The sequence below is a fragment of the Curvibacter microcysteis genome (genome assembly GCF_028649455.1).
Taxonomy (GTDB): domain Bacteria; phylum Pseudomonadota; class Gammaproteobacteria; order Burkholderiales; family Burkholderiaceae_C; genus Curvibacter; species Curvibacter microcysteis.
Genome location: NZ_JAQSIO010000010.1, coordinates 1 through 56029, shown reverse-complemented (window position 1 = coordinate 56029; position 56029 = coordinate 1). Strand labels below are relative to the sequence as shown.

Below are 56029 nucleotides of genomic sequence, written 5' to 3'. Positions count from 1 at the left end.
TGCATTTGCTGTTCACGCTGGGCTTGCTCGCGCTGGACCTGTTCTCGTTGTGCGGCCTCCTGGCGCTGGCGCTGGCGCTCCTGCTCGGCTTGCTGCTGGCGCTGCCACTGCTGTTGCTGTTGCTGTTGCAAGAGCTGCTGTTGCTGCTGCATCTGAAGTTGGTGTTGTTGCCACTGTTGTTGTTCTTGTCTTTGGCGTTCCAGAAGCGCTGAGTTGCCCGTGTTGAGCTGCAGGCGCTGGGCCTGTTCCCGTTGTTGGGCTTGCTCACGCTCGACGCGTTCTTGTTCCGATCGCGGCGCGGTGTTGGGCACAGCGGTGACCTGGCCTGGGGGCAGGGGGCGCTGGCCTGCTGAGGGGCTGGGCGTGAAGGCCGGCTGTGGATTCAGGGATGGGCGCTGCGCCTCTGGGCCACGGGGCAGGCGACCGTTGTCATTGTTGGCAGGGGGCATCACCGTGCTGCCCCCGCCGGGCTGCACCTGGATGAAGGGCTTGGGCATGGGCAGGGCGTCGTTGGCGCCCGCGCTGGGGCGGCTCCAGCCGTGCCCGCCGCTTTGGGCCTGCTGGGTCATGCCGCCCGGGCGGTATTGGTGGGCATAGCCGCTGTCGGGGCGGCGGTCCCGGCCCTGGCCTGCCGCTGGGTTGTGCGGGCCCACCGGGGTGCCGGGGCGCCAGTTTTCACCAGGGGCCAGGGGCACCCAGGCGACGCCAGGCTGGCGGTGGTGGCCGGCGCCACCGCGCTGGGGTTGCCCGATGAAGCCCACCAGCGCCGGGGAGTAAACAGGTCGGCGCTCGTAGCGGCCAGGCACCCAGCCCCAGCCCCGGCTGGACACCACCCAGCGGCCATAGTGGAAGGGGGCAAAGCCCCAGGGCGCGTCATCGACCCAGGTCCAGCCCCAGGGTTCAATCCACTGCCACTGGCCGTAACGGTAGGGCGCCCAGTCCGGGTTGTTCAATTGCGGGTACCAGACCGGGCCCAGGCTGGGGTCGTTTTGCCAATCGCCCCAGCCGTCCAGTTGCTGGTAGCCGATCAGTTCGCGCGGCACGTAGCGGGCGCTCAGCGACTGGTCCTCCTGCTGCTGGCGGCCTTGCGTCCAAAGATCAAAGTTGTCGGTTCGGGGCACCGCAGGGCGGCCGACCTGGCTCAGCTGACGGCCCTGGAAGGTCCACTGCAGGCCGGCAGGCAGGCTGAGGGCCTGGCCTTGCTCACCGTAGGCCACCAAGCTGCCTGGCCCCACACTGACCCGGGTCTGACCGCTGTCAGGGTCGACGTCCAGGCGGTAGGTGCCCGCTTGCTGCACCAGCACCGCCAGGTTGGGGGTGTCGATCTCCAACCGCTCGCCGGCTTCCAGGCGGCGCACCCGCACATCGAGCTTGCCCCGGCGCAGCAGCGTCTGGCTGCTGTTGTCGTCCAGGGCGCTGAGTTCGATCAAGGCGGGCCCCTCGGCACGCCAGGTGCTGCTGCCCTGGCTCAGCTCCAAGCGGGCGCCCGGGCTCAGGTTCAGTCGGCTGCCGGGCGGCAGGGCTTGGTTGGGCGTCAGGTTGCGCCCGTCGGGGTTTTTGGCATCGCTGACCTGCACCACGCCTTCGATCAGGCTGGGGTAGGCGACGCGGCCGGGGCCCTCTTGTGCCAGCGTCAGCAGCGGGGTCAGGGCCAGCAGCAGCACTGCTGCACCGGCCTTCATTCGCCCACGCCAAGACCCGTGCAGCGTGGGGCGCCGAGCTGGAAGCTGAGCGGCTGATGGGGCCGCTGCGGTGTGGGTCAAGGATGAAGACGGCGGGAAGGGGCTGGGCACGGGCATGGTGTTCTCGTGGAGGTGTCCAGGCTCAACGCGCGAGCCCCCCAAAAAGGCCACAAGGCGAGGTGGGGCGCTGCCACCCGCGGTGATCCCGCGGGCCGTGGCGTCCAGGCGCAAAAAAACCGCCAGGGCCTGCTCCAGGCCGTTGGCGGTGGGGTCACAGCCCGGGTCAGCGGGCGGACGGCGGTTCAACCGGCCAGTGCGGCTTTCACGGCGGCGGAGACCAGGCCCATGTCGGCCTTGCCGGCCAGGCGGGTCTTGACCGCGCCCATGACCTTGCCCATGTCACCGGGGCCGCTGGCGCCCAGCTCGGCCACGATGGCCTTGACTTCGGCGCTGACTTCGTCGGCACTCAGGCGCGCCGGCAGGTAGGCCTGCAGCACGACCAGCTCGGACGCTTCTTTGTCAGCCAGGTCTTGGCGGCCGGCTTGCTCGAAGGCGGCGATCGAGTCCTTGCGCTGCTTGATCAGCTTGTCGACGATGGCCACGACGGCGGCGTCGTCCAGGGTGATGCGCTCGTCCACTTCGCGCTGCTTCATGGCAGCTTGCAGCAGGCGGATGGTGCCCAGCTTTTCCGAATCCTTGGCGCGCATGGCGGCCTTCATGTCTTCGGTGATCTGTTCCTTGAGGGACATGGTGTTCTCCGGTTGAAATCGGTCTTCAAAAAGCAAAAAACCCGCGCCTGGCGTCCCGAGCGCGGGTTGATGGGGCTGCTGTAGGCCAGCAGACCGGCTGCGATCAGTACAGCTTCTTGGGCAGCTGCATGCTGCGCACGCGCTTGTAGTGGCGCTTGACGGCGGCGGCCTTCTTGCGCTTGCGCTCAGCGGTCGGCTTTTCGTAGAACTCGCGGGCGCGCAAGTCGGTCAGCAGACCCAGTTTTTCGATGGTGCGCTTGAAACGACGCAGAGCGACGTCGAAGGGCTCGTTTTCTTTAACACGGATGGTGGTCATTACGTAATGTTTTCCAATGAGGTGCTTGGGGAAGATCGGGCCCACAAGCTAAGGTTCCCCGCCTTGAAAAGTATCGGCCGGCGGGGCATTTGCCAGCAAAGCCTGCGATTATAGCGTTAACGCTTGCACAAACAAGATTTTTGTGCATCCAGGGCCTGCCAGCCCTGCAAAAAAACGAGGGGCCGTCCCGGTCAAGGTGCGGCAGCGCTCAAGCCGCAGGGGGCGCCTTCAAAGCTTGCCCTGGCGCGCGGCCAAACCCTGGGCACAAGCGTGGGCGCTGGCCCAGGCCCACTGGAAGTTGTAGCCGCCCAGCCAGCCGGTGACGTCGACCACCTCGCCGATGAAGAACAGGCCGGGTTGGCGCGACTCCATGGTTTGCTGCGACAGGTCGCGCGTGTCCACGCCACCCAGGGTCACTTCGGCTTTTTTGTAGCCCTCGGTGCCCGTGGGCACCAGCTCCCAGCGCGACAGGCGCTCGGCCAGCGAGGTCAAGGCTTTGTCAGTCACGTCGGTGCAAGGGCGTTGCCAGGCGGCATCTTGCTGCACCCAGGCGTCGGCCAGGCGGGACGGCACATGCTGACCCAGTTCGTTGCCCAGCAGCTTGCGCGAAGTGGCCTTGGCGCGGGCCAGCAGCGCGGGCAGGTCTTGGTCGGGCGCCAGGTTGATGCGGATCGGCGAGCCGGCCTGCCAGTAGCTGGAGATCTGCAGCACCGCCGGGCCCGACAAGCCCCGGTGGGTGAACAGCAGGTCTTCCAGGAACAAGCCTTTGGTTTTCTTGCTGCCGGTCTCCATGGCCACCGGCAAGGCCAGGCCCGCCAGTTGCGCGTACGGAGCCCAGGCGGCGCCGTCGAAGGTCAGTGGGACCAGACCCGGGCGCTGTTCGACCAGGCGCAGGTCGAATTGCCGCGCCACCCGGTAGCCGAAATCCGTGGCGCCGATCTTCGGAATGGACAGGCCGCCACTGGCCACCACCACGCTGTGGCAGCTCACCACGCCTTGATCCGTGTCCAGTTCGTAGCGGCCCAGGCTGGGCGCGGTCGACTCGGCAGAGGCCGGGCTGTCGTGGTAGCGGATGTTTTTCACCGCACAGGGCTGCCAGCGCGTCACGCTGCCGCCAGCGGCCCCGGCGGCGCATTCCTTGAGCAGCAGCTCAATGATGTCCTCGGCGGAACGGTCGCAAAACAACTGGCCTTTGTGCTTCTCATGAAAGGGCACGCCGTGGCGCTGCACCAGGGCGATGAAGTCCTGCGGGGTGTAGCGGCTCAGCGCGCTGCGGCAGAAGTGCGGGTTGGCGCTCAGGTACTGGGCGGGCGTGGCGTCGCGGTTGGTGAAGTTGCAGCGCCCCCCGCCCGAGATGCGGATTTTTTCAGCCACCTTGGGGGCGTGGTCCAGCACCAGCACCTTCAAGCCCAGTTGCCCCGCCACCCCGGCGCAAAACAGACCGGCCGCACCGGCACCCACGATCACAACATCGACATTCACAACAAGGCTCCTGGAAATTCAGCCCCGGGGCACCAGTGTGGTGCAGGGGCGCAGACAACGTGGTCCGGGCCGGGGCATAGGCGCCCGATTATCCCCAGTGCGGCGGGGGCTGGCTCGTGGCGCGGCTGTCTTGGCTGGTCGATGGTGATTGCTTGCGTCGCAGGGGCGCCCCCAAAGCGCGGGCGCTGCGCCGCCGGGCTTGTGCCAGCACGTGTTCAGTTCGCACCCAGACGGCGGCTCACTTGCGGCCCGTCAGCGAGATGGCTTTCAGGGACAGGCCATCAATTTCAGCCGTGATGCCGGACAGCACGTTGGCCACCACCGCAAACTCGCGCCCATGCTGGCCAGCCCGCGCCGCCATCACCTGGGCGTTGAAGCTCACCACCTTGGCTTCACGGGCCACGGTTTGAATGGAGTTCACGATGCCGGTCAGCTCGCGCATCATGGCTTGGGATTGGGCGCTGGTGATCTGGTCAAAGGCCGTGGTGGCGCGGTTCAGGGCGTCCAGCACTTGGTCGGTGCGGTCCACCAGCTGGGCCAGGGTGTCGGGCATGCGCCGGTCCTGCCGCTCGATCTGGTCCAAGGTGGCGCTGATTTGCTGGATGAAGGCGTCCACGGTCGGCCCTGCGCCTTGGGGGCCTTCATAGGCCTTGAGGATGATCTGGGCCAGGTCAGGCGCGAGTTCTCGGCCGGTTTGGCGCAGCTTCTGTTGGCTGGTGGTGAACAAGGCCAGCGACTGCCGGGCGGCGGCCAACTGGGTGGGGTGACCTTGGGAGGCCAGCACCGTTTGCAAGATCATGCGCTGGGACAGCATGCGTTGGCGTGCGGCCATGTTGACCAGGGAGATCTCCCCCGTCGCCGCCGGGGGCTTGGCGGGGCTGTGCGCGGCGGCACGGCCTGCCGTCGCACTGGGTTGGTAGGCCGAATTGTTTTGCAGAGCAAGAGCAGCCATATCGATCTTTCATTCCCTGGTGAACACCGCCAGTGTTAAGCAAATGACGGGCCAGGCGGACCCCGACGAAGTTGACTGGCGGTGGCTCAGTGCGTGCCGGTGCGCAGCTCGCCTGAGCGGGTTTGCAAAGCAGCTTGCACGCCGCTGATGACGTCGCCCACCACGATCACCGAGGGGCTGCCCAGGCCCTCGCGCACGAGGGTGGCCGACAGTTCACCCAGGGTGCTGGTGGCGTGACGTTGGCTGGGCAAGCTGGCCCGTTGCACGATGGCCACCGGGGTGCTGGCGGGCAGGCCCTGCAGCAATTCGGCCTGGATGTGTTGTGCGTCGCTGACCCCCATGTAGATCACCAGGGTGAGCTTGGCACTGCGAGCCGTGGCCGCCAGCGCGCGCCAGTCGGTGCCACTGTCGCCAGGCTTGGCGTGGCCGGTGACAAAGACCACGCCGTGGGCGTGTTCTCGGTGCGTCAGGGGCACCCCCAACGAGGTGACAGCGGCCAAGCCGGAAGTGATGCCGTTGACCACGCCCACCTCGATGCCAGCGGCACGCAAGTGCTCCACCTCTTCACCACCGCGGCCAAAAATGAAGGGATCGCCGCCTTTGAGTCGCACCACGTTTTCACCCTCTTGCACGGCGGTGATCATGAGTTTTTCGATGAAGGCCTGGGGGGTGGACTTGCAGCCGCCGCGCTTGCCCACGTAGACGATGCGGGCGCTTGGTGAGGCCATGGCCACGATCTCGTCGCTGACCAGGTCGTCGACCAGCAGCACGGTGGCCGCCTGGATGGCCTTGAGGGCCTTGAGGGTGAGCAGTTCGGGGTCGCCGGGGCCGGCGCCCACCAGGGTGCATTGGCCTTGCAGGGGCAGGGGGTGTGTCATGGCAGTTCCACGAGGTGCAGGATGTGTTGGACCTGGCGCGCAATGGGCGCCGGGACGGGCAGTTTGCCAGCCAGCACCAGTTGGATGTAGCTGGCGGTGGAGGCTGCGCTGATGTCGCGCGGCAATTCGGGCACTTGAACCAGTGCACCGGTTTGGGCGGCTTGCAGGGCCAGGGCCTGGCCGTTCACGTAGCCGGTCATTTCAGGCGTGCGGCGTGCGTCGGCCACCACTTCGCCTTCGGTGCCGCGCAACAGCAGGGCGCGCTGGCCGGTCAGGCTCAAGGTCGCTGCCATGGACTGGGCGTACTCGGGGTGGGTGTAGCTGCTGACCAGCACACTGGGCCCGACGCAAGGGCTCATGAGTTTGACCAGGCTGTGCGCTGGGTTGCGCAGGCCCACCACGCGGCGCACGTCCAGCAAGCGCTTGAGGCCCGGCAGCAGCAAGCCGGTGGGGGCAAACACCACTTCACCTGCGTGCAGCGGACGCACTGCGGCCAGCGACGGGGTGCCCAGCACCGACAACACCGAGGCCGCGCTGATGCGGCTGTCTTCGGTGGGCGTGCCATGCACCAGCACGCTGGCCCCTTCGCGCGCCAGCAGCAAGGCGAGCAGCGGGGTCAGCACCGGCAATTTGCGCGCGCCGTTGTAGCTGGGCAGCACCACCACCGGCCGCAGGGTGCTGGGCACGCGTGCGGTGCGCGCGTGGGTGGCATCCAGAAAACCGGCCATCTCCTCAGGGGTTTCGCCCTTGATGCGCATGGCCAGGCAAAAGGCGCCGATTTCCAGGTCGCTGACGCTGCCGTCGAGCACCTGGCCCATGAGATCGGCGGCCTGCTCGCGGCTGAGCGCACGCGCTCCCTCCTTGCCGCGGCCGATTTCTTTGATGTAGTGACTGATGGGCATGGCCTTGTCTGTGTTCTTGTGTTGGAAGCAGAGCCGCGGATTGTCACTGAAGCTTTCTGACTTCTGGCTATATGGCCAATTCAGGGGCTTCGGTGTTGGGCCGGACCCACCGGACCAAACGCTTGAGCTCTGGGACGCAAGAACCACAATTCGTGCCACATTTGAGCGCGCACTGCAGTTCTTTGAGCCTTTCGTCGTCGGATCCCCTGCTTTGGGCCAGTTGATGGCGAATGGACTGCTCGTTGACGCCCAGGCAGCTGCAAACCAGGGCGCTGCGTGCGGCTTGGGCCACGGGCGGTGTGGCGCCAGGGCTCAGCAGGCGTTGGCCGTAGGCGCTCACGTCCTGCGCTTCTTGCAGCAGGGGGCGCAGCCAGGCTTGGGCGCGGGTGTCGCCCGCCAGCAGCCAAGCGCCCACATGGCGTTGTTCGCCGTCCGCCAAGACTTGCACGGTGCGGTACTGGTCATGGCTCGCGTCGCTGTAGTGCAAGGCCTGGCGCGGGTCCAGACCCAGCAGCGTCTCGATTTGTCGCAGCAGCGCGGGGGCCGGGGCGCGGCTGGCGGCGGCGCGAAACAGCAGGCCGGCCTTTTGGGTCGGGGCCTGTTCTAGCGGCACGGTGTCGCTGAAGGGCACGCAGCTGCTGTAGTCAAACTCAGCCATCAGGGCCTTGAGTGATTCGCGCACGCGCAGCACCTGCTGCGCTGGCAGCCAGGCCATGGCGACCAGCGACCAGGGCAGGGCGGCCGCTTCCAACTGCACCGCGGCGTGCTTGAGTTCCGGTTGCTTGGAGCGTGGGCAGTAGGCCGAGGGCAGCAGCGCGTTCACCCCGGTCAGGGCCTGGCCCGCCTCGTCGTGCCCGCCGAGGAACTCCTGGCCCCAATGCATGGCGATGAAGACCTGCTGCGGCCCCTGTTCGGCGCTGGCCTGCACCGGCAGCACGACCTGGCCCCGGCGCGAGCGCACCCGCACCAGGGCGCCGTCTTCCCAGCCCAAGCGGGCCAGGTCTTGCGGGTTGACTTGCACGGCTGGTTCGGCCACATGGCCAAACAGGCGGCCCAGGGTGCCGGTGCGGCTCATGCCATGCCACTGGTCGCGCAGGCGCCCGGTGTTGAGGGAGAAGGGGTAGGCCTCGTCCCGCGCTTCGGCCACCGGGTGGTAGGTCGTGCTGTGGAAGCGGGCCTTGCCGTCGGGGGTGGGGAAGACGCCGTCTTCGTACAAGCGTTCTTTGCCTTGGCTGGCCCCGCTGGGCCAGGGCCATTGCTGGGGACCTTGGGCATCGAGCAGGGCGTAGCTGAGGCCAGTGATGTCCAGGTCGCGGCCTCGGGTGGATTCGCGGTGCTCGTTCCAGATGGCTTCGGTGCCGCGCAGGGCGTCCTGGGTGTCGTAAGGAAACAGGCTGGCTTGCCCCGGGCGCAGCCGGGCTTCCAGGCGCTGGGCCAGGGCCACGCCGATGGCCCAGTCGTGGCGCGCCTCGCCGCTGGGCGGGGTGGCGGCGCGCACCCGGCTGATGCGGCGCTCGCTGTTGGTCACGGTGCCGGTCTTTTCGCCCCAGGTGGTGGCGGGCAGCAGCAGGTCGGCGTAGGCCGCGGTGGCGGTGGTGGCAAAGGCCTCCTGCAGCACGACGAACTCGGCCCGTTCCAGTGCACGGCGCACCGTGGCTTGGTCGGGCAGGGACTGGGCCGGGTTGGTGCAGGCGATCCACAAGGCCTTGATCTCGCCGTCGGCGGCGGCCTCGAACATTTCCACCGCGGATTTGCCCGGCACGCTGGGCACGTCGGGCACGCCCCACAAGGCGGCCACTTCGGCGCGGTGCACGGGGTTGGCCAGGTCGCGGTGGGCGCTCAACAGGTTGGACAGGCCGCCGACCTCGCGTCCGCCCATGGCGTTGGGCTGGCCCGTCAGTGAGAACGGGGCCGCACCGGGGCGGCCGATCTGGCCCGTGGCCAGGTGCAGGTTGATCAGCGCCGCGTTTTTATCGGTGCCACTGCTGGACTGGTTCAGGCCCTGGCAGTAGAGGCTCAGGGTGGCGGGTGAGGTGGCGAACAGGCGCGTGGCTTCAAGCAGGTCCTCGACCGAGATGCCACAGACTTGCGCCGTGCGTTCGGGTGTGCAGTCGCGCACTTGTTCGACCAGGGCTTCAAATCCATGCGTGTGGGCGGCGATGTAGGCCGGCTGGGTCCAGCCCTGGCGCAGCATCAAGTGCAACATGCCGTGGTAGAGCATGACGTCGGTGCCAGGCTGCAGGGCCAGGTGCAGGTCGGCCAGCTCCACGGTGTCGGTGCGCCGAGGGTCGATGACCACGATCTTCAGCTCGGGCCGGGCGCGTTTGGCGTCTTCGATGCGGCGAAACAGGATGGGGTGCGCCCAAGCGGTGTTGCTGCCGGAGATGAACAGGCAGTGGGCATGGTCCACGTCGGTGTAGCTGGCTGGTGGCGCGTCGGCCCCCAGGGTGATCTTGTAGCCGGCCACCGCGCTGCTCATGCACAGGCGTGAGTTGGTGTCCAGGTTGTTGCTGCCCAGCAGGCCTTTGACGAGTTTGTTGAAGACGTAGTAGTCCTCGGTCAGCAATTGGCCCGACAGGTAAAAGCCCAGTGCGTTGGGACCATGGCGCTGCACCACATCGGCCAGGCGCTGGCTGGCCAGGTCCAGGGCGCTGTCCCAGTCCAGGGCCAGCGGGCTGGCCTGGCGCTGCAAGCGCAGCTGGGGTTGCAGCAGCCGGGTCTGCTGTGTGACCTCGGGGCGGGCGGTCAGGTGCAGGGTCGAGCCCTTGGTGCACAGGCGGCCAAAGTTGGCCGGGTGATCGGGGTCGCCGCGCACACCGGTGATGGTGGCACCACGCGACTCGATGATGACGCCGCAGCCGACGCCGCAGTAAGAGCAGGTGGAGCGGGTTTCGCGCAGGGCATCGGAGCAGGTCATGGTCAGGTCTCGGGCTGGGGCTCAGGTCTTCAGGGCGGCGTAGAGGCGGGTCACGCGGTCCATCACGGCCAGCAGGTTTTCGCTGCTGACAAAGACCTCGGTCAGTTGCTTGGGGCTGCTGGCTTCGGCTTGCAGGGCCGCATCGAAGAACACCCACTGGCCTTCGGCCAAGGTCAGTTCTTCGGCGATGCGTTGGGTGGTCTCGGGGGCCTGGCTCAGGGCTTTGGCCGCGGTGACAAACTCTTGTCGGGCCAGCTTGATCTCCTGCCGGGCCGTGGGCACGTCCACTTGCCAGGCGGCCGCGAAATAGAACTTCGCCATGCGCTGCGACAGCATGCGTTGGCGGCCGGCCAGGTTGACCCAGCGGCCGGCGCTGCGGGTGGCCAGGGCCTCAAGTTGTTGTGTGCCTTGATGCGCCAGGGCCAGCACCCGGCCATCGGCCTGCAACAGGGCCTGGGCGCCGCTGCGCGAGGCCGGGGCGTTCAGCAGTTGCTCGCGAAAGCTGAGCCAGGCGCTGTCCAGCTCGGCATAGGTGTTGCGGATGCTGGGGCTGGGGGCGTAGGCCTGCAACTCGTTGAGTTGGCGTTCAAAGACTTCGATGGAGCGTTGCATCACTTGCTGGGCCTGGGCCCCACCAGTTTGTTGCACCCGGGCCAGCCAGGCTTTGCTCAGGCGTTGCGACAGCATGCGTTGGCGCCCGGCGGTGTTGATGGCATCGCCAAGGTCATTGAGTTGGGCCCAGGCGGGCAGGGCGCTGCAGGCCGTCAGGGCGATCCAGTGGCGCCGGTTCAGGCGGGTGATGGGGGTGGAGGCCATGGTGGGGAATCCGTTTCGGTTCAGTGAGCCCGTTCGGCCGGTGGGCCAAACATCAATTGCCCACGCAAAGAGCCCAGGCTGGCGCCCTCGCGCAGCAGTTGGAAGTACCAGCTGCCGTCCTGCGTGTCACCGTACAGGCAGGCGCCCACCAGCTTGTCGTCGCGCAGCACCAGCTTCTTGTAGACCCCGCCGGCCGGGTCGGTGAGCACAATTTCTTCGCTGCCCTCGCCGCCCATGAAGTCACCGGCCGAGAACAGGTCGATGCCGGTGACCTTGAGCTTGGTGGAGGTCTGCGAGCCGGCATAGCGCGCCATGCCCCATTCAGCCAGGTGGTTGGCCGCCACCTGGGCCTGCTCATAAAGCGGGGCCACGAGACCGTAGGCCGTGCCCCGGTGGGCTGCGCATTCACCGACCGAGTAGATGCGCGCATCGGTGACGGTTTGCAGGGTGTCGTGCACCACGATGCCACGGTTCACCAGCAGGCCCATCTGCTCGGCCAGCTCGGTGTTGGGGCGGATGCCCACGGCCATCACCACCAGATCGGCGGGGATCTCGCTGCCGTCCTTGAAGCGCAGGGCGCGCACACGGCCGGCCTCGTCGCCCAGCAGGGCCTCGGTGTGGGCCCCCAGGCGGAACGCCAGGCCGCGCGCTTGCAGCGCGTCTTGCAGCAGGCGGCCGGCGGACTGGTCGAGTTGGCGATCCAGCAGCCAGTCGCCCACATGCACCACGGTGACGTCCATGCCGCGCAGGCGCAGGCCATTGGCCGCCTCCAGGCCCAGCAAGCCGCCGCCGATGACCACGGCATGGCCCGGGCGGCTGGCCGCTTCGATCATGGCCTGGGTGTCGGCGATGTCCCGGTACGCCATCACCCCTTGCAGGGTGTTGCCGGGCACGGGCAGCATGAAGGGCTTGGAGCCGGTGCACAGCAGCAGGCGGTCGTAGGCCGCTTCGGTCCCGTCTTCGGCGCGCACCCGCCGCTTCACGCGGTCCACGGCGACCACTTTGCTGCCGGTGTGCAGGGTGATGCCGTGCGAGCGGTACCAGTCCAGCGGGTTGAGCACGATCTCGTCCAGGGTCTGCTCGCCGGCCAACACGGGCGACAACATGATGCGGTTGTAGTTGGGGTGGGGCTCGGCGCCGAAGATGGTGATGTCGTAGCGGTCCGGGGCCAGCTTCATCAGTTCTTCAATGGTGCGCACGCCGGCCATGCCGTTGCCCACCATCACCAGTTTCTGCTTGTCACTCATGGCCTCTCCGTCGCGTGAACCCCCTTGTTGGCGGTTCAGAAAACAAAAAAGGCGCCCTCACCAAGCTCGGCCCGAGGGGCCAAACGGGTGGGGACGCCTTCGTCCTTGAACCCCTGCGCTGCGCCATTGCAGTGCCGAAGTCCACAGCCTTGGGGGCTGATGCGAAAACTAAGCAATGCCTGTGCCAAGCTGGGTGCTGCTGTCCGGCTGCGGCATGGCGCTTGGGGCCCCGGGTGAGGTCGGGGTGTGGTGCACGCCGCCGGGCTTTGCTGCACCAGCTTGGGGCGTGCGCTGCATGGCTGGCCGGTGGGGCGCTTCAGGCCTGATCACCCCAGGGTCACGAGGGGCCTTGCCCCATGAAAAAAGCCCCGGCGCTTGGTAGCGCCTGGGGCTGGTTCGGGGCGGACCGCGCTTGGATGGCGGCGCAGCGCGGGCTCAGGCTGCGGTTTTCTCGACGTGGGCCTGGCGGGTGTAGAGGAAGTCGATCACCGCTTTGCGGTAGCCCAGGTACTGAGCGCTCTCCGCCAGCGCCACACGCGAGCGCGGACGGTCCAGCTCGACGGACAGCACTTCGCCGATGGTGGCGGCCGGGCCGTTGGTCATCATCACGATCTTGTCGGACAGCAGCACGGCCTCGTCCACATCGTGGGTCACCATGACCACGGTAGCCTGGGTCTTGGCGACGATTTCCAGCAGCTCGTCCTGCAGCTTGGCGCGGGTGAGCGCGTCGAGGGCACCGAAAGGCTCGTCCATCAGCAGCACCTGGGGTTCCATGGACAGGGCGCGCGCAATGCCCACGCGCTGTTTCATGCCGCCGGAGATTTCACCGGGACGCTTTTGCGCGGCCGGCGTCAGGCCGACCAGGGCCAGAGCGGCCTCGGTGCGGGTCTTGAGTTGGGCCTTGCTTTCTTTGCCGCCAAATACGCGCTCGACCGCCAGAAAGATGTTTTCATAGCAGGTCAGCCAAGGCAGCAGGGAGTGGTTCTGGAACACCACGGCGCGCTCCGGGCCGGGGCCTTTGATTTCGCGGTTGGCGCACAGCAGCACGCCGTTGGTGGGCTGGGTCAGGCCCGCAATCAGGTTGAGCAGGGTGGACTTGCCGCAACCCGAGTGCCCGATCAGGGCCACGAACTCACCCTTGGCGATGTTCAGGTCGATGTTGCGCAGCGCCGGGAAGGTGCCCTTGGGGGTGCGGAAGGTTTGCTCCACGCCCTGGATTTCAATGTACTTGCTGGTGTTCATGGCAGGTCTCCGGTGGGGTGGTGGGGGTCAGCTCTTCACTTCTTCGAAGGTGAAGGCGGTGGCGATCTTGACCAGGGCGTATTCGAGCAGCAGGCCCACGATGCCGATCACGAAGATCGCGATGATGATGTTCTTGACGTTGAGGTTGTTCCACTCGTCCCAGACCCAGAAGCCGATGCCGACGCCACCGGTCAACATTTCAGCCGCCACGATCACCAGCCAGGCCGTGCCCACCGCGAGGCGCACACCGGTCAGCATGTAGGGCAGCACCGAGGGGAACAGGATTTTGGTGAAGATCTTCCACTCCGACAGCTTGAGCACGCGGGCCACGTTCATGTAGTCCTGTGGCACGCGCTGCACGCCGACCGCGGTGTTGATGATCATGGGCCAGATCGAGCAGATGAAGATGGTCCAAATGGCGGCCGGGTTGGCGCCCTTGAAGACCAGCAGGCCGATCGGCAGCCAGGCCAGCGGGGACACCGGGCGCAGCAGGCTGATCAGCGGGTTGAACATGCGCGACAGGAATTCGAAGCGCCCGATCAGGAAGCCCGCCGGGATGCCCACGGCCGCGGCCAGGCCGAAGCCCAGCGCCACGCGCTGCAGCGAGAACAGCACGTTCCAGCCCACGCCCTGGTCGTTGGGGCCCTTGCGGTAGAAGGGGTCACTGAACACGTCGACCGCTTGCTTGAAAGTTTCCAGCGGCGACGGAATGGCGCTGGCGGTGGAGATCGACACGATGGCCCACAAACCCACCAACAAGCCCAAGCCCATCAAGGGTGGCAGCACGCGCAGCCAGAAGCCGCGCCAGTCGTAGGGCATGCGTTTGGGGGGGCTCATGGGGCGGACTTCTTTCGACGCAGCGGCGCTGGCGGGTTGGGTGGGGCTGACGGCCGCCGGGGCGGTCGTCTCGAGGGGGTGATGGAAAACGGCGCTGACCATGGCGATCTCCTGGGCTGGGGGCTTAGGCGCTGACCTTGAAGGAGTCGGCGTACTTCTTCGGGTCCTTGCCGTCCCAGACCACGCCGTCGATCAGCTTGCTGCTGCGCATCGCGTCCTTGGGCACGCTGATCTTCAGGCCACTGGCGGCTTCCTTGTACAGGTCGACTTGGTTGATCTGCTTGGCCACGGCCAGGTAGTCCGGGTGGTCCTTGAGCAGGCCCCAGCGCTTGTGCTGGGTCAGGAACCACATGCCGTCGGACAGGTAGGGGAAGTTCACTGCGCCGTCGTTGAAGAACTTCATGTGGTTGGGGTCGTCCCAGGTCTTGCCCAGGCCGTTCTGGTAGCGGCCCAGGATGCGTTGGTTGATGGCATCCACGCTGGTGTTGACATAGGACTTGTCGGCAATGGTCTCGGCCATCTTCAGCTTGTTTTGCAGGCTGGCGTCAATCCACTGGCTGGCTTCGAGCACCGCCATCATCACGGCGCGGCAGGTGTTGGGGTTCTTCTTGACGAAGTCACCCGTGGTGCCCAGCACCTTCTCGGGGTGGTCCTTCCAGATGTCCTGGGTGGTGACGGCGGTGATGCCAATGCCGTCCATGATGGCGCGGTGGCCCCAGGGTTCGCCCACGCAGTAGCCGTCCATGTTGCCCACCCGCATGTTGGCCACCATTTGCGGCGGCGGCACGGTGATGACCTTGGCGTCCTTCAGCGGGTTCACGCCCACGCTGGCCAGCCAGTAGTACAGCCACATGGCGTGGGTGCCGGTGGGGAAGGTCTGGGCAAAGGTGTATTCGCGCTTTTCCGTGCCCATCAGCTTGGCCAGGCTGGCACCGTCCACGGCGCCCTTGTCGGCCAGCTTCTTGGACAGGGTGATGGCCTGGCCGTTGTTGTTCAGGGTCATCAGGTTGGCCATGTCCTTCTTGGGGCCCCCAATGCCCAAGTGCACGCCGTAGATCAGGCCGTACAGCACATGGGCGAAGTCCAGTTCACCGTTGACCAGCTTGTCGCGCACGCCGGCCCAGCTGGCTTCCTTGCTGAGCACAATCTTGACGCCATATTTTTTGTCAAAGCCCAGCACCGAGGCCATGACCACGCTGGCGCAGTCCGTCAGCGGGATGAAGCCAATCTTGACCTCTTCCTTCTCGGGCTTGTCGGAGCCCGCTGCGTGCACCAGGGTGCGCAGGGCGGGGCTCAGGCCTGCGGCCCCGACGGCTGCGGTTTGCAGGACGGCGCGTCGGCTCAGGCTGGTTTTCAACAGATGGGTCATGGGGCACTCCTTGGGACTGGGCGGAACAGAAAAGCAAAAAAGGCGTCCTCACACGCTCGCCGTCAGCCCGCAGGGGCTCGGCAAGAGGTGGGGACGCCTTTGTCCTTGAGACAGATCAAGCCCGCCTTTGGACCTGCTCTGTCAGGTGACCCACTGGGGTCATTGCGACGGATTAAGCAAACCCTGTGCCAGGTGACTTGCGGGGTTGTGCGTGGGATTTTGGCGGTCCTGGACCTGGGGACGTGCTTCGGTGCACCAGCTTCGCGCTTGGGCTTGCACCTGAGTTGTGCGCTGCACCATGACCTGCGCTGCGCCGCCCGACGCAGCGAGCTGGGGCATCAACCCAGCAGGTCGGCCACGTCGAGCACGCGCTGCGCGACCTCGACCACCTTGAGGCCTTTGTCCATGGCAGCGCGGCGAAGCTTGTCGTAGGCCGCTTGCTCGCTGAGGTTTTGGCGCTGCATCAGCAGGCCTTTGGCGCGGTCGATGACCTTGCGCTGGTGCAGTTCGGTCTTGGCCTCGGCCAGCTCGCGGCGCAAGCGCTCTTCGTGCTGAAAGCGAGCCATGGCCACGTCCAGGATGGGGCGGATGCGCTGGGACGACAGACCCGCCACGATGTAGGCGGTCACGCCAGCGGCCACTGCGTCGGGCACGTGTGAGGTGTCCTGGTCATTGGTGAACATGACGATGGGGCGCCGCGCGTCGCGCGTGGCCAGCACCACGTGCTCCAGGGCGTCGCGCGCCTCGCTTTCGGCGTCGACCACGATGAGGTCGGGCTGCAGCTGGGCCAGGCGCTCGGTCAAAAACACGTCGGCGGGCAGCGTGGCGATCAGGTTGAAGCCGTTTTCGAGCAAGCCAATGCGCAGGCTGCGCGAGCGCTCAGCCTGAGAAACAGCGTGATCGTCCTCGGGGTCTTGTATGGCCAGGTCCGGGGCGACCACCACAATGCGCAATGCCTCGGTCATGGGCTGATTGTGCAAGATTCACAGCCAGGCGCGGCTGGGCGCAGGGGCCTGGCCCGCGTCGCCTGTGGGGGCTAACCCTGCTGGGACCAGGCCGTTGCGTGGGGCAGCCGCCGAGGGAAGGGCTCTGGCCTACACTTCTGCTCCGATGACAAAGCCCTTGCTCCCCTCTGTTGATGCGACCCTTGCGCCTGGCCTGGTGCTGGGCATCGAGTCCTCTTGCGATGAAACTGGCGTGGCCCTGGTCCACGCCCAAGCCTCTGGCGTGCCCCGACTCGAAGCCCATGCCTTGCACAGCCAGATCGAGATGCACCAAGCCTACGGCGGTGTGGTGCCTGAGTTGGCCAGCCGTGACCACATTCGGCGCGTGCTGCCGCTGGCGCGCCAGGTGCTGGCCGAAGCGGGTCGCAGTCTGGCGGACGTCGATGTGGTGGCTTACACGCGCGGCCCAGGCCTGGCCGGCGCGCTGTTGGTGGGGTCGGGTGTGGCCTGCGCCTTGGCGGCCGCCCTGGGCAAGCCGGTGCTGGGCGTGCACCACCTGGAGGGCCATTTGCTGTCGCCCTTCCTCAGTGCCGACCCCCCTGAGTTTCCTTTTGTGGCCTTGTTGGTGTCTGGCGGGCACACCCAACTGATGCGGGTGGACGCGGTGGGCAACTACCGCATCCTGGGCGAGACCATTGATGACGCCGCCGGCGAGGCCTTTGACAAGTCGGCCAAATTGATGGGCCTGGGCTACCCAGGCGGGCCCGCGCTGTCCCGTTTGGCCGAGTCAGGAGATCCGGCTGCCTTCAAGCTGCCGCGACCTTTGTTGCACAGCGGCGACCTGGATTTCTCTTTTGCGGGCCTCAAGACGGCGGTGTTGACCCAAGCGCGCAAGCTGGGCGACGACCTGGAGGCGCGCAAGGCGGACCTGGCGGCCAGTACCCAGGCGGCCATCGTCGAAGTCCTGCTGAAGAAATCGATGACTGCCTTGCGCGAAACCGGCCTGCGTCGTCTGGTGGTGGCCGGCGGGGTGGGCGCCAACCGAGAGCTGCGCACGCGGCTCAATGCGGCCTGCCAGACAGCGCGTGTGCGGGTGCATTACCCCGAGTTGCACCTGTGCACGGACAATGGCGCCATGATTGCGATGGCCGCCGCCATGCGCCTGCAGGCGGGCCACGCGCAGGCTGACCACCGCTACAGCTTCGACGTGCGGCCTCGCTGGCCGCTGGACGCTATCGACGCTTGAGGCTGCCCCTTGTTTGGAAGGGGGCGGGCTCCCTGGGTGCAGGCGCGTGCGCCCAGATTTTCAATCAGCAGGATTTCGTTTTTTTCATATGAACTTCCGGCTGTCACAGTAACTCTTACTTTCGTCGGTGCTAAAGCGCTCATAAGACTTGTAATTGGCAGACAGAGCGAAAAACTAATTTTTTCAACTATCACTTTGTTGAACTTGACAATTTAATTGGCAAATTCGGTAGAATTGATTCATGAGTTCCGAAAACACATTTAACCCTGCGCCTCCCTCTGGTGAGCACTGCACCACGATCGAGGTGGCCCGCGAGCTGGGCATGGCTGTCCGCTCGGTCCAAATGATGGTGGACCGGGGTGAGCTGGAGGCGTGGAAAACACCCGGTGGTCACCGGCGTATTTCACGCATCTCGGTGGACCGATGGTTGGCCAATCGACGCGCGGGTCGCCGAGGCGCTCAACGTGGCAGTCCCGCCAATCCGCGCCGCGTGTTGTTCATCGAAGATTCAGCGCATTACCAAAATCTGGTGTCTTTGATGATGCAGCAGCACTTCCCTGAAGTGGCCCTGCATTTGGCCGATGACGGGATCGTGGGTTTGGCCATGTATGGCCAGTTGCAACCCGATGTGCTGCTGCTCGATCTGTTGCTGCCTGGCATCGATGGCGCAACCTTGCTGACCAGCCTGCGCGCGCACCCTGAGCTCAATCGGAGCCAACTGGTGGTCGTGACCTCGCTGGACGAAGAGCAGCGCCGCCCCTACGCATTTGCCCTGCGGGACATTCCCCTGGTTTACAAGCCTAATTTGGTGACCGATTTGCCCAAGTTGCTGCACCGCCTGCTGCAAGATGGCGAGGGCGCTGCCGCGGCGTCCGGCCTGGGTGAGTCCCTGAGCTGAACGCCTGATCTGCCGACCCAGCGCCATCCTTGTGCTGGGCTTGCAAAGGTTTGTGTTTCGCTGTCAGCTCCCGCGTGGTTCGCCACCGCGGGTTCTGCGCAGCGGCCAGAAAAAGCCTCCCGACAGGGAGGCTTTTTCTTTGGGGCGCCGCCGGCGTTGCCCTGTCGCTCAGCGGAGCCGGTCTTAGCCCTCGTTCGGTTGATGCTCAGTCGATGTTCAGGCGGGTGTGGAGGGTGACCGGGGCCTTTTTGCCCAGCTTGAGGGTGAGCACGCCGTTTTCCAGTCGGGCGCTGCTGGTGCTGGGGTCCAGGTCTTGCGGCAATTCGTAAGCCGCCTGGTAGCGCCGCGGTGCGTCGGCCACGCTGTCGATGCGCACGGTGTTACTGCCCAATTCGACTTGCAGCTGCTCTCGGCTCAGGCCGGGGACGTCGAGTTCAAGGGTGAAGTCCTGCTCGGTTTGCTCGAAGCGGGCGGGCTGTTCACCGCGCCGTGCGGGCGCTTGCTGCAAGGTTTGACCCAGGAAGCGCTCCAACTGGCGGTCGGTGATGCGCAGGCCGGGCAGGTAGGCGGAATGGCGGATGACGGGCGCGAAGATCATGGGACGAGTCCTTTACACTGCGCGGCGCTCGAACTGAGCCCCGCATGGATCGAAGGTGTGATCCACGTGTTTTTTTTCAAGGAATTTTCTTCATGGAATATCTGCGCAGATCCCTCTTGAAAACGGTGGCGCTGGCGTTATCTGCCGGCCTCGCACCGTTGTCCCAGGCGCAGTCGGCGAGTGCCGCTGGGCCGATCAAATTGGCCCTGATTGAGGGCCTGAGTGGGCCCTTTGCCAACGCGGGCGAAGCGGTCTATCGCAATATTTTGTGGGCGGTGGAGCGCGTCAACGCGCGTGGTGGCGTGAAGCTGGCCGGAGGCACCCGCCTGCTGCAGCTGGAGCGCTACGACAGCAAGGGGCAAAACGAAGAGGCCTTGTCGGCACTGCGCTCGGCGATCGATGACGGCGCGCGTGTGGTCTTGCAGGGCAATTCCTCGGCCACGGCGGCGGTGTTGCTCGATGCGATCCAAAAGAACAACGATCGCGACCCGGCGCGTCGTGTTTTGTTTCTCAACTATTCGGCGGTGGACCCGGCGCTGACCAACGAGCGTTGCAGCTTCTGGCACTTCCGTTTCGACGCCCATGCGGACATGCGCATGGCGGCTCTGATGGAGGTCATCCGCGAAGACCGTGCCGTCAAGAGCCTCTACCTGATTGGCCAGGACTACAGCTTCGGTCAGGCGGTGCTCAAAGAGGCGCGTCGCCAGTTGGCTGAACAGCGCCCCGATGTGCACATCGTGGGCGATGAGCTGCATCCGCTGGGTCGGGTTAAGGACTTCGCACCCTATGCCGTGAAGATCAAGGCCAGCGGTGCGCAGGCCGTGATCACGGGCAACTGGGGCAACGACCTGACCTTGTTGATCAAGGCGGCGCGCGAGGTGGGTTACGAGGGGCGGTTCTTCACCTATTACGGCAACGCGCTGGGTGCACCGGCCGCCATCGGCGATGCAGGTCTGGGACGCGTGGTGGCTGTTGCGGACTGGCTGCCGAATGTGCCAGGGGCGCAGAGCGAGGCCTTCTACCAATCCTTCCGCCAGCGTTTTCCGAAGCCCGCAGATGACTACGTACACATGCGCATGCAGTTGATGGTGGAGGCTTTGGCCCAAGCCATCGAAAAAGCCGGCAGCACGGAGGCTGCCGCAGTGGCCGGCAAGCTGGAGGGCAGCACCGTGTCCTTGTCGGGCCAGTCAGGCACCATGCGCGCCTCGGACCACCAGTTCCAGCAAGGTTTGACGGTCGGCGTGATGGAGAAGCTGGGCAGCCCCGGCGTGCGCTTCGATGTGGAGGGCTCGGGCTACGGCTTCAAGGTCATCCGCCAGATCCCCGCCAGCAAGGCCGAGATGGCGACCAGTTGCCGCATGGTCCGTCCCTGATGGGTAAGGATTGGTATCGCCCGCGCCTAGTGGGCGAATCCTTCGCAGGCCCCTGCATTGGGGCGGCCTGCGCACTCCCGGTACAGGCGCCGCTCGCGTTCGGTGCGGCTTTCCTCGCTGCTGGTGGGGGGAAGGGGTTTGGCCTTGCGGGTCGGCTTCGCCTTGCGTTGCTGTCCGGGTGTCGCGGTCTGGATCTGGGGGCTTGACATGGTGCCAGGCCCGCTCGGCAGGGTGTGGGCATGCCCGTCGCCGAAGGTCGCCGCCCCGCAGGGCTCCGCGTGCAACAGCAGTGCGCTCAGGATGCTGAGAATGATGTCCCTCGGCGCTGGACCTCGGGTGCTTGTGGGCTTTGAGTACTTGGCAGGATGCATGCTGACTCCTTCTCAAAGCGGTGATGCTAGAAGGCTCCGCTAACATGGTGTTTTGTTCATTTGCGCGCGCCATGCGCACCCCACAGGACCCATTGAATGAGACCCGCCATCCTGCAGCTTGAAGCATCTTTGATTCGTGAAGTGGCCAATGCCGGCCTGGGGCGGCCCGACGTGCTGGCCTTCTGGTTTGGCGAGAGCGATGAAGTCACGCCGCAGGCCGTGCGCCAGGCGGCGCTGGACTCGATATCCCAGGGGGAGACGTTTTACGCCCACAACCTGGGCCTGCCCGAGCTGCGACAGGCGGTGGCGGACTACACCAGTGGTTTGCACCGCCCGGTGGGGCCGGAGCGCATCGCCATCACGTCTGGGGGGGTGAATGCGCTCATGTTGGCCATCCAAGCCCTGGTGGAGCCGGGTGACGAGGTGGTGGCGGTGACGCCGGTGTGGCCGAATTTGCTGGCTCAACCCGTGATCATGGGTGGCGTGGTGCGCACGGTTGCGCTCAAGCCAGTGCCTCATGGGGAGGGCGCGGGTCTGTGGCAGCTCGACTTGCCCGAGCTGCTGGCCGCGATCACGCCTGCCACGCGCTTGCTGATCGTCAATGCCCCCAACAACCCCACGGGCTGGACCTTGCGGGCGGACGAGCAGCAGGCCTTGCTGGCGCATTGCCGCCGAACAGGCACCTGGATCCTGGCTGACGAGGTCTATGAGCGCCTGTATTACGGGGACTCGCCCAAGCAGTGTGCTCCGAGTTTTCTGGACCTCGCCGAGCCCGAAGACCGGCTGGTGGTCGTGCACAGCTTTTCCAAGAGCTTCCTGATGACCGGCTGGCGCTTGGGCTGGCTGGTGATGCCGCCGTCCATGCTCGACGCCATGGGCAAGTTGATTGAGTTCAATACCTCGTGTGCCTCGGTCTTCACGCAGCGCGCCGGCTTGGCTGCACTGCAGCAGGTTGGCGACATCACGCCACGCGTGGTCAGTCACTTGAAAGCCTGCCGTGACCGCTTGGTCCCGCAACTGCAGGCCCTGCCGGGGGTGCAGGTGGCGGCTGCGCCCGGTGGCATGTACGCGTTCTTCAAATTGGAGGGTTACGACGACTCTCTGGCGGTGGCCAAGCGCCTGGTGCGCGAGGCGGGCTTGGGCTTGGCGCCGGGCAGCGCATTTGCACCGCAGGCGGATGGCTGGCTGCGTTGGTGCTTTGCATCCCAGGACCTGGCGCGGCTGGACGAGGGCGTGGCTCGACTCAAGCGTTGGCTCGGGCTATAATCCCGAAGCTTTGCATTGTGCGAAGCAGCACGCTGGCCGCAATTTCCGGCAGCCAGCGCAAGTCAAATATTCAAAGGAACATCAAATGATCGCATCGTCCATCAAGGCAGAGGTCGTCAAGGCCAACGCTCGCAGCGCCACCGACACGGGCAGCCCAGAAGTCCAAGTGGCCATTCTGACCGCTCGCATCAATGAGCTGACCCCCCACTTCAAGACCCACGCCAAGGACCACCACGGCCGTCGCGGTCTGCTGCGCATGGTGAGCCGTCGCCGTAAGCTGCTGGACTACCTGAAGTCCAAAGATGCTGACCGTTACACTGCACTGATCGCCAAGCTGGGTCTGCGCAAGTAATTCGCACGACGAATGCTGGACGCCTGAGTTAGTTCACTAGCTCAGGCGTTTGTTTTTTGTCGCTTCCATCAGGTTTGAAAACAGGGATGCGCGCTGTGTCATTCCAACAGTTTCTGGGGCTTTGCCGGCAGCCGGAATTTGCTGGAATGGCATCGTGTTTCGGGTTTTCAACTGACCTCCACCACCCAGGCAGGGTGGTCTCAAGTCCGGCCTGGGGCCGGCAACACAGCAGGAGCTGAAACATGAGCATTTTCAACAAAGTCACCAAGACCTTCCAATGGGGTCAGCACACCGTGACCCTGGAGACCGGCGAAGTCGCCCGTCAAGCCACGGGCGCCGTGCTGGTCAACATCGACGACACCGTGGTGCTGGCCACCGTGGTGGCTTCCAAGTCGGCCAAGCCGGGTCAAGATTTCTTCCCGTTGACCGTGGACTACATCGAGAAGGCCTACGCCGCCGGCAAGATCCCGGGCAGCTTCTTCAAGCGTGAAGCCAAGCCCAGCGAACTCGAAACCCTGACCAGCCGCCTGATCGACCGCCCGATCCGCCCGCTGTTCCCGGAAGGTTTCTTCAACGAAGTGCACGTGGTGATCCACACCGTGTCCTTGAACCCTGAAGTCGACGCCGACATCGCGGCCTTGATCGCCTCGTCGGCCGCTCTGGCCATCTCGGGCATCCCGTTCAACGGCCCGATCGGCGCCGCTCGCGTGGGCTACATCAACGGCGAATACGTGCTCAACCCGGGTCAAACCCAGCGCAAGAGCAGCCAGATGGATCTGGTGGTTGCGGGCACCGAAGCCGCCGTGCTGATGGTGGAATCCGAAGCCCAACAGCTGCCTGAAGACGTGATGCTGGGCGCTGTGGTGTTCGGTCACGAGCAAGGCCGCATTGCCATCAACGCCATCCATGAACTGGTGCGCGAAGCTGGCAAGCCGCTGTGGCAGTGGGAAGCCCCGGCCAAGGACGAGGCCCTGATCGCCAAGGTCAATGCCCTGGCTGCTGAGCCCCTGCGCGCCGCCTACCAAATCCGCAACAAGCAAGCCCGCACCCAGGCCTGCCGCGAAGCCTACGCCAATGTGTTGGCTGGCCTGAAGGCTGATGGTGTTGAATTCGACGCCGTCAAGGTTGAAGGTTTGCTGTTTGAAATCGAAGCCGGCATCGTGCGCGGCCAAATTCTGGCGGGTGAGCCCCGCATCGATGGCCGCGACACCCGCACGGTGCGCCCGATCGAAATCCGCAACTCGGTGCTGCCCCGCACCCACGGTTCGGCCCTGTTCACCCGTGGTGAAACCCAGGCGCTGGTCGTGGCCACGCTGGGCACCGAGCGAGATGCCCAGCGCATCGACGCCTTGGCCGGTGAGTACGAAGACCGCTTCATGCTGCACTACAACATGCCTCCCTTTGCCACTGGCGAAGTGGGCCGCATGGGCAGCACCAAGCGCCGCGAAATCGGTCACGGCCGTCTGGCCAAGCGCGCCCTCGTGGCTGTGCTGCCGACCAAGGAAGAATTCCCTTACACCATGCGTGTGGTGTCGGAAATCACCGAATCCAATGGTTCCTCGTCGATGGCTTCGGTCTGCGGCGGCTGCCTGTCGCTGATGGACGCCGGCGTGCCGATGAAGGCCCACGTGGCGGGTATCGCCATGGGTCTGATCAAGGACGCCAACCGTTTCGCCGTGCTGACCGACATCCTGGGCGATGAAGATCACCTGGGTGACATGGACTTCAAGGTGGCCGGTACCACCAACGGCATCACCGCGCTGCAGATGGACATCAAGATCCAGGGCATCACCAAGGAAATCATGCAAGTGGCCCTGGCACAAGCCAAGGAAGCTCGTCTGCACATCTTGGGCAAGATGCAAGAAGCGATGGGCGAAGCCAAGACGGAAGTGTCCAACTTCGCGCCCAAGCTCTTCACCATGAAGATCAATCCCGAGAAGATCCGCGACGTGATCGGCAAGGGCGGCGCCACCATCCGTGCGCTGACCGAAGAAACTGGCACCCAGATCAACATCGACGAAGACGGTACCATCACCATTGCTGCCACCGACACGGCCAAGGCTGACGAAGCCAAGCGCCGCATCGAGCAGATCACGGCTGAAGTCGAGATCGGCAAGATCTACGAAGGCCCGGTCACCAAGATCCTGGACTTCGGCGCCCTGATCAACCTGCTGCCTGGCAAGGACGGTCTGCTGCACATCAGCCAGATTGCCCACCAGCGCGTCGAGAAGGTCACTGACTTCCTGAGCGAGGGTCAGATCGTCAAGGTCAAGGTTCTGGAAACCGATGAAAAGGGTCGTGTCAAGCTGTCGATGAAGGCTTTGGCTGAGCGTCCGGCGTACAACCCGGAAGGCGCTCAACAGCAACAGCAACAGCAGCAGCAATAAACCCAGCCCACGCCCGGCTCACCTGATGGTGGGTCGGGCGTTTGAACGATCGCCATGAACGCCATTGAAATCACTTCTTACGGTGCCCCAGAGGTTCTGCAGGCAGCCACGCGTCCTGACCCGGTGCCGGGTGAGGGCGAGTTGCTGATCCGTGTCAGCGCCAGCGGTGTGAATCGCCCGGACGTGCTGCAGCGCACGGGCAATTACCCTGTGCCGCCCGGTGCCTCGGACATTCCGGGCCTGGAGGTGGCGGGCGTGGTGGTCGCTGGGGATGCCGCTGCGATGGCGCAAGCGGGCTTGGCGCTGGGCCAGCGTGTCTGTGCTCTGGTGGCCGGTGGTGGTTACGCTGAGCTGTGCGTGGCGCCCGTCGGGCAGTGCCTGCCGGTGCCGGAAGGTTGGACTGATGTCGAGGCGGCCTCGCTGCCGGAAACCTTTTTCACGGTGTGGAGCAATGTCTTCGACCGGGGAGCGTTGCAAGCGGGTGAGACCTTGTTGATTCAAGGCGGCACCAGTGGCATTGGGGTGACTGCGATTCAGTTGGCCAAGGCCCGGGGCGCCACGGTGATCGTGACGGCAGGCAGCGATGAAAAATGCGCCGCTTGCTTGGCTTTGGGTGCAGATCACGCGATCAATTACAAGACCCAGGACTTTGTGGCGGTCGTCAAAGAGCTGACGCAGGGCCGAGGGGTCAATGTGGTGCTGGACATGGTGGCTGGTGCCTACGTTGCGCGCGAGGTGGAATGCATGGCTGAGGATGGTCGCATCGTGATCATTGCCGTGCAGGGGGGCACCAAGGCGGAATTCAATGCTGGTTTGGTGTTGCGCCGTCGCTTGGTGATCACGGGATCGACCTTGCGTCCGCGTCCGGTGGCTTTCAAGGCGAAGATTGCGCAGTCTCTGTGTGAGCAAGTGTGGCCTTTGCTGGCCAGTCGTGCTGTCAAGCCCATGGTGCATGCCACCTTCCCGGCGGCGCAAGCGGCTTCGGCCCACGCGCTGATGGAGTCGGGCCAGCATGTTGGAAAAATTGTTTTGACCTGGTGAGTTCATGAAAAAGAAGCTGATTGCCGGCAACTGGAAAATGAATGGCGGCTTGGCTGCCAACGAAGCCCTGCTGGGCGCGGTGGCTGCGGGCCTGTCTGAGGCGTGTGCCGACGTGGCGGTCTGTGTTCCGTCCCCCTACCTGGCCCAGGTGGCTGGTTTGCGTGGCCCGGTGGCCTTGGGGGCGCAGGATGTATCGGCCCATGAGTCTGGTGCGTACACCGGCGAGGTGTCGGCCGCCATGCTGCGTGAGTTGGGGGTGCAGTATGTGATCGTGGGTCACTCGGAGCGCCGGCAATACCATGGCGAAACCGACGAGCAAGTGGCGCAGAAGGCGCAGCGCGCTTTGGCGGCTGGCCTTGTCCCCATTGTTTGCGTGGGTGAGACCTTGGCCCAGCGTGAAGCGGGCGAAACCGAGTTGGTCGTGCGTCGCCAGTTGGCGGCCGTGATCCACCTCAATGGCCATTGCATCAGTGAGATCGTGGTGGCCTATGAGCCGGTGTGGGCCATTGGCACGGGCAAGACGGCCTCGCCTGAGCAGGCGCAGGCGGTGCATGCGGTGCTGCGTGCTCAGTTGCAAGCAGCCAGCGCCAAGGCGGATCGCATCCGCCTCTTGTACGGTGGCAGCATGAATGCGGCCAACGCGGCCGAATTGTTGGCGCAGCCTGACATTGATGGCGGGCTGATTGGCGGTGCCTCCTTGAAGGCGCCTGATTTCCTCACGATCGTGGCAGCCGCTTCGGCGCTGGCGGTCTGATTTTTTTGTTCTGGAGTTTTTATGCACATCGTTACCACGATCATCCTGGCGGTTCAGATGCTGAGCGCCCTGGGTATGATTGGTTTGATTTTGATCCAGCACGGCAAGGGTGCTGACATGGGTGCGGCCTTTGGCAGCGGTGGTTCGGGCAGCTTGTTCGGCGCCAGCGGCAGTGCCAACTTTTTGTCGCGCACGACAGCAGCTTTGGCGGTGGTCTTCTTTGTTTGCACACTGGCTCTGGCCTACTTTGGCAATGTTCGTCCGGTCAGCTCGGGCAGCGTGCTGGAGGGTGCTGCTCCGGTGGCGCCTGCTGCTGCGCCGGCTGCGCCTGTCGTGACGCCCGAGCCGGCCACAGGGGCCGCTGCGATTCCGACCAAGTGAGTCTTGAATTTCTGCCTGACTGCCCCAAAGGGGCGGGTTTTTACGGGTAGAATAGCAGTCTGTCCGGAAAGCCAAAACCTTTGGGTCCTCATGCCATCCGGGCAGCAACATCCCGCCGTCGTGGTGAAATTGGTAGACACGCTATCTTGAGGGGGTAGTGGCGAAAGCTGTGCGAGTTCGAGTCTCGCCGACGGCACCAAAATAAAGACCCTTCCAGCCCCCGCTGGAAGGGTCGCGGTGATGAAATCCTCCAGATGAACCTTGATCAATACCTCCCCGTTCTCTTGTTCATTCTGGTTGGTCTAGGCGTTGGGGTCGTTCCCCAAGTGCTGGGCTACCTGTTGGGCCCAAATCGGCCCGATCCGGCCAAAAATTCCCCTTATGAGTGTGGCTTCGAAGCGTTTGAAAACGCTCGCATGAAGTTCGACGTTCGCTACTACCTGGTGGCGATTCTGTTCATTCTCTTTGACCTCGAAATTTGTTTTCTCGTCCCTTGGGCTGTGGCCTTGACCGACATCGGTTCCACAGGCTTCTGGTCGGGCGTGGTGTTCCTGATCGATCTGCTCGTGGGCTTTGTCTACGCGTGGAAAAAAGGCGCGCTGGATTGGGAATGAGCGAGTGCATCAACAAGGACGCATGCAATGATTGAAGGTGTCATGAAGGAAGGCTTCGTCACCACCAGCTACGACGCGGTGGTGAACTGGGCTAAGACTGGATCGCTGTGGCCCATGACTTTTGGTCTGGCCTGCTGTGCGGTTGAAATGATGCACGCCGCGGCAGCGCGTTACGACATCGGTCGTTTCGGTGCTGAAGTGTTCCGTGCCAGCCCTCGTCAAAGTGATTTGATGATCGTGGCAGGCACGCTGTGCAACAAGATGGCGCCAGCCTTGCGCAAGGTGTATGACCAGATGAGCGAGCCGCGCTGGGTGCTCTCGATGGGCTCTTGCGCCAATGGTGGTGGCTATTACCACTACAGCTATTCGGTCGTGCGTGGCTGCGATCGCATTGTGCCGGTGGATGTTTACGTCCCAGGCTGCCCGCCCACGGCTGAAGCGTTGATCTACGGCATCATGCAATTGCAGCAAAAGATTCGCCGTACCAACACGATCGCCCGGGTCTGAGATTCTCGCCATGACATTGATTGCAATTCAAGCGGAAGCCCTGAAAGACGTGATCGTCGAAGCGTTGGCCGGCAAGGTGAAGAACACCTCGGTTGCCCTCGACGAAGTGACGATTGAAGTGGCTGCTGCCGACTACCGCTCGGCCATGCAAACCCTGCGCGACGCCGCTGGCTGCCGATTCGAGCAGCTGGTCGATCTGTGCGGTGTGGACTACTCCACCTACGGCGATGGCCGCTGGGAAGGTGCTCGTTACGCTGTGGTCAGCCACCTGCTGTCGGTGAGCCTGAATCAGCGCGTTCGCGTGCGTGTGTTCTGCCCTGACGATGATGCACCTTTGGTGGACTCGGTGTCTGACATCTGGAATTCGGCCAACTGGTACGAGCGCGAAGCGTTTGACCTGTATGGCATCGTGTTCGAAGGCCACAACGACCTGCGTCGCATCTTGACCGACTACGGCTTCATCGGCCACCCGTTCCGCAAGGACTTCCCGATTTCGGGTCACGTTGAAATGCGCTATGACGCCGAACGCCGCCGCGTGGTGTACGAGCCCGTGACCATCGAGCCGCGCGAAATCACGCCCCGTATCATCCGCGAAGACAAGTATGGAGGCCTGCACTGAGGCCCCCGCGCCTTGTGTGATGCATCATGGCTGAAATCAAAAACTACACCCTCAATTTCGGGCCCCAGCACCCGGCAGCCCACGGCGTTCTGCGTCTGGTGCTCGAACTGGACGGCGAAGTCGTCCAGCGCGCTGATCCCCACATCGGGTTGCTCCACCGCGCCACTGAAAAGCTGGCCGAACACAAGACCTTCATCCAGTCGCTGCCCTACATGGACCGACTGGATTACGTGTCGATGATGAGCAACGAGCACGCCTACTGCCTGGCCATCGAAAAGCTGCTGGGCCTGGAAGTGCCGATCCGAGCTCAGTACATCCGCGTGATGTTTGCCGAGATCACCCGCCTGCTGAACCACTTGATGTGGCTCGGTTCGCACGGTAACGACATCGGCAGTTCCACCATCCTGATCTACACCTTTCGTGAACGCGAAGACCTGTTTGACATGTATGAGGCTGTCTCCGGCGCTCGCATGCACGCGGCTTACTTCCGTCCGGGGGGCGTGTACCGTGACCTGCCTGACAGCATGCCGCAGTACAAGGTCAGCAAGATCAAGAACGCCAAGGCCCTGGCTGAGTTGAACCAGAACCGTTCGGGTTCGATGCTGGACTTCATCGACGACTTCACCAAGCGCTTCCCCAAGTGCGTGGACGAGTACGAGAACCTGCTGACCGAAAACCGCATCTGGAAGCAACGCACGGTTGGTATTGGTGTGGTGCCGGTCGAGCGTGCGCTCAACCTGGGCATGACGGGCCCGATGCTGCGTGGCTCTGGCGTGGCTTGGGATCTGCGCAAGGCCCAGCCTTACGACGTCTACGACAAGGTGGAGTTCGACATTCCCGTCGGCCAAACCGGCGACAGCTACGACCGCTACTTGGTGCGCGTGGCGGAAATGCGCGAATCCAATCGCATCATCAAGCAGTGCGTGGACTGGCTGCGCGTCAACCCGGGTCCGGTTATCACCGACAACCACAAGGTGGCGCCGCCGGCCCGTGAGGCCATGAAGTCGAGCATGGAAGAGCTGATTCACCACTTCAAGCTCTTCACTGAAGGCTTCCACGTCCCCGAGGGCGAGGCTTATGCTGCTGTTGAACACCCCAAGGGTGAGTTCGGCATTTATCTGGTGAGCGACGGGGCCAACAAGCCTTATCGCCTCAAGATCCGCGCCCCGGGTTTCGCCCATTTGGCCACCCTGGACGAAATGGCCCGCGGCCACATGCTGGCGGACGCGGTAGCCATCATCGGCACCATGGACATTGTGTTTGGAGAGATTGATCGATGATCTCTGATTCGACCAGGGCACGTTTTGCCCGCGAAGTAGCGAAGTACCCGGCTGAACAAAAGCAGTCGGCGGTGATGGCTTGCCTGGCCATTGTTCAGCAGGAGCTGGGCCATGTCAGTGAAGACAGTGAGCGCGTGATTGCCGAGGTGCTGGGCATGCCGGTGATCGCGGTGCACGAAGTCACCACCTTCTACAACATGTACAACCAGCAGGCCGTGGGCCGCTTCAAGCTCAACGTGTGCACCAACTTGCCGTGCCAGCTGCGCGATGGCAACAAGGCGCTCAAGCACCTGGAGCAAAAGCTGGGCATCGCCATGGGCGAAACCACGCCAGATGGCCTGTTCACGCTGCAGCAAAGCGAATGCTTGGGCGCTTGCGCTGATTCGCCGGTGATGCTGGTCAATGACCGCGCCATGTGCAGCTTCATGAGCAACGAACGACTCGACCAACTGATTGACGGCCTGCGCGCCGCCGAGGTGAAGTGATGGCGTCTGTTCAAAGCGTTCTCAATCAGTTTCAGGCCACAGGCGTTGAAACCTGCTTCCACGACCGCCACATCGGCGCCCAAATTTACGCGGGTCTCGACGGCAAGAACTGGAGCATCAAGGACTACGAAGCCCGCGGTGGCTACCAGGCCCTGCGCAAGATCCTGGGTCAAGACGGTGGCGAAGGCCTGACCCAAGACCAGGTCATTGCGACGGTCAAGGAATCCGGCCTGCGTGGCCGGGGCGGTGCGGGTTTCCCGACGGGCCTGAAGTGGAGCTTCATGCCGCGTCAGTTCCCCGGTCAAAAATACCTCGTCTGTAACTCGGACGAAGGCGAACCGGGCACCTGCAAGGACCGTGACATCCTGCAATTCAATCCGCACATCGTGATTGAAGGCATGATCATTGCGGCCTATGCCATGGGCATCTCGGTGGGCTACAACTACATCCACGGCGAAATCTTCCAGACCTACGATCGGTTTGAAGAGGCCCTGGAAGAAGCCCGTGCCGCCGGTTACTTGGGTAACGGCATCATGGGCAGCAGCTTCAACTTCCAGTTGCACGCTGCGCACGGTTTCGGCGCTTACATCTGCGGTGAAGAAACCGCCTTGCTCGAGTCGCTCGAAGGCAAGAAGGGCCAGCCGCGCTTCAAGCCACCATTCCCGGCCAGCTTTGGCTTGTATGGCAAGCCAACCACCATCAACAACACCGAAACCTTTGCGGCCGTCCCTTGGATCATCCGCAACGGTGGCGCCGCCTACCTGGAGTGTGGCAAGCCCAACAACGGTGGCACCAAGATCTTCTCGGTCAGTGGTGACGTCGAAAAGCCGGGCAACTATGAAGTGCCGCTGGGTACGCCGTTCGCCAAGCTGCTCGAACTCGCCGGTGGCATCCGCAAGGGCCGCCAGCTGAAGGCAGTCATCCCAGGGGGCTCGTCTTCGCCGGTGCTGCCTGCTTCGGTGATCATGGAATGCACCATGGACTACGACTCGATCGCCAAGGCCGGCTCCATGCTGGGCTCGGGTGCCGTGATCGTGATGGACGATTCGCGCAACATGGTTGAAAGCCTGCTGCGTCTGTCGTACTTCTACTCGCATGAGTCTTGCGGTCAGTGCACGCCTTGCCGCGAAGGCACGGGCTGGATGTGGCGCGTGGTCGACCGCATCTGGCACGGCCAGGGCCGCGATGGCGACCTCGATTTGCTGAACTCCGTGGCCGACAACATCCAAGGGCGCACCATTTGCGCGCTGGGCGATGCCGCCGCCATGCCCGTGCGTGCCATGCTGAAGCATTTCAAGCCCGAATTCCAGGCTTTGATTGAGCAAGCCAAGTCGCAGAAACCTGCACACGCTTGATCGCGAGAGAACATATGGTTGAAATCGAACTCGACGGTCAGAAGGTAGAGGTCAATGAAGGCAGCATGGTCATGCATGCAGCTGAAAAGGCCGGCACCTACATTCCGCATTTTTGCTACCACAAGAAGCTGAGCATCGCGGCCAACTGCCGCATGTGCCTGGTCGATGTGGAAAAGGCCCCCAAGCCCATGCCCGCCTGCGCCACCCCGGTGACGCAGGGCATGATCGTCCGCACCAAGAGCGACAAGGCCATCAAGGCCCAGCAATCGGTGATGGAATTCCTGCTCATCAACCACCCGCTGGATTGCCCCATCTGCGACCAGGGCGGTGAGTGCCAGTTGCAAGACCTGGCTGTGGGTTATGGTGGCTCTTCTTCGCGCTATGCCGAAGAAAAGCGCGTTGTCTTCCACAAGGACGTGGGTCCGCTGATCTCGATGGAAGAGATGAGCCGATGCATTCACTGCACCCGTTGCGTGCGCTTTGGCCAGGAAGTGGCCGGCGTGATGGAACTGGGCATGATCCACCGTGGCGAGCACTCCGAGATCACCACCATCGCGGGCGAGTCCATTGACTCCGAACTGTCGGGCAACATGATCGACATCTGCCCGGTCGGTGCCTTGACCAGCAAGCCTTTCCGCTACAGCGCCCGCACATGGGAGCTGTCGCGCCGCAAGAGCGTCAGCCCGCACGATTCGACCGGTGCCAATCTGATCGTTCAGGTCAAGAACCACCAAGTGTTGCGCGTGGTGCCGTTGGAAAACGAAGCCATCAACGAATGCTGGATTGCTGACCGCGACCGCTTCTCCTACGAGTCGCTCAACGGCCCCGACCGCCTCACCCAGCCCATGCTCAAGCAAGGTGGCGAGTGGAAGACTGTCGACTGGCAGACCGCTCTCGAATATGTGGCCAACGGCCTGAAGCAAATTGGGGCCAACCACGGCGCCAACAGCATCGGCGCCCTGGTGAGCCCGCACAGCACCGTGGAAGAGTTGTTCCTGGCCGCCCGTTTGGTGCGTGGCCTGGGCAGCGACAGCATCGACCACCGTCTGCGCAACGCTGAATTCAGCGCCCCTGAAGGCGCTCGCTGGTTGGGCACCTCCATCGCTTCCTTGGGCGAACTCCAGCGCGTGCTGGTGGTCGGCTCTAACCTGCGTAAGGATCACCCGCTGTTTGCTCAGCGCATTCGCCAGGCCGCTCGCAAGGGCGCCCAGGTGCATGCCTTGTATTCGGCTGAATCTGACTGGGCATTGCCTGTTGCGCAGTTCCAAGTGGCCGCTGCCGACCAATGGGTCAATGCTTTGGCGTCGATCGCTGCGGCTGTGGCTCAAGAAAAGGGCCTGGTCGCTCCGTGGTCTGCTGAGGTCACGGCTCAAGCCCAAGCCATCGCCAAGTCTTTGTTGGGCGGGGACCGCAAGGCGGTCTTGCTTGGCAATGCCGCAGCCCACCACGCCAACGCCAGCAGCCTGCTGGCTCTGGCCAACTGGATCGCCAGCGAAACCGGCGCCAGCGTCGGTTACCTGACCGAAGCCGCCAACACCGTGGGTGCGCAGCTGGTCAATGCCCAGCCGACGGGTGCAGGTTTCAATGCGGGTCAAATGGTGCAAGGTGCTCTCAAGGCGGTGTTGTTGCTCAATGTCGAACCGGCGTTCGATACCGCTGCAGGTCAGGCTGCGCTCGCAGGCTTGAACAAGGCCGAGATGGTGGTCACTTTGAGCCCCTTCAAGACCAACCTCGAGATCAGCGACGTGCTGTTGCCGATTGCACCGTTCACCGAAACCTCGGGCAGCTTTGTCAACGCCGAAGGCCGTCTGCAAAGCTTCCATGCGGTGGTCAAGCCCCTGGGCGAGACCCGTCCGGCTTGGAAGGTCTTGCGTGTGCTCGGTAACCTGTTGGGCTTGGGCGACTTCGCATTCGAGTCGTCGCAAGAAGTGCTGGCCCAAGCCGCTTTGGCCACAGCTGATCAGCCGCAAGTGGCCGCCGGCCGCCTGAACAATGGCAGCCAGGCCGCCATCCGGGCCAGCGTGGCTGGTGAAGTTGCACCGGTGACGGCTGCGATCTACCAGCTTGACGGTCTGGTTCGCCGTGCACCGTCGCTGCAAATGACGGCGGATGCCCGCCTGGCTTTGGATGAGGTGACCGCATGATCGACGCGCTGTACAACGCTGGACTGGGTCTGCTGCCCGCCAGCTGGTGGACGCTGGCGGCCTGGCCGGTGCTCTGGGTTCTGATCAAGATCGTGGCCGTGCTGGCCCCGCTGATGGGGGCTGTGGCCTACCTGACGCTGTGGGAGCGCAAGCTGCTGGGTTTCATCCAGGTGCGTTACGGCCCCAACCGCGTGGGTCCCGCCGGTTTGCTGCAGCCCATCGCTGATGCGGTCAAGCTGCTGACGAAGGAATTGATTCGCCCGACGGCAGCCAGCAATGGCCTGTTCCGTCTCGGTCCGATCATGGCGATCATGCCTGCCTTGGCCGCCTGGGTCGCCATTCCTTTCGGCCCGGAAGTCGCGCTGACCAACCTCAATGCCGGCTTGCTGCTGGTGATGGCGATCACGTCGATTGAAGTCTACGGTGTGATCATTGCGGGCTGGGCATCGAACTCCAAGTACGCTTTCTTGGGCGCGCTGCGTGCGTCGGCTCAGATGGTGAGCTACGAAATCGCCATGGGCTTCTGCTTCTTGGTGGTGCTGATGGTGTCGGGCAGCATGAACCTGTCGACCATCGTGGCGGGTCAAGCCAAGGGCACTTTGGCCGGTCTGGGTCTGAACTTCCTGTCCTGGAACTGGCTCCCCCTGCTGCCTATCTTCGTGGTGTACCTGATCTCCGGTGTGGCAGAAACCAATCGCCACCCCTTCGACGTGGTGGAAGGCGAAGCTGAAATCGTGGCAGGTCACATGGTCGAGTACTCGGGCATGGGCTTCGCTATCTTCTTCCTGGCCGAATACGCCAGCATGTGGTTGGTGTCGATCCTGGCCGTGCTGATGTTCCTGGGTGGTTGGCTGTCGCCGATCGACCACGCGATCTTCAACGCCGTGCCGGGCTGGATCTGGCTGGGCATCAAGACCTTCCTGGTCGTGTCCATGTTCATCTGGATCCGTGCCACCTTCCCGCGCTTCCGCTACGACCAGATCATGCGTCTGGGCTGGAAGATTTTCATCCCGGTCACCCTGGTGTGGCTGCTCGTGGTGGGGTTCTGGATGCAGACCCCCTGGAACATCTGGAACTGAGTGGGCAAGAACATGACAGTCGCCGCAGCTTCCCCCTTCTCGCTCAAGGACTTCTTGAAGAGCTTCATGCTTTTCGAGTTGTTCAAGGGCATGGCAATGACCGGTCGTTACGCTTTCAAGCGCAAGGTCACCGTTCAGTTTCCTGAAGAGAAAACCCCTTTGTCGCCCCGTTTCCGTGGTCTGCACGCGCTGCGTCGCTACGAAAACGGTGAAGAGCGCTGCATTGCTTGCAAGCTCTGCGAGGCCGTGTGCCCCGCCATGGCCATCACCATCGAATCCGATGTCCGCGATGACGGTTCACGCCGTACCACGCGTTATGACATCGATCTGACCAAGTGCATCTTCTGCGGTTTCTGCGAAGAAAGCTGCCCGGTGGATTCGATTGTTGAAACGCATATTTTTGAGTACCACGGTGAAAAGCGGGGCGACCTGTACTTCACCAAAGACATGCTGTTGGCGGTGGGCGACCGTTACGAGAACGATATTGCAGCTGCCAAAGCGGCAGATGCGAAATACCGTTGACCAGCTTTCACGCCTGAACCCTGAAAAGACCTGATTCATGGACGCCAAGACTGGTTTCTTTTATCTCTTCTCGGTGGTGCTGCTGTTTGCAGCCTTCCGAGTGATCACTGCGCGCAACCCTGTGCACGCGGTTCTCTACCTCATGCTGGCCTTTTCGCAGGCCTCAGCCGTCTGGCTGCTGCTCAAGGCCGAGTTCCTGGCCATTACTCTGGTGCTGGTGTACCTGGGGGCGGTGATGGTGCTCTTCCTGTTCGTGGTGATGATGCTCGATATCGACGTCGACAGCCTGCGCAAGGGGTTTTGGAAGCATTTCCCCCTGGCCGCCCTGATGGGTTCGGTGGTCGCGCTGGAAATGGCGGCGGTGTTGTTGGGTGGTTTCCGTTTGACGGAAGAGCCCAGTACTGCGGCCATGACTGAAGCGGCTGCCAAGGGCATTCAGTATTCCAACGCGCAAGAAATCGGCAAGCTGCTGTACACCCAGTACATCTACCCGATTGAAATTGCAGCCATGATCTTGTTGGTCGCCATGGTCGCCGCCATCGCGCTGACCCTGCGTCAACGCAAGGACAGCAAGTTCGTCGACGCCTCTGAACAGGTTCGCGTGCGTTCCCGTGACCGCGTCAAGCTGGTCAAAGTGGCCGTGACGCGCAAGGCAGAGGCGGCATCCGCGTCGGCTCCGGAGCAAAGCAAATGACCCTGACACTTGGACACTTTCTTTCCATCGGGGCAGTGCTGTTCGCGCTGTCGGTGATTGGGATTTTCTTGAACCGCAAGAACTTGATCGTGCTGCTGATGTGCATCGAATTGATGCTGCTGGCAGTGAACACGAATTTTGTGGCCTTCTCTCACTACCTGGGGGATATGCACGGTCAGGTGTTCGTGTTCTTCATCCTCACCGTGGCGGCCGCTGAGTCCGCCATTGGTCTGGCGATTCTGGTGCTCTTGTTCCGCAACAAGAACAGCATCAATGTCGATGAACTCAACACGCTCAAAGGCTAACCAGAGAATCCAACCATGAGCGCTACGCTTTCTGCATCCACCCTGCTTGCGGTGCCGCTGGCCCCGCTGGCGGGTTCATTCCTCGCTGGGGTTTTGGGCACGACCTTTGGCGGCAATGTGATTGGCCGCCGCGCCACGCACACGCTGGCGATTCTTGGCGTGTTCGTCGCCTTTGTGCTGTCGGCCTTGACCTTCCAGAGCGTCGTTTTTGACGGTGCCCGCTTCAATGAAACCCTCTACACCTGGATGGTGGTGGGTGACCTGAAGATGGAAGTCGGCTTCCTGATTGACAGCCTGACGGCGATGATGATGTGCGTCGTGACCTTCGTGTCGCTGATGGTGCACATCTACACCATCGGCTACATGGAAGAAGACGAGGGCTACAACCGTTTCTTCGCTTACATCTCGCTGTTCACCTTCTCCATGTTGATGCTCGTGATGAGCAACAACATGCTGCAACTGTTCTTCGGTTGGGAAGCAGTGGGTTTGGTGTCCTACCTGCTGATTGGTTTCTGGTTCAACAAGCCGACCGCGATCTTCGCCAACATGAAGGCCTTCTTGGTCAACCGTGTGGGTGACTTTGGCTTCATCTTGGGCATTGGCCTGCTGGCCGCTTACGGCGGTACGCTGAACTATTCGGAGACCTTTGCCAAGGCCGACGAGATTGCCAAGCTGACCTTCCCGGGCACCGACTGGATGTTGGTGACAGTGGTTTGCATCTGCTTGTTCATCGGTGCCATGGGCAAGTCGGCCCAGTTCCCTTTGCACGTCTGGCTGCCGGACTCCATGGAAGGTCCGACCCCCATTTCGGCCCTGATCCACGCTGCGACCATGGTCACCGCGGGCATCTTCATGGTGGCTCGCATGTCGCCGCTGTTCGAGCTGAGCGACACCGCGCTGAATTTCATCATGGTGATCGGCTCCATCACGGCCTTGTTCATGGGCTTTCTGGGCATCATCCAGAATGACATCAAGCGTGTCGTGGCCTACTCGACGCTGTCGCAGCTGGGCTACATGACCGTCGCCCTGGGTGCTTCGGCTTACTCGGTGGCCGTGTTCCACCTGATGACGCACGCGTTCTTCAAGGCCTTGCTCTTCTTGGCTGCGGGTTCCGTCATCATGGGGATGCACCATAACCAAGACATCCGCTGGATGGGGGGCGTTCGCAAGTACATGCCCATCACCTGGATCACTTCTCTGCTGGGTTCGCTGGCCTTGATCGGTACGCCTTTCTTCTCGGGTTTCTACTCGAAGGACAGCATCATCGAAGCGGTGCATGAAAGTCATCTGCCGGCCGCCGGTTTTGCTGAGTTCGCTGTGTTGGCAGGGGTTTTTGTGACGGCCTTCTACTCGTTCCGTCTGTACTTCCTGGTCTTCCACGGCAAGGAACGCTTCGACCAGAACCCCGATGCTCACCACGGTCATGACGACCACGGTCACCACGACGACCACCATGGTGACCATGGTCCCCATGAATCGCCTTGGGTGGTGACGCTGCCGCTGCTGCTGCTGGCTATCCCTTCGGTGCTGATCGGTTTCTTCGCGATCGAGCCCATGCTGTTCGGCGACTTCTTCAAAGACGTGATCTTTGTGGATGCTGAAAAGCACGCCGTGATGGAAGAGCTGGGTCATGCTTTCCACGGTCCGGTGGCGATGGCGATCCACGCTTTGAGCACGGCACCGTTCTGGTTGGCCTTCGCGGGTGTGGCGGTGTCTTATTACATGTACATGATCAACCCGGCCTTGCCCGCGGCCATCAAGCGCATCTGCCAGCCGATCTACACCTTGTTGGAAAACAAGTACTACCTCGACTGGATCAACGAGAACATCCTGGCCCGTGGCGCGCGCGCCTTGGGTACCGGTCTGTGGAAGGCGGGTGACCAAGCCATCATCGACGGTACGCTGGTCAATGGTTCCTGGAAGCTGGTAGGTTGGGTCGCTGGCCTGGTGCGCTGGGCGCAGTCCGGCTACATCTATCACTACGCCCTGGTGATGATTCTGGGTGTGTTTGCCTTCATGACGTACTTCGTCTGGCTCAACAAGTAGGAGAAAAACAAAAATGGGTTTGTTGAGTCTTGCAATCTGGACACCGATTGTTTTTGGTGTCGTGCTGCTGGCCTTGGGCCGGGATGAACATGCCAAGGCGGTCCGTTGGGTCGCTTTGATTGGCGCCTTGGCCAGTCTCTTGGTCACTTGGCCGCTGTATGAGGGCTTCCAGCTCGGAACCTCCGCCATGCAGTTTGTTGAAAACGTCTCGTGGATCGAGCGTTTCAACATCCACTACCACCTGGGCTTGGACGGTATCTCGTTCTGGTTCGTGCCGCTGACGGCTTTCATCACCTTGATCGTCGTGATCGCTGGCTGGGAAGTCATCACCGAACGCGTCAACCAGTACATGGGCGCCTTCCTGATCCTTAGCGGTTTGATGATCGGTGTCTTCACCGCACTCGATGGCATGTTGTTTTACGTGTTCTTCGAAGCCACACTGATCCCGATGTACCTGATCATCGGTATCTGGGGTGGCCCGAACAAGATCTACGCGGCTTTCAAGTTCTTCCTGTACACCTTGATGGGCTCGCTGCTGACCTTGGTCGCTTTGATCTATCTGTACAGCGCCTCGGGCGGTAGTTTCGACATCCTGACCTGGCACAAGCTGCCCCTGAGCAGCACTGCTCAGACGCTGCTGTTCTTCGCGTTCTTCGCGGCATTCGCTGTCAAGGTCCCGATGTGGCCGGTGCACACCTGGTTGCCCGACGTTCACGTTGAAGCCCCCACGGGTGGTTCGGCTGTTCTGGCCGCGATCATGCTGAAGCTGGGTGCCTATGGCTTCTTGCGCTTCTCGATGCCCATCGCACCGGACGCATCGCGTGAATGGGCTTGGTTGATCATCGGTCTGTCGCTGACGGCTGTGATCTACGTCGGCCTGGTTGCCATGGTCCAAAAGGACATGAAGAAGCTGGTCGCTTACTCGTCGGTGGCCCACATGGGTTTTGTGACCCTGGGTTTCTTCATCTTCAACGACCTGGGCGTCGCCGGCGGTTTGGTGCAGATGATTGCGCACGGTTTCGTGTCCGGCGCCATGTTCTTGAGCATTGGTGTCCTGTACGACCGCGTCCACTCGCGTGAGATCGCAAGCTATGGCGGTGTGGTCAACACCATGCCGAAGTTTGCTGCCTTTGCCTTGTTGTTCTCGATGGCCAACTGCGGCCTTCCGGGTACCGCTGGTTTCGTGGGCGAATGGATGGTGATCCTGGGGGCGGTGAAGGCCAACTTCTGGTTGGGCATGTTGTCCGCCACGGCGCTGATCTTCGGTGCGGCTTACACCCTGTGGATGTTCAAGCGTGTTTACCTCGGCCCGGTGACCAACGACGACGTGCGCGAACTCAAGGACATCAATGCCCGTGAGTTCCTGATCATGGCGCTGCTGGCTGCTGCGGTCTTGTACATGGGCCTGTACCCCAAGCCCTTCACCGATGTGATGAACACCTCAGTGGCCGATCTGCTGCAGCATGTGGCAGCGTCCAAGCTGAACTGACCAGACTGATCAGAGAGAAACGAGATGATTGACAAACTCAGCTGGGTCACGACCTATCCGGAGGCGATTTTGCTGGCCATGGCCTGCGTGATCGCTCTGTTCGACCTCAGTGTGACCAGTACCCGCCGCACGGCGACCTACGTGCTCACCTTGCTGACGCTGGCCGTCGTGGCCGTGATGCAAGCGGTGTATGCCGACAGCGAGCAGACTCTCTACGGTTTTGGTGGCTTGATCGTCAGCGACCCCATGGGGAACTGGCTCAAGTGCTTCGCCACCGTGGCCATGTTCGTGACCCTGGTCTATGGTCGTCCCTATGCGGCCGACCGCGACATGTTGCGTGGCGGTGAGTTGTTCACCTTGAGCCTGTTTGCCCTGCTCGGCATGTTCGTCATGATCTCGGGCAACAACTTCCTGATCATTTACCTGGGTCTGGAACTGCTCACTCTGTCGAGCTACGCCTTGGTTGCGCTTCGCCGCGATCACGCCACCTCGACTGAGGCCGCCATGAAGTACTTCGTGCTGGGTGCCTTGGCCAGTGGTTTCCTGCTCTATGGCCTGTCCATGATGTACGGCGCCACCGGTTCGATGGACATCGGCCAGGTGTTCAAGGCCGTGGGTTCGGGTCAAGTCAACCACCAAGTGCTGGTGTTTGGTCTGGTGTTCATCGTCGCTGGCTTGGCCTTCAAGCTGGGCGTGGTGCCTTTCCACATGTGGGTTCCCGACGTTTACCAAGGTGCCCCGACTGCTGTGACACTGATGATTGGTGGCGCTCCCAAGTTCGCTGCTTTCGCCATCGCCATTCGCCTGTTGGTTGAGGGCCTCTTGCCCCTGGCCATTGACTGGCAGCAAATGTTGGTGGTGCTGTCGGTGGGTTCGCTGCTGGTGGGTAACTTGGTCGGTGTGGTGCAAACCAACCTCAAACGTCTGCTGGCCTATTCGACCATCTCGCAAATGGGTTTCGTGTTGCTGGGCCTGATTCCCGGTGTGGTGGCGGGTACGACCCTGCCGGCAGCCAATGCCTACAGCTCGGCCATGTTCTATGTGGTCACCTATGTGTTGACCACCTTGGCCACCTTCGGTGTGATCCTGCTGCTGGCCCGTGAAGGCTTTGAAAGCGAAGAGATCTCCGACCTGGCAGGCCTGAACCAACGCAGCCCGTTCTATGCGGCCGTGATGTCGGTGTGCTTGTTCTCGATGGCGGGTATTCCGCCGTTGATGGGCTTCTACGCCAAGCTGTCGGTGTTGCAAGCGCTGGTGACGACGGGCGAAACCGGCTATCTGGTTCTGGCGGTGTTTGCTGTGATCATGTCCTTGATCGGCGCTTTCTACTACCTGCGTGTGGTCAAGGTGATGTACTTCGACCAGCCTCTGACTGCCACCACCGTGTCGGCGCCTGCCGATGTCCGCGTCGTGCTCTCGCTGAATGCCGGCTTGATCTTGGTGCTGGGTCTGGTGCCCGGCGGCCTGATGGCTCTGTGTGCTCGCGCCATTGTGCGCACCCTGGGCTCTTGAGCCCGGGCTGATCCGCCGAGGTCACACGTCTTGAACCAGACTGGTGCCATTTGGCTGGTCATCTTGGCGGCCCTTGTGGCCGCCAATTTGCCTTTCATCAACCACCGCCTGCTGGCGGTGGTGCCGCTTCGGGGGCCCAAGTCCTTGCCCGTTCGGGCCTTGGAGTTGCTGTTTTTTTACGGCCTCGCAGGGGGTGTCGGCTTGCTGCTGGAGCAACGAGCTGGGCAGATTTCTCCCCAAGGCTGGGAGTTCTATGCCATCACCGGCGCCTTGTTCCTCACCTTGGCCTTTCCCGGGTTCGTGTACCGCTACCTGCTCAAGCACCGGGCAGTTGGCAAGTCACCGGCCTAAACCATGAAGGTGCTCAACCTCCAATGCGAGGGCGGCCACGGGTTCGAAGGCTGGTTTGGCTCTGAGGATGACTTCCAAAGTCAGTTGAGCCGTGGACTGGTGACTTGTCCCATCTGCCAGGATCCTCAAGTTCGCAAGCTGCCTTCAGCACCCCGCTTGAATTTGGGGGCACCTCGCCCGGCCGACGCACCTGTTTCTCCGGCGGCTACGGACACCGCTTCGCAGTTGGCCAAGAGCGCCAACGCCTCCGGATTGAGTGCCCAAGATCGCCATCGCCTTCAGGCAGCTTGGTTGCAGTTGGCGCGTGAGGTGGTGCGCAACACCGAAGATGTGGGCAGTGATTTCGCGGACGAAGCGCGGCGCATTCACCAGGGCGAAGCGCCTGAACGCGGCATTCGCGGTCAGGCGACGCCACAAGAGACGGCGGCTTTGCTGGAAGAGGGCATCTCGGTTTTGCCGCTGCCCCTGCCAGCCGCCGCCAAAGAAACGCTGCAGTAGTCTGCATTGGGCTCATGCCACGAATCTGGCAAGGCACATGGTCTGTGCTTTGGGGCACCCGTCCTCTTGGTGCTCCGATTCAATTGAGCAATTGCATCTGCGCAAAATGGGCATAAGCGCCGCCTCGCGCCATGAGTTCTTCGTGTCGGCCTTGCTCGACCACGCGACCGTGCTCCAGCACCACGATCCGGTCTGATTTTTGAACCGTGGACAGCCGGTGTGCGATCACCAAAGTGGTCCGTTCTCGGCCACCGTGCATGGCGGCTTCCAAGGCCGCCTGCACCATGCGCTCGCTTTCGGCGTCCAGCGCACTGGTGGCCTCATCCAGCAACAGCAGGCGAGGGCGCCGCAGCAGGGCGCGGGCGATCGAGATGCGCTGCTTTTGCCCACCACTCAGGCGCACGCCGCGTTCACCCAAAAAGGTGTTGTAGCCCTCAGGCAAAGCGCGGATGAATTCATCGGCAAAAGCCTCCTGGGCTGCCGCGATCACTTCCGCATCCGTGGCCTCGGGGTGGCCATATCGGATGTTTTCCATCGCTGAACTGGAGAAGATCACCGCCTCCTGAGGCACGATGCCAATTTGGGCGCGCAGGGCGTCCAAGTTCCAGTCTGGTAAGGCCACGCCGTCCAGGTGGATCTGGCCTTTGCCTTCTGCGCTAGCCGCCGCACCCGGGCTGACATCGTAAAAGCGTTGCAGGATCTGGAACACCGTCGATTTGCCTGCACCGCTGCTGCCCACCAGCGCCACGGTCTCGCCCGGAGCGATGTGCAGCGTCAGGTCCGACAGGGCGGCCTGCTGCGGGCGCGAGGGGTAGTGGAAGTTCACATTGTCAAACGAAATGGCGGCGCCCGGCGGGGTGCTGCGGGGGGGCGGAGCGCTTTGCGGGCCCGACACAATGGTCGGCGGACTGTGAAGCAGCTCCATCAGGCGCTCAGTGGCGCCTGCCGCTCGCAGCAGATCGCCATACACCTCACCCAGTACCGCGGCCGAACTGGCCAGGATCAGCACATAGACCACCGTCTGGCCCAAGGCGCCGGCACTCATTCGCCCTTGCATCACCGCTTGGGTGCCCTCATAGAGACCCCAAAGCAGGGCCGCGCTGCTGGCCATGATGACAAAGGCCACCAACACTGAGCGAGCGCGGCTGCGGCGGACAGCCGTATCAAACGCGGCCTGGGTGGCTTGGGCAAATCGGGTTGCTTCACGCTGGGTGGCGTTGTTGGCCTGGACAGTCGACACCGCATTCAGGACTTCGGCGGCGACGGCGCTGGCATCGGCCACCCGGTCTTGGCTGGCCCTCGAGAGCCGGCGCACCCGACGACCAAACCAGACCGAGGGGGCCACGATCAAGAGCAACACCAGCAGCACCTTGCCCATCACCAGTGGGTTGGTCCATACCAACACACCCAGGGCGCCCAGGCCCATGACCGCGTTGCGCAAGCCCATGCTCAAGGACGAGCCCACCACCGTCTGTACCAGGGTGGTGTCCGCGGTCAGGCGCGAGAGCACTTCACCGGTCTGGGTGGTTTCAAAAAAAGTGGGGCTTTGTTCGAGCACATGGGCATAGACCTCATTGCGCAGGTCGCTGGTGATGCGCTCTCCCAGCCAACTGACGGTGTAGAAGCGCGCAGCCGAGAAAAACGCCAACGCGGCCGCCACGCCGAACAGGGCCAAGAAGTGCTCGGCCAGAGCCAGGGCCTGGGCTTCGCGCTGTGCAGGTACCAGCCCGCCGTCGATCAGGCTGCGCAAGGCGATCGGAAAGGCCAGTGTGGAGGCCGCAGCCAGGAGCAAGAACAGCAGTGCCAGTCCGATTTGCCAGCGGTAGGGCCGAAGAAAGGGGCGCAAGCCCGACAGAGACCGAGGTGACGCTTTGGCAGTCGAAGGCTTGGCAGGTGAATTCATGGCGAAGGGTTGGGTGGCGTCGGCTGGAGGCGGGACGGATCGATGCGGATACCGGCACTTGGGGCATTGTGCTGCTTTTACAAGTCTGCCCCTGCAATCATAGCCTTGACAATGTTTGCTTAGGCAAATAATATCCCGGCATGTCTTCTGAAACACCCGACGCAGATCCGCCCCAAATCTCCGCTTTTTACCGAGCCGAGGACTACGGCACACAGATGAGCGTCGGCTACACCATGCGCCACATCGTGCGACTCATGGGCCAGGAAATCGACCGCAAGATGGAGCCCCATGGCCTGACCAACGCGCAGTGGCTCCCGCTCATCAAGCTGCAGGGCGGTAAAGGCAGTTGTGGTGTGGCTGAACTGGCTCGTGCTTGTCAACTCGATACCGGGGCCATGACCCGCTTGCTGGACCGTGTGGAGAACAAAGGCCTTTGCCGTCGTGAGCGCTCCGTGTCTGACCGCAGGGTGGTCAACCTGACCCTCACGCCTGAAGGTCAGCAGGCCGCAGCGGTGATTCCCCAGGTCTTGAGCGAGATGCAAAACGCTGTTCTGGCCGGGTTTTCAGAAGCCGAGTGGCAGCAACTCTGTCATTTCCTAGACCGCATTCTTCAGAATGCCGAAGGCCTGCAAGCACAGGCCGAGGCAAGCACTGCCAAAGGCAAGCCATGACCCCGTTTCTTTCCCCCGCTCCATCTCGGAGCCGATCCATTTCTTCCCTGGGCGCGCTGACTCTGGTCGCCTCCCTGGCCTTGAGTGCATGCGCTGATTTCTCCGGTATCCAGAGCCAGGCCCCCTTGCGCCCGGCCTCTGCCTTGGCTTTGAACGATGCAGCGCCCCTGGCGACTTCTGTCTGGCAGCGCCAGGATTGGTGGGCGCAGTACGGCGATGCCCAGCTGAACACCTTGATGAGCCAAGCCTTGTCGGGTAACCCGAGCCTTCAGCAGGCCCGTTTGCGTTTGGAGCGCGCTCAGGCCTTGGCGGGCGGCGCAGGCGCTGCCTTGCTGCCCCAGGTGGGCGCGGTGGCGGACATCAGCCGTGACCTTTACACCGCCAATGGTTTGTACCCCAAGCCCTTGGCCGGCAGTGTGGAGAACATGGGCACTTTGCAGGCATCGGCCTCATGGGAACTGGACTTCTTTGGCAAGAACCGCGCGGCGCTCGACGCTGCCGTGGGCGCTGTTCAGGCGGCCGCTGCGGACGCCCAGGCCGCTCGTTTGCTGCTGGCCAGTCAGGTGCTGCGGACCTATTTCCAGTGGGCCCGCTTGGGCCAGCAACTCGGCGTGGCCCAACGCACCTTGCACCAGCGCGAGGAAATATTGAGCTTGGTGCAGGCTCGCTTGAAGGCCGGGCTGGACACGCAATTGGAATTGCGTCAAAGCCAGGGCAGCCTGCCCGAGGCCCATTTGCAAATCGAAGCCCTGCAGGAGCAGTCGGGCCTGGCGCGCAACGCCTTGGCTGCGCTGGTGGGGGAGCCTGCCTTGGCCACGCGCCTGACGGTGCCCGTTTTGCCCGAGGCCGTGTCGGCCGAAACCCCAGCCCAGGTGCCTGTCAACCTGATTGGCCAGCGTGCCGATGTGGTGGCTGCGCGCTGGCGTGTCGAGGCGGCGGCGCGGGACACCGACGTGGCGCGCGCGCAGTTCTATCCCAACATCAACCTCAAGGCCTACGCAGGTTTGTCGGCCTTTGGTTTTTCCAACGTGCTCAAGTCCAGCAGCGAACAGGCGGGCATTGCGCCGGCGATCAGCCTGCCGATTTTTGAAGGCGGTCGTCTGCGCGCCAACCTCAAGGTCAAGACCGCTGACTTGGACAGCGCTGTCACGGCCTACAACGGCGCCGTTCTGGATGCCGTGCATGACGTGGCTGACCAGCTGCTGGTGAGTGAGTCCCTGCTGCGCCAACAGGCGCAGCAACAGGCTGCACGAAAAGCGGCTGAGGACGCGTATGCCATCGCTCGTCAACGCTACCAGGCGGGCTTGGGAACCTACTTGCAGGTGCTCAGCGCCGAATCCAATGTGCTCAACCAGCGCCGCTCCAGTGTCGATTTGGCCGCCCGAACGGTCGACACCCAGGTCGCCCTGTGGCGCGCATTGGGCGGCGGATTGACCCCTCAAACCGTGGCGATCGCACCGCGCAGCACGGCAGAGCAGGGCTTGATCGCGGTTCAGTCGACCCTGGCGGGCCGAGGCCCATCCAGTCGTCCAGACGCTTCCGCAGCCCGCCCGCAGTGAGGCGCTGGCCGCGCGCAGTACCCAATCTTTTAACTTCGACCGCCAGAACAAACGATGAGCGGCCCGGCCCTGGGTCGGACCGCCTCACACCAACACAGGATTGAATATGAGCAACGCTTCCAACACCGCTTCGGCCGCTGAGGCCACATCCCGTTCCAATCCCCGCCGCAAAGGCTTGCTGAGCATCGCCGCTGTGGTGGTGTTGGCGGGTGCTGGTTGGGCCACGTACGAATGGATGGTGGCGCGCCACTATGAAACCACGGACAACGCCTATGTCCAAGGCAACCTGATTCAGATCACCCCGCAGATCAGTGGCACGGTCACCGCTTTGCTGGCCGATGACACCGATTTCGTGAAGGCGGGCCAGCCGCTGGTCAAGCTCGACCCAGCAGATGCCCGCGTGGCCCTGGACCAGGCCGAGGCCAACTTGGCCCAGACCGTGCGCCAAGTCCGCACCTTGTACGCCAACAACAGCGCGCTGGATGCGCAGGTCAAGCTGCGTGAAACCGAAGTCAGCAAGGCCCAGATCGAGATCGAGCGCGCCTCCGACGACCTGAACCGACGCCAGTCCCTGAGCGGCAACGGCGCGGTCTCTCGTGAGGAGCTGGCCCACACGCAAACCCAGCTTGCCAATGCTCGTTCGGGGCTGGCATCTGCCCAGGCCGCCGTGGCGGCGGCCCGTGAACAATTGGCCAGCAACCAGGCCATGACCGACGGCGCCCATCTGGAAGCGCACCCCAGCGTGCAAGCCGCCGCCGCCAAGGTGCGCGAGGCATTCCTGGCCTCGCGCCGGGCGGCACTGCCGGCCCCGGTGGACGGCTATGTTGCCAAGCGCACCGTGCAATTGGGTCAGCGGGTGAGCGCCGGCAGCCCGATGATGTCCATCGTGCCGCTCAACCAGCTGTGGGTGGACGCCAATTTCAAGGAAGTGCAGTTGCGCAACATCCGCATTGGTCAACCCGTCAAGCTCACGGCGGACCTGTGGGGTGAAAAGGTCGAGTACACCGGCAAGGTGGCAGGCCTGGGCGTGGGCACAGGCTCGGCCTTTGCCTTGCTGCCGGCCCAAAACGCGACTGGCAACTGGATCAAGGTGGTGCAGCGTGTGCCGGTGCGCGTGCTGCTGAACCCGACCGAGCTGGCCGCCCACCCGCTGCGCATTGGCCTGTCGATGGAGGCCACGGTGGACGTGAGCAACCGGGATGGCCAGACCCTGGCCGAAGCCCCGCGTGACAACGCCACGGTACAAACCCAGGTTTATACGGTGTCGGAAGACGAGGCCACGGCGCTGATCAACCGGGTGATTTCGGCCAACGCAGGCCGCTCGGTGCGACTGGCTGCGGCCCGCACTGCCACCACCAGCACCCATTGAGCCGACCCACCATGTCCAATGCACCTGCTGCTGCCGGGCCGGCGGCCTACGTGCCGCCGCCGCCCTTGACGGGCTCGGCGCGCACCTGGGGCACCATTGCCCTGTCGGCCGCGACTTTCATGAACGTGCTCGACACTTCGATCGCCAACGTGTCCTTGCCCGCCATCGCGGGGGACTTGGGGGTCAGTCCGAACCAGGGCACCTGGGTGATCACGAGCTTTGCTGTGGCCAACGCGATCGCTGTGCCCTTGACGGGCTGGTTGTCGCAGCGCGTCGGCCAAGTGCGCTTGTTTGTCCTCAGCGTGCTGCTGTTCGTGGTCGCATCTTGGCTGTGCGGCCTGGCGCCGAACATGACCACGCTGATCGCTTTTCGCGCGCTGCAAGGTTTCGTGGCCGGTCCCATGATTCCGCTGTCCCAGGGCCTGCTGTTGTCCAGTTACCCGCGCGTGTTGGCGGGCCTGGCGATGGCCATGTGGTCCATGACGACCTTGATAGCGCCCGTGATGGGACCGCTTTTGGGCGGCTGGATCACCGACAACCTGTCCTGGCCCTGGATTTTTTACATCAACATCCCTGTGGGCTTGGTCGCTGCTGGTGTGGCTTGGAGCCTGTACCACAAGCGGGAGACGCCGACGCGCCAACTGCCGATTGATTCGGTCGGTCTGGCCTTGCTGGTGATCTGGGTCGGGGCCATGCAGGTCACCTTGGACATCGGTAAGGAAAACGACTGGTTCCATTCCGGCGTTGTGGTGGCCCTGGCGGTGGTCGCCGTGGTGGGCTTGGCGCTGTTCCTGGTCTGGGAGTTGACGGACAAGCACCCCGTGGTGGACTTGGCGCTGTTCAAGAAGCGCAATTTCTGGGCGGGTGCGCTGGCCCTGTCGGTGGGCTACGGTCTGTTCTTTGGCAATGTGGTGCTGCTGCCGCTGTGGCTGCAGCAGTACATGGGCTACACCGCCACGCAGGCCGGCATGGTCATGGCGCCGGTGGGGTTGATGGCCTTGGTGCTGTCCCCTTGGGTGGGGAAGAACCTCAGCAAGTTTGACCCCCGCAAGTTTGCGTCCTTCGCCTTTCTGGTGTTTGCTTTGGTGCTGTGGATGCGCTCGCGTTTCAACACCCAGGCGGACTTGGCGACCATCATGGTGCCTACGATTGTGCAGGGCGTGGCCATGGCGTTTTTCTTCATCCCCCTGGTGACCATCACCTTGTCGGGCATCCCGCCTGAGCGCATTCCGGCGGCATCGGGCTTGTCGAACTTTGTGCGCATCACGGCGGGGGCCTTTGGCACCTCGATCGCCACCACGGCTTGGGAGAACCGGGCCGCACTTCACCATGCGCAGCTGGTGGAGTCCATCCAGGCCGGCAACGGTCCCGCCATGGCTGCTTTGCAAGGGCTGTCCACTGCGGGTTTGACGAGTGAGCAAGCGCTGGCGCAGGTGAATCGCCTGGTGGATCAGCAGGCCTTCATGTTGGCCGCCAATGATGTGTTTTTGGTGTCGGCCATCATCTTCATGGCGCTGATCCCACTGGTGTGGTTGTCCCACCCCTTGCCCTCCACGGCGGGCAGTGCCGACGCCGCGGCAGGCGCTCATTGACCCTGACGGCGCGGCCCCTGCTGGGGGGGCTGTTACACCGGCGGGGCTTGGAGCCAGCACAAGGCCACCCGAGCCTGCGGGTCCTGCCAGCAAGGCCCGGGGGAAAATCCCGCCAAGCGAGCCTCGCTTTGCAGGGCGTTGGCGCTCCATTGGAAGCTGCGCAAGGTGTTGATCGGCTCGTCTGCCAACAGCTTTAGCTCGGTGCGCTGCTCCCCCTGGCCGAGCAGCCAGGTTTGCGCCTTGCTGCTGATCAGTTGCAGCTGAACCATGGAGGCGATGGGGCTCCAACTGACCTGGTGGCGAAAGCCACTGATCTCGCCTTGCAAGTTCAACTCCCGGCGGCAACGGAGCAGCGCATTTTGGTTGAAACGCGCCATCAAGCCTTGGGCGTCGTTGTAGGCCCGTTTCAAGACGTCGGCCTCCTGCACCTGATCCACAGTGGCCAGCAAGGCGCCTCCGCGCAGGGCTTGCGCCATGTGGCGGAGCACGGTCAATCGTTGCTCTGGCGGTACGCTGGCCAGCGCCGCACCGCCCAACAAGCCCATGCGGCGGCTGGCCTGGGGGTGGCGCGCCGGTAGGTTTTGGGCCTGCAGCGGACTTTGCAGCAAGGGTTGGATGTCCAGACGAGGGTAGTCGTGCTGCAAGCCTGCGGCCTGAGCCTGCAGGTGCTGTGCGGACAGGTCGATCGGCAGGTAGCGCACCGGTTGGTCGGTCTCTTCAATGAGCCTGCGAATCACCCGCATGGCGCCAGCTCCCCACTCAACCAACTCCGGGCAAGGGCCCATCCGGCGGGCAATTTCACTGGCGTGGGCGTGCACCACGCTCAGCTCCGTGCGTGCCAGGTAGTAGTCAGGCGTCTCCGTCGCCCGATCGAACAGCGTGCAACCCTCCAAATCAAAAAGGTAGCGTCCCGGCAGGTTGCGCGGCGTGAGCTGCAGTCCCCTGAAAGCGTCTGCATTCAATTCAGGAGATGACGCAGCGGTCGGGGCAGGGCTCAGAGCCCAGGGCAGGGGCTCCGCATGGAGCGAGCGGTGGGCGCTGTTCCATTGGTGCATCGGGCCGACCTTGGACATGGTGTCGCGCCTCAGGCCCGAGCCGGCCAAGTCTCACACGCCTTGGGGGCGGGGTGGTGGCTTGGGGCGATCACGGGACGCGGTGTCATGCGGTTCTCCAGCGCGGTGGGTGTGGGTGTGGGGCGCGTTTTGATTCACCTTATCGGAAAGCGTGTGGGCTCAACATGCGGGCTAACGCGCGGATGTTGTTGTTCCACTGCAAGCCCGAGTCTTCTGCTGTTCAGCGTCAACAGCGCGAATGGGCTGCCTGTGCGGCCTGCGCATGGCTTGTGTCCTGTGTGCGTCAGGTCTAGGCATTTGCCCCAGTATCCCCGCCGGTGTTGCAGCCGTAGCATGAACTCAAATGCTTGTGGGGCGTGACCGCCTTGCACTCTTGTTCCTAACCGCATCAAACCAGCCGGAGCGACTCTGAGACGATGAGTGACATCATTCTGCAAACGCAACAGCTCACCAAAGAGTTCAAAGGCTTCACGGCGGTCAATCAGGTGGATCTGTCGGTACAGCGAGGTTCCATCCACGCCTTGATTGGTCCCAACGGGGCCGGCAAGACCACCTGCTTCAATCTGCTGACCAAGTTCCTCGAGCCCAGCTCGGGGACCATTCTTTTCAATGGCATTGACATCACGCGTGAGCGCCCAGCGCAGATCGCGCGGCGCGGCATCATCCGGTCCTTCCAGATCTCGGCGGTGTTCCCGCACCTGACCTTGCTTGAGAACGTGCGCCTGGGCCTGCAGCGCATGTTGGGCACCAGCTACCACTTCTGGCGCAGTGAAAAGTCCCTGCACCAACTCAATGACCGAGCCCTGGCCTTGTTGGCCGAGGTCGGTTTGGACGACATGGCACACGAGGTGACCGTGAACCTGCCCTATGGCCGCAAGCGCGCGCTGGAAATCGCGACCACCTTGGCCATGGAGCCCGAACTGATGCTGCTTGACGAGCCCACGCAGGGCATGGGTCACGAGGATGTGCACCGAGTCACGCAGTTGATCAAGAAAGTGTCGGCCGGCCGCACCATCTTGATGGTTGAACACAACATGAGCGTGATCTCCAACATCGCCGACACCATCACGGTGCTGCAGCGTGGCGCGGTGCTGGCCGAAGGACCTTATGCCGAGGTGTCCCGCAATCCCCTGGTGATGGAGGCCTACATGGGCACCACCGATGGCCAGTTGCAAGGGGCCCATTGAGATGACCAGCATGATGAACAAGTCTCAAGGCAGCGAGACGCCCGCGCTGCAGATCAGCGGTTTGAACGCTTGGTACGGCGAGTCCCATGTGCTGCATGGCGTGGACATGGTGGTTCGCCCTGGTGAGGTCGTGACCCTGCTGGGTCGCAACGGCGCAGGTCGGACCACCACCATGCGCGCCATCATGGGCTTAACGGGCAGCCGCAAGGGCTCACTCAAGATCCATGGCACCGAAACCATCGGCATGCCAACGCACCGCATAGCCCACCTGGGAGTGGGCTATTGCCCCGAGGAGCGGGGCATTTTTTCCAGCCTGTCGTGTGAAGAGAACCTGCTGCTCCCACCGCGCCTGAAAGGCACCTCCGAGGGCATGTCGGTCGAAGAGATCTACGACATGTTCCCCAATTTGGCGGAGCGTCGCCACAGCCAGGGCACGCGCCTGTCCGGCGGTGAGCAGCAAATGCTGGCGGTGGCGCGCATTTTGCGCACTGGCGCGCGTCTGCTGTTGCTCGACGAAATTTCTGAGGGCCTGGCGCCCGTCATCGTGCAAGCCCTGGCTCGCATGATCACCACGCTGCGCCAAAAAGGCTACACGGTGGTGATGGTGGAGCAGAACTTCCGATTTGCTGCGCCGCTGGCTGACCGTTTCTACGTGATGGAGCACGGCCAGATGGTGGAACAGTTCGGTGCTTCCGAACTGGAAGCCAAGATGCCTGTGCTCAATGAACTGCTGGGCGTCTGAGCCCCCATGCTCGCGCGACAGCGACCCTTATTTTTCTAACAGGAGACCTCTATGACAAGCAAACTCACCCTGCTCGCGACTTTGTTGGCTGCGGGCTTTGGTGCCGGTTCAGCCCAGGCGCAAGACAAGGTCAAGATCGGCTTCATCACCGACATGTCCAGTCTGTACGCCGACGTGGAAGGCAAGAACGGCGCCATGGCGATTCAAATGGCCATCGATGATTTTGGTGGCAAGGTCAACGGCATGCCGATTGAACTGCTCTCGGCTGACCATCAAAACAAGGCCGACATCGCCGCATCCAAGGCCCGTGAATGGATCGACACCCAGGGCTTGACGATGATTTTCGGTGGCACTAACTCCGGTACGGCCTTGGCCATTGCCAAGGTTGCAGCGGAGAAGAAGCGGGTCTACGTGAACAACGGCGCGGCCAGTTCCGCATTGACCAACGAACAATGCACGCCCTACACCGTGCACTACGCCTACGACACCGTGGCCCTGGCCAAGGGGACGGGCGGAGCCGTGGTCGACGGTGGTGGCAAAACCTGGTTCATGTTGACGGCGGACTATGCGTTCGGTCACGCCCTCGAAGCGGACACTTCCACTGTCGTCAAGGCCAAGGGCGGCCAAGTCGTGGGCGGCGTGCGTCACCCGCTCAACGCCTCGGACTTCTCCTCTTTCCTGTTGCAGGCGCAAAACTCCAAAGCGCAGATCCTGGGCTTGGCTAATGCGGGCGGCGACACCATCAACTCCATCAAGGCCGCCAAGGAGTTTGGTATCGGCAAGACCATGAAACTGGCCGGCTTGCTCATCTTCATCTCAGACGTTCACAGCCTGGGCTTGAAGAACACAGAGGGTCTGCTGTTCACGACGCCTTGGTATTGGGACTTGAACGATGAAACGCGCAAATTCTCGGCGCGCTTCTTTGAGAAGGCCAAGCGCATGCCGACGGAAATCCAGGCGGCTGACTACTCGGCCACGATGAACTACCTCAAGGCCGTTCAGGCCGCCAAGACCACGGACGCCGACAAGGTCATGGAAACCTGGCGCGGCATGAAGATGAACGACTTCTTCGCCTCAGGCCAGTTGCGCGCTGATGGCCGTTATGTGCACGACATGTACCTGATGCAAGTGAAGTCGCCTTCGGAATCGACCAAGCCCTGGGACTATTACAAGCAGGTCAAGAAGCTGCCAGGTGATCAGGTCTTCACGACCAAAGCCGAATCCAAGTGCGCACTCTGGAAGTAATGCCTTGATGTGCAGGGCTGGCTGAATGCGGCCCTGCTTCTCCGTCTGCTCACCGCCAATCACGCTATGGAAATCTTCGGAGTCTCTTTACCGGCCATGATGAGCCAGCTCCTTTTGGGGCTGGTCAATGGGTCTTTTTATGCCATCTTGAGCCTGGGCTTGGCGGTGATCTTTGGTTTGCTGAACGTCATCAACTTTGCGCACGGGGCTTTGTTCATGATGGGGGCCATCCTCACCTGGATGGGCATGACATATTTCAACATCAGCTATTGGGTCATGTTGATTGCGGCGCCCCTCATTGTGGGTGCCTTTGGTGTTTTGATTGAGCGGTTGCTCTTGCGCTGGATCTACAAGCTTGACCATCTATATGGCTTGCTGCTGACCCTGGGCTTGACGCTGCTGATCGAAGGAGCCTTCCGCTCGGTCTATGGTGTGTCGGGCCTGGGCTATGACACGCCAGACCAGTTGGTCGGTGCCACCAATGTCGGCTTCATGATGCTGCCCAACTACCGCGCCTGGGTGGTGGTGGCCTCGGTGGTGGTCTGCATTGCCACGTGGTTTGTCATTGAGAAGACCCGCCTGGGGGCTTATCTCCGCGCGGGCACGGAGAACCCGCGCTTGGTCGAAGCCTTTGGCATCAATGTGCCTCTCATGGTCACTCTCACCTATGGCTTCGGTGTGGCACTGGCTGCGTTTGCTGGCGTGCTGGCTGCGCCGGTGATCCAGGTCACGCCGCTGATGGGGCAAAACCTCATCATCGTGGTGTTTGCGGTGGTGGTGATCGGCGGCATGGGGTCCATCATGGGCTCCATCCTCACAGGCCTTGGCCTGGGAATCGTCGAAGGCTTCACCAAGGTGTTCTACCCAGAGGCTTCTTCTACCGTGGTGTTCGTGATCATGGTCATCGTTCTTCTGATTCGCCCCGCCGGCCTGTTCGGCAAAGAGAAATAAGGGGCCACACAACATGAACAAGTCTTTCATTGGCTACGGCCTGCTGCTGCTGGGTTTGTTGGTGGCGCCCTTCATGGGGGCCTACCCGGTCTTCGTCATGAAGCTGATGTGCTTCGCGCTGTACGCCTCGGCCTTCAACCTGCTGCTGGGCTATACCGGCTTGCTGTCCTTTGGGCATGCTGCCTTCTTGGGGGGCTCGGCCTATCTGTGTGGCCATGCGATCAAGGCATGGGGGCTGACGCCGGAGTTGGGCTTGCTGTTTGGGACGGCGGGGGGCTGCTTGCTGGGCTGGCTGTTCGGGATCCTCGCAATTCGTCGCCAAGGCATCTACTTCTCGATGATCACCTTGGCCCTGGCTCAGATGCTTTTCTTCATCTGCCTTCAGGCCCCGTTCACGGGGGGTGAAGACGGCATGCAAGGCGTCCCGCGAGGTCGCCTGTTCGGCTTCATCGATCTCCAGAATGATCTTGTGATGTATTACGTGGCCCTGGTGGTGGTGGTGGCCGCTTTCTTGTTGGTGGTGCGCGTCATCCATTCGCCCTTCGGTCAGGTGCTCAAAGGCATCAAAGAAAACGAGCCGCGCGCTATTTCACTGGGCTACGACACCCAGCGCTTCAAACTTCTGGCATTCGTCCTGTCCGCTGGGCTCGCAGGGCTGGCGGGCGCACTGAAGACGGTGGTCCTTGGTTTTGCGACGCTCAGCGACGTTCACTGGACCAACTCGGGAAGCGTCATTCTGATGACCTTGGTGGGAGGCTTGGGAACGCTGTCTGGGCCCTTGCTCGGCTCGGCAGTCGTTGTCTTGCTTGAAAACAAGCTGGGTGAGATCGGGAATGTGCTGGCGGCCTTGAGTGGGGTCGATTGGTTCAAGACCTTGGGTGAGTCGGTCACCATGGTCACCGGCTTGATCTTTGTGGTGTGTGTGCTGTCTTTCCGGCGCGGCATCATGGGGGAGATCATTGCCCTGAAGGACCGATTGAAGAGTGCAGGGAAGGGCTGATCTCGGCTTCTCACATGGGAGCGTCCGCAGGCCGCACCGCGGTGATTGCGCGGTGCCTAGCGAGCGTTCAAGGCGCCAGGGCTCAAAAAATGCACAGTTTGTCGTCGTGCTGTCATTTCTTGTGTATACTTGAGGGCTCGACTGATCAAACAGTCCTTCTGTGTAGCGGCTTAAGTGGCTGCGCAGAAGTTTGGTGAAGTGGTGGTGTGAAAGAGTTTCTTTTGTGCTGCGACGGAG

50 protein-coding genes, 1 tRNA gene and 1 pseudogene (1 of these 52 cut by a window edge) are annotated in these 56029 nt (G+C 62.9%); 35 read left to right on the top strand and 17 right to left on the bottom strand.

The window, feature by feature from the left end; all coding sequences use genetic code 11:
- The 14 genes and pseudogenes from PSQ39_RS19530 to PSQ39_RS19465 all read right to left on the bottom strand — a co-directional run.
- A protein-coding gene (locus tag PSQ39_RS19530) for a DUF6600 domain-containing protein (RefSeq protein ID WP_273928982.1) crosses the window boundary here: on the bottom strand, window positions 1-1682 show its 5' portion. 292 nt of this gene lie to the left of the window's left edge; the window shows 1682 of its 1974 coding nt (coding positions 1-1682); its start codon is at window positions 1680-1682; its stop codon lies off the left edge, out of view.
- 302 nt (window positions 1683-1984) lie between these two features.
- A complete protein-coding gene (locus PSQ39_RS19525; protein ID WP_273928980.1) occupies window positions 1985-2431 on the bottom strand; it encodes a GatB/YqeY domain-containing protein in 447 nt (148 codons plus the stop codon).
- Window positions 2432-2534: 103 nt separating this feature from the next.
- A complete protein-coding gene (gene rpsU / locus PSQ39_RS19520; protein ID WP_007833691.1) occupies window positions 2535-2747 on the bottom strand; it encodes a 30S ribosomal protein S21 in 213 nt (70 codons plus the stop codon).
- 228 nt (window positions 2748-2975) lie between these two features.
- On the bottom strand, window positions 2976-4229 hold the full coding sequence (locus tag PSQ39_RS19515; RefSeq protein WP_273928934.1) for a BaiN/RdsA family NAD(P)/FAD-dependent oxidoreductase: 1254 nt from the start codon (window positions 4227-4229) through the stop codon (window positions 2976-2978).
- Between the two features lie 238 nt (window positions 4230-4467).
- A complete protein-coding gene (locus PSQ39_RS19510) occupies window positions 4468-5181 on the bottom strand; it encodes a methyl-accepting chemotaxis protein (RefSeq protein WP_409242057.1) in 714 nt (237 codons plus the stop codon).
- A gap of 86 nt (window positions 5182-5267) precedes the next feature.
- Window positions 5268-6059 carry a uroporphyrinogen-III C-methyltransferase gene (cobA, locus tag PSQ39_RS19505; protein WP_273928933.1) on the bottom strand — a complete coding sequence of 264 codons (792 nt, stop codon included), beginning with the start codon at window positions 6057-6059 and terminating at the stop codon, window positions 5268-5270.
- Window positions 6056-6961 (bottom strand): DNA-binding protein YbiB, encoded by a 906-nt coding sequence (gene ybiB, locus PSQ39_RS19500; protein ID WP_273928932.1) that lies wholly within the window; start codon window positions 6959-6961, stop codon window positions 6056-6058. The genes cobA and ybiB overlap by 4 nt, the downstream gene beginning before the upstream one ends.
- Before the next feature lie 67 nt (window positions 6962-7028).
- Window positions 7029-9878 carry a nitrate reductase gene (locus PSQ39_RS19495; RefSeq protein WP_273928931.1) on the bottom strand — a complete coding sequence of 950 codons (2850 nt, stop codon included), beginning with the start codon at window positions 9876-9878 and terminating at the stop codon, window positions 7029-7031.
- A 21-nt stretch (window positions 9879-9899) separates the two neighbouring features.
- Window positions 9900-10694, bottom strand: coding sequence for a type IV pili methyl-accepting chemotaxis transducer N-terminal domain-containing protein (locus PSQ39_RS19490; protein WP_273928930.1), 795 nt, complete (start codon window positions 10692-10694; stop codon window positions 9900-9902).
- A 44-nt stretch (window positions 10695-10738) separates the two neighbouring features.
- Window positions 10739-11941: pseudogene (locus tag PSQ39_RS19485) on the bottom strand (NAD(P)/FAD-dependent oxidoreductase); the annotation flags it as partial.
- Window positions 11942-12376: 435 nt separating this feature from the next.
- A complete protein-coding gene (locus PSQ39_RS19480) occupies window positions 12377-13183 on the bottom strand; it encodes an ABC transporter ATP-binding protein (RefSeq protein WP_273928929.1) in 807 nt (268 codons plus the stop codon).
- A gap of 27 nt (window positions 13184-13210) precedes the next feature.
- The gene (gene ntrB / locus PSQ39_RS19475) at window positions 13211-14122 is read right to left on the bottom strand and encodes a nitrate ABC transporter permease (protein ID WP_273928928.1); all 912 of its coding nucleotides are present in this window, start codon (window positions 14120-14122) and stop codon (window positions 13211-13213) included.
- A 22-nt stretch (window positions 14123-14144) separates the two neighbouring features.
- Complete coding sequence (locus PSQ39_RS19470; RefSeq protein ID WP_273928926.1) at window positions 14145-15389, bottom strand: CmpA/NrtA family ABC transporter substrate-binding protein; 1245 nt, start codon at window positions 15387-15389, stop codon at window positions 14145-14147.
- Between the two features lie 338 nt (window positions 15390-15727).
- A complete protein-coding gene (locus PSQ39_RS19465; RefSeq protein ID WP_273928924.1) occupies window positions 15728-16354 on the bottom strand; it encodes an ANTAR domain-containing response regulator in 627 nt (208 codons plus the stop codon).
- A gap of 193 nt (window positions 16355-16547) precedes the next feature.
- Here PSQ39_RS19465 and tsaD point away from each other — a divergent pair, with 193 nt between their 5' ends.
- On the top strand, window positions 16548-17579 hold the full coding sequence (gene tsaD, locus PSQ39_RS19460) for a tRNA (adenosine(37)-N6)-threonylcarbamoyltransferase complex transferase subunit TsaD (protein WP_273929082.1): 1032 nt from the start codon (window positions 16548-16550) through the stop codon (window positions 17577-17579).
- A 241-nt stretch (window positions 17580-17820) separates the two neighbouring features.
- Entirely contained in the window at window positions 17821-18477 is a 657-nt protein-coding gene (locus PSQ39_RS19455) for a helix-turn-helix domain-containing protein (protein ID WP_273928923.1), read from the top strand.
- A gap of 205 nt (window positions 18478-18682) precedes the next feature.
- On the opposite strand, the gene PSQ39_RS19450 is transcribed toward PSQ39_RS19455, so the two are convergent.
- Complete coding sequence (locus PSQ39_RS19450; protein ID WP_273928921.1) at window positions 18683-19075, bottom strand: Hsp20/alpha crystallin family protein; 393 nt, start codon at window positions 19073-19075, stop codon at window positions 18683-18685.
- A gap of 92 nt (window positions 19076-19167) precedes the next feature.
- Here PSQ39_RS19450 and PSQ39_RS19445 point away from each other — a divergent pair, with 92 nt between their 5' ends.
- The 24 genes from PSQ39_RS19445 (at window position 19168) to PSQ39_RS19330 (ending at window position 42500) form a co-directional block, all read left to right on the top strand.
- Window positions 19168-20448 carry a branched-chain amino acid ABC transporter substrate-binding protein gene (locus PSQ39_RS19445; RefSeq protein WP_273928919.1) on the top strand — a complete coding sequence of 427 codons (1281 nt, stop codon included), beginning with the start codon at window positions 19168-19170 and terminating at the stop codon, window positions 20446-20448.
- 467 nt (window positions 20449-20915) lie between these two features.
- Complete coding sequence (locus PSQ39_RS19440; protein WP_273928918.1) at window positions 20916-22085, top strand: pyridoxal phosphate-dependent aminotransferase; 1170 nt, start codon at window positions 20916-20918, stop codon at window positions 22083-22085.
- A gap of 85 nt (window positions 22086-22170) precedes the next feature.
- Window positions 22171-22437, top strand: a complete 267-nt coding sequence (gene rpsO, locus PSQ39_RS19435) for a 30S ribosomal protein S15 (protein ID WP_273928917.1) — start codon at window positions 22171-22173, stop codon at window positions 22435-22437.
- Window positions 22438-22679: 242 nt separating this feature from the next.
- Window positions 22680-24824: a polyribonucleotide nucleotidyltransferase gene (gene pnp / locus PSQ39_RS19430; RefSeq protein WP_273928915.1), complete on the top strand. Its 2145-nt coding sequence runs from the start codon at window positions 22680-22682 to the stop codon at window positions 24822-24824.
- Window positions 24825-24878: 54 nt separating this feature from the next.
- Window positions 24879-25865, top strand: coding sequence for an NAD(P)H-quinone oxidoreductase (locus PSQ39_RS19425; RefSeq protein WP_273928913.1), 987 nt, complete (start codon window positions 24879-24881; stop codon window positions 25863-25865).
- A 4-nt stretch (window positions 25866-25869) separates the two neighbouring features.
- Window positions 25870-26619: a triose-phosphate isomerase gene (gene tpiA / locus PSQ39_RS19420; RefSeq protein ID WP_273928911.1), complete on the top strand. Its 750-nt coding sequence runs from the start codon at window positions 25870-25872 to the stop codon at window positions 26617-26619.
- A 21-nt stretch (window positions 26620-26640) separates the two neighbouring features.
- Window positions 26641-27000, top strand: coding sequence for a preprotein translocase subunit SecG (gene secG / locus PSQ39_RS19415; protein ID WP_273928909.1), 360 nt, complete (start codon window positions 26641-26643; stop codon window positions 26998-27000).
- A 114-nt stretch (window positions 27001-27114) separates the two neighbouring features.
- Window positions 27115-27199 (top strand) — tRNA-Leu (locus tag PSQ39_RS19410).
- 55 nt (window positions 27200-27254) lie between these two features.
- Window positions 27255-27614, top strand: a complete 360-nt coding sequence (locus PSQ39_RS19405) for an NADH-quinone oxidoreductase subunit A (RefSeq protein ID WP_273928908.1) — start codon at window positions 27255-27257, stop codon at window positions 27612-27614.
- A gap of 27 nt (window positions 27615-27641) precedes the next feature.
- Entirely contained in the window at window positions 27642-28121 is a 480-nt protein-coding gene (locus PSQ39_RS19400; RefSeq protein WP_019577575.1) for a NuoB/complex I 20 kDa subunit family protein, read from the top strand.
- A gap of 10 nt (window positions 28122-28131) precedes the next feature.
- The gene (locus PSQ39_RS19395) at window positions 28132-28740 is read left to right on the top strand and encodes an NADH-quinone oxidoreductase subunit C (protein WP_273928904.1); all 609 of its coding nucleotides are present in this window, start codon (window positions 28132-28134) and stop codon (window positions 28738-28740) included.
- Between the two features lie 26 nt (window positions 28741-28766).
- Complete coding sequence (locus tag PSQ39_RS19390; protein WP_273928901.1) at window positions 28767-30020, top strand: NADH-quinone oxidoreductase subunit D; 1254 nt, start codon at window positions 28767-28769, stop codon at window positions 30018-30020.
- Window positions 30017-30505 carry an NADH-quinone oxidoreductase subunit NuoE family protein gene (locus tag PSQ39_RS19385; RefSeq protein ID WP_273928899.1) on the top strand — a complete coding sequence of 163 codons (489 nt, stop codon included), beginning with the start codon at window positions 30017-30019 and terminating at the stop codon, window positions 30503-30505. Before PSQ39_RS19390 ends, PSQ39_RS19385 begins: the two co-directional genes overlap by 4 nt.
- Window positions 30505-31860, top strand: a complete 1356-nt coding sequence (gene nuoF / locus PSQ39_RS19380; protein WP_273928897.1) for an NADH-quinone oxidoreductase subunit NuoF — start codon at window positions 30505-30507, stop codon at window positions 31858-31860. Before PSQ39_RS19385 ends, nuoF begins: the two co-directional genes overlap by 1 nt.
- A gap of 14 nt (window positions 31861-31874) precedes the next feature.
- On the top strand, window positions 31875-34004 hold the full coding sequence (gene nuoG, locus PSQ39_RS19375; protein WP_273928896.1) for an NADH-quinone oxidoreductase subunit NuoG: 2130 nt from the start codon (window positions 31875-31877) through the stop codon (window positions 34002-34004).
- Window positions 34001-35083, top strand: a complete 1083-nt coding sequence (gene nuoH / locus PSQ39_RS19370) for an NADH-quinone oxidoreductase subunit NuoH (RefSeq protein ID WP_273928894.1) — start codon at window positions 34001-34003, stop codon at window positions 35081-35083. The genes nuoG and nuoH overlap by 4 nt, the downstream gene beginning before the upstream one ends.
- A gap of 12 nt (window positions 35084-35095) precedes the next feature.
- Window positions 35096-35605 (top strand): NADH-quinone oxidoreductase subunit NuoI, encoded by a 510-nt coding sequence (gene nuoI / locus PSQ39_RS19365; protein ID WP_273928893.1) that lies wholly within the window; start codon window positions 35096-35098, stop codon window positions 35603-35605.
- A 37-nt stretch (window positions 35606-35642) separates the two neighbouring features.
- Window positions 35643-36299, top strand: coding sequence for an NADH-quinone oxidoreductase subunit J (locus tag PSQ39_RS19360; protein ID WP_273928891.1), 657 nt, complete (start codon window positions 35643-35645; stop codon window positions 36297-36299).
- Window positions 36296-36604, top strand: a complete 309-nt coding sequence (gene nuoK, locus PSQ39_RS19355; RefSeq protein WP_273928889.1) for an NADH-quinone oxidoreductase subunit NuoK — start codon at window positions 36296-36298, stop codon at window positions 36602-36604. Before PSQ39_RS19360 ends, nuoK begins: the two co-directional genes overlap by 4 nt.
- A gap of 15 nt (window positions 36605-36619) precedes the next feature.
- Window positions 36620-38650, top strand: a complete 2031-nt coding sequence (gene nuoL / locus PSQ39_RS19350) for an NADH-quinone oxidoreductase subunit L (protein ID WP_273928887.1) — start codon at window positions 36620-36622, stop codon at window positions 38648-38650.
- 13 nt (window positions 38651-38663) lie between these two features.
- Window positions 38664-40139, top strand: a complete 1476-nt coding sequence (locus tag PSQ39_RS19345) for an NADH-quinone oxidoreductase subunit M (RefSeq protein ID WP_273928884.1) — start codon at window positions 38664-38666, stop codon at window positions 40137-40139.
- Between the two features lie 24 nt (window positions 40140-40163).
- Entirely contained in the window at window positions 40164-41651 is a 1488-nt protein-coding gene (gene nuoN, locus PSQ39_RS19340) for an NADH-quinone oxidoreductase subunit NuoN (RefSeq protein ID WP_273928882.1), read from the top strand.
- Between the two features lie 30 nt (window positions 41652-41681).
- Complete coding sequence (locus PSQ39_RS19335) at window positions 41682-42002, top strand: DUF2818 family protein (protein WP_273928881.1); 321 nt, start codon at window positions 41682-41684, stop codon at window positions 42000-42002.
- Between the two features lie 3 nt (window positions 42003-42005).
- Window positions 42006-42500 (top strand): DUF1178 family protein, encoded by a 495-nt coding sequence (locus tag PSQ39_RS19330; protein ID WP_273928879.1) that lies wholly within the window; start codon window positions 42006-42008, stop codon window positions 42498-42500.
- A 79-nt stretch (window positions 42501-42579) separates the two neighbouring features.
- Here PSQ39_RS19330 and PSQ39_RS19325 read toward each other — a convergent pair whose 3' ends face one another.
- Window positions 42580-44403, bottom strand: a complete 1824-nt coding sequence (locus tag PSQ39_RS19325; protein WP_273928877.1) for an ABC transporter transmembrane domain-containing protein — start codon at window positions 44401-44403, stop codon at window positions 42580-42582.
- 140 nt (window positions 44404-44543) lie between these two features.
- Here PSQ39_RS19325 and PSQ39_RS19320 point away from each other — a divergent pair, with 140 nt between their 5' ends.
- From PSQ39_RS19320 to PSQ39_RS19305, 4 genes are all read left to right on the top strand, one after another.
- Window positions 44544-45074, top strand: coding sequence for a MarR family winged helix-turn-helix transcriptional regulator (locus tag PSQ39_RS19320; RefSeq protein ID WP_273928876.1), 531 nt, complete (start codon window positions 44544-44546; stop codon window positions 45072-45074).
- Complete coding sequence (locus PSQ39_RS19315) at window positions 45071-46633, top strand: efflux transporter outer membrane subunit (protein ID WP_273928875.1); 1563 nt, start codon at window positions 45071-45073, stop codon at window positions 46631-46633. Before PSQ39_RS19320 ends, PSQ39_RS19315 begins: the two co-directional genes overlap by 4 nt.
- Window positions 46634-46739: 106 nt before the next feature.
- Window positions 46740-48002, top strand: a complete 1263-nt coding sequence (locus tag PSQ39_RS19310) for an efflux RND transporter periplasmic adaptor subunit (protein ID WP_273928873.1) — start codon at window positions 46740-46742, stop codon at window positions 48000-48002.
- A gap of 11 nt (window positions 48003-48013) precedes the next feature.
- Window positions 48014-49594 carry a DHA2 family efflux MFS transporter permease subunit gene (locus tag PSQ39_RS19305; RefSeq protein ID WP_273928871.1) on the top strand — a complete coding sequence of 527 codons (1581 nt, stop codon included), beginning with the start codon at window positions 48014-48016 and terminating at the stop codon, window positions 49592-49594.
- Window positions 49595-49626: 32 nt separating this feature from the next.
- On the opposite strand, the gene PSQ39_RS19300 is transcribed toward PSQ39_RS19305, so the two are convergent.
- The gene (locus PSQ39_RS19300) at window positions 49627-50667 is read right to left on the bottom strand and encodes an L-histidine N(alpha)-methyltransferase (protein WP_273928869.1); all 1041 of its coding nucleotides are present in this window, start codon (window positions 50665-50667) and stop codon (window positions 49627-49629) included.
- A 416-nt stretch (window positions 50668-51083) separates the two neighbouring features.
- Between PSQ39_RS19300 and PSQ39_RS19295 the strand changes: the two genes are divergently transcribed.
- From PSQ39_RS19295 to PSQ39_RS19275, 5 genes are all read left to right on the top strand, one after another.
- Window positions 51084-51854 carry an ABC transporter ATP-binding protein gene (locus PSQ39_RS19295; protein ID WP_273928867.1) on the top strand — a complete coding sequence of 257 codons (771 nt, stop codon included), beginning with the start codon at window positions 51084-51086 and terminating at the stop codon, window positions 51852-51854.
- Between the two features lie 10 nt (window positions 51855-51864).
- Window positions 51865-52596: an ABC transporter ATP-binding protein gene (locus PSQ39_RS19290; RefSeq protein WP_273928865.1), complete on the top strand. Its 732-nt coding sequence runs from the start codon at window positions 51865-51867 to the stop codon at window positions 52594-52596.
- Window positions 52597-52647: 51 nt separating this feature from the next.
- A complete protein-coding gene (locus PSQ39_RS19285; RefSeq protein WP_273928863.1) occupies window positions 52648-53841 on the top strand; it encodes an ABC transporter substrate-binding protein in 1194 nt (397 codons plus the stop codon).
- Window positions 53842-53907: 66 nt separating this feature from the next.
- Window positions 53908-54792, top strand: a complete 885-nt coding sequence (locus tag PSQ39_RS19280) for a branched-chain amino acid ABC transporter permease (protein WP_273928861.1) — start codon at window positions 53908-53910, stop codon at window positions 54790-54792.
- Between the two features lie 13 nt (window positions 54793-54805).
- Window positions 54806-55792 carry a branched-chain amino acid ABC transporter permease gene (locus tag PSQ39_RS19275; RefSeq protein ID WP_273928859.1) on the top strand — a complete coding sequence of 329 codons (987 nt, stop codon included), beginning with the start codon at window positions 54806-54808 and terminating at the stop codon, window positions 55790-55792.
- Window positions 55793-56029 lie beyond the last annotated feature (237 nt).

What these genes read in the sequence shown, in the direction of transcription:
- PSQ39_RS19395 (WP_273928904.1), top strand. Translation starts at nt 28,132, where the DNA reads ATGACATTGATTGCAATTCAAGCGGAAGCCCTGAAAGACGTGATCGTC.
- secG (WP_273928909.1), top strand. Translation starts at nt 26,641, where the DNA reads ATGCACATCGTTACCACGATCATCCTGGCGGTTCAGATGCTGAGCGCC.
- ybiB (WP_273928932.1), bottom strand. Translation starts at nt 6,961, where the DNA reads ATGCCCATCAGTCACTACATCAAAGAAATCGGCCGCGGCAAGGAGGGA.
- PSQ39_RS19455 (WP_273928923.1), top strand. Translation starts at nt 17,821, where the DNA reads ATGAGTTCCGAAAACACATTTAACCCTGCGCCTCCCTCTGGTGAGCAC.
- nuoF (WP_273928897.1), top strand. Translation starts at nt 30,505, where the DNA reads ATGGCGTCTGTTCAAAGCGTTCTCAATCAGTTTCAGGCCACAGGCGTT.
- nuoL (WP_273928887.1), top strand. Translation starts at nt 36,620, where the DNA reads ATGAGCGCTACGCTTTCTGCATCCACCCTGCTTGCGGTGCCGCTGGCC.
- rpsU (WP_007833691.1), bottom strand. Translation starts at nt 2,747, where the DNA reads ATGACCACCATCCGTGTTAAAGAAAACGAGCCCTTCGACGTCGCTCTG.
- rpsO (WP_273928917.1), top strand. Translation starts at nt 22,171, where the DNA reads ATGATCGCATCGTCCATCAAGGCAGAGGTCGTCAAGGCCAACGCTCGC.
- PSQ39_RS19305 (WP_273928871.1), top strand. Translation starts at nt 48,014, where the DNA reads ATGTCCAATGCACCTGCTGCTGCCGGGCCGGCGGCCTACGTGCCGCCG.
- nuoH (WP_273928894.1), top strand. Translation starts at nt 34,001, where the DNA reads ATGATCGACGCGCTGTACAACGCTGGACTGGGTCTGCTGCCCGCCAGC.
- PSQ39_RS19450 (WP_273928921.1), bottom strand. Translation starts at nt 19,075, where the DNA reads ATGATCTTCGCGCCCGTCATCCGCCATTCCGCCTACCTGCCCGGCCTG.
- PSQ39_RS19510 (WP_409242057.1), bottom strand. Translation starts at nt 5,181, where the DNA reads ATGGCTGCTCTTGCTCTGCAAAACAATTCGGCCTACCAACCCAGTGCG.
- nuoK (WP_273928889.1), top strand. Translation starts at nt 36,296, where the DNA reads ATGACCCTGACACTTGGACACTTTCTTTCCATCGGGGCAGTGCTGTTC.
- PSQ39_RS19320 (WP_273928876.1), top strand. Translation starts at nt 44,544, where the DNA reads ATGTCTTCTGAAACACCCGACGCAGATCCGCCCCAAATCTCCGCTTTT.
- PSQ39_RS19345 (WP_273928884.1), top strand. Translation starts at nt 38,664, where the DNA reads ATGGGTTTGTTGAGTCTTGCAATCTGGACACCGATTGTTTTTGGTGTC.
- PSQ39_RS19425 (WP_273928913.1), top strand. Translation starts at nt 24,879, where the DNA reads ATGAACGCCATTGAAATCACTTCTTACGGTGCCCCAGAGGTTCTGCAG.
- pnp (WP_273928915.1), top strand. Translation starts at nt 22,680, where the DNA reads ATGAGCATTTTCAACAAAGTCACCAAGACCTTCCAATGGGGTCAGCAC.
- PSQ39_RS19385 (WP_273928899.1), top strand. Translation starts at nt 30,017, where the DNA reads ATGATCTCTGATTCGACCAGGGCACGTTTTGCCCGCGAAGTAGCGAAG.
- PSQ39_RS19280 (WP_273928861.1), top strand. Translation starts at nt 53,908, where the DNA reads ATGGAAATCTTCGGAGTCTCTTTACCGGCCATGATGAGCCAGCTCCTT.
- PSQ39_RS19525 (WP_273928980.1), bottom strand. Translation starts at nt 2,431, where the DNA reads ATGTCCCTCAAGGAACAGATCACCGAAGACATGAAGGCCGCCATGCGC.
- PSQ39_RS19390 (WP_273928901.1), top strand. Translation starts at nt 28,767, where the DNA reads ATGGCTGAAATCAAAAACTACACCCTCAATTTCGGGCCCCAGCACCCG.
- nuoG (WP_273928896.1), top strand. Translation starts at nt 31,875, where the DNA reads ATGGTTGAAATCGAACTCGACGGTCAGAAGGTAGAGGTCAATGAAGGC.
- tpiA (WP_273928911.1), top strand. Translation starts at nt 25,870, where the DNA reads ATGAAAAAGAAGCTGATTGCCGGCAACTGGAAAATGAATGGCGGCTTG.
- PSQ39_RS19330 (WP_273928879.1), top strand. Translation starts at nt 42,006, where the DNA reads ATGAAGGTGCTCAACCTCCAATGCGAGGGCGGCCACGGGTTCGAAGGC.
- PSQ39_RS19290 (WP_273928865.1), top strand. Translation starts at nt 51,865, where the DNA reads ATGATGAACAAGTCTCAAGGCAGCGAGACGCCCGCGCTGCAGATCAGC.
- PSQ39_RS19480 (WP_273928929.1), bottom strand. Translation starts at nt 13,183, where the DNA reads ATGAACACCAGCAAGTACATTGAAATCCAGGGCGTGGAGCAAACCTTC.
- PSQ39_RS19465 (WP_273928924.1), bottom strand. Translation starts at nt 16,354, where the DNA reads ATGACCGAGGCATTGCGCATTGTGGTGGTCGCCCCGGACCTGGCCATA.
- PSQ39_RS19360 (WP_273928891.1), top strand. Translation starts at nt 35,643, where the DNA reads ATGGACGCCAAGACTGGTTTCTTTTATCTCTTCTCGGTGGTGCTGCTG.
- PSQ39_RS19400 (WP_019577575.1), top strand. Translation starts at nt 27,642, where the DNA reads ATGATTGAAGGTGTCATGAAGGAAGGCTTCGTCACCACCAGCTACGAC.
- PSQ39_RS19315 (WP_273928875.1), top strand. Translation starts at nt 45,071, where the DNA reads ATGACCCCGTTTCTTTCCCCCGCTCCATCTCGGAGCCGATCCATTTCT.
- PSQ39_RS19440 (WP_273928918.1), top strand. Translation starts at nt 20,916, where the DNA reads ATGAGACCCGCCATCCTGCAGCTTGAAGCATCTTTGATTCGTGAAGTG.
- PSQ39_RS19325 (WP_273928877.1), bottom strand. Translation starts at nt 44,403, where the DNA reads ATGAATTCACCTGCCAAGCCTTCGACTGCCAAAGCGTCACCTCGGTCT.
- PSQ39_RS19495 (WP_273928931.1), bottom strand. Translation starts at nt 9,878, where the DNA reads ATGACCTGCTCCGATGCCCTGCGCGAAACCCGCTCCACCTGCTCTTAC.
- PSQ39_RS19310 (WP_273928873.1), top strand. Translation starts at nt 46,740, where the DNA reads ATGAGCAACGCTTCCAACACCGCTTCGGCCGCTGAGGCCACATCCCGT.
- nuoN (WP_273928882.1), top strand. Translation starts at nt 40,164, where the DNA reads ATGATTGACAAACTCAGCTGGGTCACGACCTATCCGGAGGCGATTTTG.
- PSQ39_RS19445 (WP_273928919.1), top strand. Translation starts at nt 19,168, where the DNA reads ATGGAATATCTGCGCAGATCCCTCTTGAAAACGGTGGCGCTGGCGTTA.
- nuoI (WP_273928893.1), top strand. Translation starts at nt 35,096, where the DNA reads ATGACAGTCGCCGCAGCTTCCCCCTTCTCGCTCAAGGACTTCTTGAAG.
- PSQ39_RS19470 (WP_273928926.1), bottom strand. Translation starts at nt 15,389, where the DNA reads ATGACCCATCTGTTGAAAACCAGCCTGAGCCGACGCGCCGTCCTGCAA.
- PSQ39_RS19275 (WP_273928859.1), top strand. Translation starts at nt 54,806, where the DNA reads ATGAACAAGTCTTTCATTGGCTACGGCCTGCTGCTGCTGGGTTTGTTG.
- PSQ39_RS19490 (WP_273928930.1), bottom strand. Translation starts at nt 10,694, where the DNA reads ATGGCCTCCACCCCCATCACCCGCCTGAACCGGCGCCACTGGATCGCC.
- PSQ39_RS19300 (WP_273928869.1), bottom strand. Translation starts at nt 50,667, where the DNA reads ATGTCCAAGGTCGGCCCGATGCACCAATGGAACAGCGCCCACCGCTCG.
- PSQ39_RS19285 (WP_273928863.1), top strand. Translation starts at nt 52,648, where the DNA reads ATGACAAGCAAACTCACCCTGCTCGCGACTTTGTTGGCTGCGGGCTTT.
- PSQ39_RS19405 (WP_273928908.1), top strand. Translation starts at nt 27,255, where the DNA reads ATGAACCTTGATCAATACCTCCCCGTTCTCTTGTTCATTCTGGTTGGT.
- ntrB (WP_273928928.1), bottom strand. Translation starts at nt 14,122, where the DNA reads ATGGTCAGCGCCGTTTTCCATCACCCCCTCGAGACGACCGCCCCGGCG.
- cobA (WP_273928933.1), bottom strand. Translation starts at nt 6,059, where the DNA reads ATGACACACCCCCTGCCCCTGCAAGGCCAATGCACCCTGGTGGGCGCC.
- PSQ39_RS19295 (WP_273928867.1), top strand. Translation starts at nt 51,084, where the DNA reads ATGAGTGACATCATTCTGCAAACGCAACAGCTCACCAAAGAGTTCAAA.